The organism is Salmonella sp. SAL4457, from assembly GCF_046548235.1.
Classification (GTDB): Bacteria; Pseudomonadota; Gammaproteobacteria; order Enterobacterales; family Enterobacteriaceae; genus Salmonella; species Salmonella enterica.
Genome location: NZ_JBGDZO010000003.1, coordinates 115,343 through 172,480, shown reverse-complemented (window position 1 = coordinate 172,480; position 57,138 = coordinate 115,343). Strand labels below are relative to the sequence as shown.

The following is a 57,138-nucleotide window of genomic DNA, read 5'->3' as shown; positions in this document are numbered from 1 at the left end:
TACGCGACCAGCCCGATCCGCATCACGCGGCGCTGGCGTTAATGCAGGCGGATTTACGGCAAAACCTGCGCGCAGATAGCGGTAAGCCGCTGGCGTTTCACCAGTTAATCTGCATTGATGATACCCGCTGGTATTGGTATCAGCGCTATCACCATTTGCTGGTGGATGGCTTTAGCTTCCCGGCGATAACCCGCCAGATTGCGGCGATTTATCGCGCCTGGCAGAGCGACGCCCCTACGCCGGAGTCGCCTTTTACCCCCTTTGCGGATGTGGTCGAGGAATATCAGCGCTATCGCCAGAGCGAGGCCTGGCAGCGTGACGGCGCCTTCTGGGCGCAGCAGCGCCGCGAGCTGCCGCCGCCGGCGTCAATGTCTGCCGCGCCGCTGCCGGGGCGGTCGGCGAGCGCGGATATTCTGCGTATGAAATTGAGCGCGCCGGCGGGGGCGTTTCGCCAACTGGCGGCGCACATGCCTGAGATACCGCGAGCGGATCTTGCCCTGGCGCTGGTGACGTTGTGGCTGGGACGATTATGCGGGCGAATGGATTATGCCGCTGGATTTATCTTTATGCGGCGGATGGGATCGGCGGCGTTAACGGCGACCGGGCCTGTCCTTAACGTGTTGCCGCTGGCGATTAACCTTCATGCGACGGAAGATCTGCCAACACTGGCGAAGCGTCTTGCGGCGCAGTTAAAGAAGATGCGCCGCCACCAGCGTTACGACGCCGAACAGATTGTACGCGATAGCGGGCGAGCCGCAGGGGAGACGCCGCTATTTGGCCCGGTGCTCAATATAAAAGTATTTGATTATCATCTGGATCTTCCTGGCATACAGGCGCAAACCCATACCCTGGCGACGGGGCCGGTTAACGATCTTGAACTGGCGCTTTTTCCGGATGAAAACGGCGGTCTGGATATTGAATTGCTGGCGAATGCACAGCGTTACGATGATGCCACGCTCTCCCGCCATGCCTTACGGTTGATGGCGCTTATCACACAGTTCGCGGATAACCCGGCGCTGCGCTGCGGCGATGCGCAAATGCTGCTGGCGGAAGAACAAACGCAATTAGCACACCTTAATAATACGGCGGTAACGATTCCCGCCGCCACGCTTAGCGATTTGGTGGCGCAGCAGGCGCAAAAAACGCCAGAGGCTTCCGCGTTGGCAGATGCGCATTATCACTTTACCTACCGTGAAATGCGCGAACAGGTTGTGGCGCTGGCGTACGCGCTGCGGGAACGCGGCGTTCAGCCTGGTGATAGCGTGGCGGTGGCGTTGCCACGGTCGGTTTTTCTGACCTTAGCGCTGCATGGCATTGTCGAGGCGGGCGCCGCCTGGCTGCCGCTGGATACCGGTTATCCTGACGATCGGCTGCGAATGATGTTGGAAGATGCGCAGCCGAAACTGTTAATTACGACTCAGGCGCAGCTGGCGCGCTTTCACGATATTCCGGGGATGGAATATTTGTGTTATAGCCAACCGCTACCGGTCAGTGACGCCACTCCGCTGGGGCTGTCGTTACCGCATCATACCGCTTACATCATTTTCACCTCTGGCTCGACGGGCAGGCCGAAAGGGGTGATGGTGGGACAAACGGCGATAGTCAACCGGCTGCTGTGGATGCAGGCTCACTATCCGTTGACGGCGGATGATGTAGTAGCGCAAAAAACGCCGTGCAGTTTTGACGTCTCAGTATGGGAGTTTTTCTGGCCGTTTATCGCCGGGGCGAAACTGGTGATGGCTGAACCGGAAGCGCACCGCGACCCGCTCGCGATGCAACGGTTCTTTGCGCAATACGGCGTCACGACCACTCATTTTGTGCCGTCGATGCTGGCGGCCTTTATTGCCTCGCTCACGCCAGCGTCGGCTGGGAAAAGCTGCGCTTCCTTAAAGCGCGTTTTCTGTAGCGGCGAGGCCCTGCCGACGGCGCTGTGCCGCGAATGGGAGACGTTAACCAACGCGCCGCTACACAATCTGTACGGGCCAACGGAGGCCGCGGTGGATGTGAGCTGGTATCCGGCCTGTGGCGATGAGCTGGCGGCTGTTGACGGCAACAGTATCCCGATTGGTTATCCCGTCTGGAATACCGGTTTACGTATTCTCGATGCGCATATGCAGCCGGTGCCGCCGGGCGTGGCTGGCGATCTCTATCTTACCGGTATCCAACTGGCGCAGGGCTATCTGGGGCGTCCGGATCTTACCGCCAGCCGTTTTATCGCCGATCCTTTTGCGCCAGGCGAACGGATGTACCGTACCGGAGATGTGGCGCGCTGGCTGGATTCCGGCGCGGTAGAATACCTGGGGCGCAGCGACGATCAGCTCAAAATTCGGGGTCAACGTATTGAACTGGGCGAGATTGACCGCGTCATGCAAACGCTGCCGGATGTTGAACAGGCGGTAGCACATGCCTGCGTCTTTAATCAGGCGGCGGCGACGGGCGGGGATGCCCGGCAACTGGTCGGCTATCTGGTGTCGCACTCCGGTTTGCCGCTGGATTTACCGGCGCTGCAGGAAAAATTACGCCAAAAACTTCCCGCGCATATGGTGCCGGTTGTGCTGTTGCAACTTGCCGGTTTGCCGCTTAGCGCTAATGGCAAGCTGGATCGCAAAGCCCTGCCGCTGCCGGACCTGACGCCGCGCGTGAAAGGGCGTGCGCCGCAGTCCGCCACGGAGATTGCTGTCGCCGCGGCGTTTTCCCGCCTGCTGGGCTGTGAGATTAACGACGTTGAAAGTGATTTCTTTGCGCTGGGCGGACACTCGCTGCTGGCGATGAAACTGGCCGCGCAGCTAAGTCAGACGTTTAACCGCCAGGTGACGCCGGGGCAGGTGATGGTGGCGTCTGACGTGGCGCAGTTAAGTAAGCTGCTCGATACTGACGATGACGAACGCTCGCGCAATCTGGGGTTCGGGCCGCTGTTGCCGCTGCGTGAAAGCGATGGTCCAACGTTATTTTGTTTCCATCCGGCGTCGGGGTTCGCCTGGCAATTTAGCGTATTATCACGCTATCTCAGCCCGTCGTGGTCGATTATGGGGATTCAGTCGCCGCGCCCCGCTGGCCCTATGCAAACCGCAACCACTCTTGATGAGGTATGTGAACATCATCTGGCGACATTGCTCGCCCGGCAGCCGCATGGCCCTTATTATTTATTAGGCTATTCGCTGGGCGGGACGCTGGCGCAAGGGATCGCCGCCCGGTTGCGCGCACGCGGCGAAACGGTGGCGTTTTTGGGGTTACTGGACACCTGGCCGCCGGAAACACAAAACTGGCGGGAAAAAGAGGCGAATGGCCTCAATCCGGACGTATTGGCGGAAATTGAACGTGAACGCGCTGCGTTTGTCGCCGCGCAGCAGGGAAATGCCTCCGAAGCCTTATTTACCGCCATTGAAGGCAATTATGCGGATGCCGTCCGTTTGCTGACGACGGCGCATAGCGTACCGTTTGATGGACATGCTACGCTCTTTGTGGCGGATAAAACGGTGCCGGAAGGCGTATCGCCTGAACAGAGCTGGTCGCCGTGGATAGCGTCTTTGGCTATTTATCGCCAGCCGTGCGCGCATGTAGATATTATTTCTCCCTCCGCTTTTGAAACTATCGGGCCCATCATCAGCGAACTTATTAATAAATAACGGGCGTTGTTTCTGCCTTTAACAAATTAAATCCTGAAACCCATAATAATTACTAATTATTATGGGTTTTTTATTGCAACTATTAATTCTTTTAACATAAGTGATACATGCTACAGGCAAGTTTAATTCCGAATATTTAGCTTTTCGGGCACTGGCGCGTAAAGATTGTTTCGGATAATTCTGACTTGCTGTTAGAATCTCTGACAGGAATGTGTTCTTTCATTGGATAAAGTTTTCAGGTCATACGGCATGCCATCTCTTAATGTAAAACAAGAAAAAAATCAGTCATTTGCAGGTTGTTCACTGCCGCCCGCCAACAGTCATGAAATCGATTTGTTTAGCCTTATAGAGGTGTTATGGCAGGCGAAACGTCGTATTCTTGCTACCGTTTTCGCCTTTGCGTGCGTGGGGTTGCTTCTGTCCTTTCTGCTGCCGCAAAAATGGACCAGCCAGGCGATTGTCACACCGGCGGAGTCGGTACAGTGGCAGGGGCTGGAGAGAACGTTGACCGCGCTGCGCGTGTTGGATATGGAGGTAAGCGTTGATCGGGGCAGCGTATTTAATCTGTTTATTAAAAAGTTTAGCTCGCCCTCGCTGCTGGAAGAATATCTTCGTTCTTCTCCGTATGTCATGGATCAATTAAAAGGCGCGCAAATAGACGAGCAGGATCTTCACCGGGCGATTGTCCTGCTGAGCGAAAAAATGAAAGCGGTGGACAGTAATGTCGGCAAGAAAAATGAAACGTCGTTATTCACGTCGTGGACGCTGAGTTTTACCGCGCCGACGCGGGAAGAAGCGCAAAAAGTGCTGGCTGGCTATATTCAGTACATCTCCGATATCGTCGTGAAAGAGACGCTGGAAAATATTCGTAACCAGCTGGAAATCAAAACCCGCTATGAGCAGGAAAAGCTGGCGATGGATCGGGTGCGTCTCAAAAATCAGCTTGATGCCAATATTCAACGTCTTCATTATTCGCTGGAAATCGCCAACGCCGCCGGTATTAAGAGACCGGTTTACAGCAATGGTCAGGCGGTAAAAGATGATCCGGATTTTTCTATTTCTCTCGGCGCGGATGGTATTTCCCGCAAACTGGAAATTGAAAAAGGGGTAACGGACGTGGCCGAGATCGACGGTGATTTGCGTAACCGTCAATACCATGTTGAACAACTGGCGGCAATGAATGTGAGTGACGTGAAGTTTACCCCGTTTAAATATCAACTGTCGCCGTCTCTGCCAGTGAAAAAAGATGGCCCGGGTAAAGCGGTCATTATTATCCTGGCGGCGTTGATTGGCGGTATGATGGCCTGCGGCGGCGTATTACTGCGTCACGCGATGGTCTCGCGTAAAATGGAAAACGCGCTGGCGATAGATGAGCGGTTAGTCTGATTTACCCAAAAGCCGGATAGCGATATCCGGCTTTGTCATCTGTGTGGGCGACTATCGCCGCCCCAGCGGTACCACCAGCGGCGTCCCGGCAACCGGATCGTCGATAATCATACAGCGCAGTCCATAGATTTTTTCGATAAGCTCAGCGGTAACAATCTCTTTCGGCGCGCCCTGTGCGACAATATTACCTTCGCGTAATGCAATCAAATGCGTGGCGTATCGGCAGGCCTGATTCAGGTCATGCAGGACGGCGGCGAGCGTATAGCCTTTTTCGCGGTTGAGATCGCTTAACAACTCCAGCAAATCAATTTGATGGCTAATATCCAGCCACGTTGTCGGCTCATCCAGCAGCATGATGGACGTTTCCTGCGCCAGCACCATGGCTATCCACGCCCGCTGACGTTGGCCGCCGGACAGAGTGTCTACACTTTGCGCCGCCAGTGAGGTGATACCTGTTGCACGCATGGCACTGGCGACGGCATCGGCATCTTCCTTACGCCAGCGGGTAAATAACGGTTGATGCGGATACCGCCCTCTGGCGACCAGCTCTTGTACGGTGATATCGCCCGGCGTAGTGGCGTTTTGCGCCAGCAATCCGATGCGCCGCGCCACCTCTTTACTGGCGTAACGCTGTATTTGTTCGCCATCCAGCCAGACATGGCCGTCAACAGGCGTCATCAGACGGCTTAGCGTGCGTAGCAACGTTGACTTGCCACAGCCGTTAGGGCCGATGATGGCGGTAAAATGGCCGTCCGGAATCGAAACATTAAGGTTTTTTGCGACGGTATAGCTGCCATAACCCAGCGTTAACTGGTCGCCGCGCAAACGGGCTACGGATTCGGTCATTTTTTGCGGGACTCCTGAATTAACAAGACGATAAGGTAAATACCGCCGAGGCTGACGGTGACCACGCCCACTGGAAGCTGATAAGGCATAAACAGTTGCTGCGCGCACGCATCGGCGGCCAGTAGTAATAATGCGCCGCACAGCGCCGACTGGGTTAATCCCCAGCGCGCTGTGCCGCTAAGACGACGGGCGATGTGCGGCGCGACAAGGGCAATAAACGAGATGGGGCCAGCCAGTGCCGTTGCAGCAGCGGTGAGCGACACCGCCACCAGCATCAGCATCAGGCGTGACCGCTCCACGCTAACACCCAGCGCGCAGGCGCTGTCATCGCCCATCTCCAGCAGCCGCATACGACGCACCAGTAGCGCGGCGCCTGTCAGCATCACCATAATCAGCGGCGCCGAAGGCCAGGTTTTTGCCCATGTCAGACCGTTGAGCGACCCGGCGTTCCATAAGCCGGCGGTGAGCGCCGTTTCCAGCGACGCCTGCAACAGAAGCCAGGTATTAAAGGCGACTAACATCGCGCGGATGCCGATACCGATGATAATCAGCCGGAAAGTTTCAATCCCGTTACGCCAGGCGAGCAGCCAGACAATCAATGACGTGACGATACCGCCCGCCATTGCCGCCAGCGCGATCGCGGTAAGATGCTGGCCAAACAGAACCATTGCGACCAGTACGCCGCTCCAGGCGCCAGTATTAAAGCCCATCACATCAGGGCTGCCTAGCGGGTTACGCATCAACGACTGAAAAATCGCGCCACTGACGCCAAGCGCAGCGCCAATCAGCAGCGCCATTAATACGCGCGGTAGTCGCCATTCGGTTACGACAAGGGTGATGTTACGCGGCGCGTCGCCCAGCAGCGCGGCAATAATCTGCCCGGTCTCAAGAGGCACGGCGCCGCTTTGCAGGCTACATAAGCCAATGGCGAAGCAGCCAGCCGCCAGAAGCAGGCAACTTACGATAAGCCGACGAGAAAGAAACATCACAGGCCGCCTCCGTTCGATTTACGGCGTACCAGAAAGATAAGTACCGGCGCGCCGATAAACGCACTGACGACCGATACCCGGAGTTCGCCCGGCACCAACAGACGACCAATAATATCGGCAAAAAGCAGCAGAGCAGGGGTGGCCAGTAGCGTCACTGGCAGCGACCAGCGGTGGTCTGCGCCCACCAGCCAACGCGCCATATGCGGCATCATCAGACCAATAAAGGCGATAGGGCCGACCAGCGCCGTTGCGCTGCCGCACAAGACGGTAATCGCCAGTAAACCGATAAGTTGGGTGCGCGCCACTTTACTCCCCAGCGCCGTCGCGGTATCGCTGCCGAGGCTCAGGCTGTTCAGCGCTCGGCTCAGAAATAGCGCCACGATCCCAGCGATAACCACGGGCGCGAGCGCGACTTTCAACGTTTGCAGGCTACGAATGTCCAGCGATCCCGCCTGCCAGAAGCGAAGCTGGTCATAGACCTCTGGATTTAACAGCGCGATGCCGCTGGTCAGTCCTTCCAGTACCGCGCCAAGCGCCACGCCCGCCAGTGTCAGGCGGACCGGGCTTAACTGGCCGCCGCCCTGACTACCGGTGAAGGCGACAATCAGCGATGCGATAAGCGCGCCGCTAAATGCCATGAAAAGCTGCTCCAGCGGCGTGGAGAAACCAAACAGCGCCGCGCCCAGTACAATGGCGAAGCTGGCGCCGTTGTTAACGCCCAGAATCCCCGGGTCGGCGAGCGGGTTACGAGTGAGTGTTTGCATGAGCGCCCCGGCGAGACCCAACGCGCCGCCTGCCAGTAATCCGGCCAGCGTACGCGGCAAACGCGCATCCAGGACGATGGTGCAATCGGCGCTTTGGCACACGCCGGTGAACGCCTCCAGCACGACGGCGGCGGGCAGCGGTTTCGCGCCAATGACCAGGCTTAAAACCGCGGCGAGACTCAGTAATAACAACAATCCGGGCACGGCAAACGCGCGCGTCACGGAAAACGAGCATGACATAGTAATATCCCTGATAATGATAGTAATTATCGTTATCTATCTTATTTGGTTATGTTAGCATGTGCAGCCATTGAATGGATATTTAAAAAAACTCGCATTAAGGCGTTGTAATGAATCGACAATCCTGGCTGCTCAATCTCAGCCTGTTGAAGACGCACCCTGCATTTCGCGCAGTATTTCTGGCCCGTTTTATCTCTATTGTCTCGCTGGGGCTGCTTGGCGTGGCGGTTCCGGTACAGATCCAAATGATGACGCACTCCACCTGGCAGGTAGGGCTGTCGGTAACGTTAACCGGCGGCGCCATGTTTATTGGCTTAATGGTGGGTGGCGTACTGGCCGATCGCTACGAACGCAAAAAGGTGATTCTGCTGGCGCGCGGTACTTGCGGTATTGGCTTTATTGGCCTGTGCGTGAACTCGCTGCTGCCGGAACCATCATTGCTGGCGATATATCTCCTTGGCCTGTGGGACGGCTTTTTCGCGTCTCTGGGCGTGACCGCGTTACTGGCGGCGACGCCAGCGCTGGTCGGAAGAGAAAATCTGATGCAGGCCGGCGCGATTACCATGCTGACGGTACGTCTGGGATCGGTTATTTCCCCGATGTTGGGGGGCATATTGCTTGCCAGCGGCGGCGTAGCCTGGAACTATGGGCTGGCGGCCGCCGGGACGTTTATTACGCTATTGCCGCTACTGACGCTGCCGCGACTGCCTGTCCCTCCGCAGCCGCGGGAAAATCCATTTATCGCGTTACTGGCGGCATTTCGTTTTTTGCTCGCCAGTCCGCTTATCGGCGGTATTGCGCTGCTTGGCGGTCTGGTGACGATGGCAAGCGCGGTACGCGTCCTCTATCCGGCGCTGGCGATGAGCTGGCAGATGTCGGCGGCGCAAATCGGTTTGCTGTATGCGGCAATTCCGCTGGGGGCGGCCATTGGCGCGCTGACCAGCGGACAACTGGCGCATAGCGTTCGTCCGGGGCTCATTATGCTGGTTTCGACAGTCGGTTCTTTTCTGGCGGTGGGGCTGTTCGCCATCATGCCGGTCTGGATCGCAGGTGTTATCTGTCTGGCGCTATTTGGCTGGCTTAGCGCCATCAGTTCGTTATTACAATACACTCTGCTGCAAACCCAGACGCCGGAAAATATGCTGGGGCGAATGAACGGCCTGTGGACCGCGCAAAACGTCACGGGAGACGCTATCGGCGCGGCGCTGTTAGGCGGTCTTGGCGCAATGATGACGCCGGTCGCTTCCGCGAGCGTGAGTGGATTCGGGCTGGTGATTATCGGTTTGTTGCTGCTGTTAGTGCTGGGCGAGCTACGCCGTTTTCGCCAGACGCCGCCGGTTAGCGATGCTGGCTGATGAAGGGGCGTTTATCCGACTGACCAAATCGGTCTGGTCAGTCGGATAAGACTCCGATAAGGCTAAAACAGGGCGGCAAGCCGGTTAAGCAACAATGTTGCGCTGTAATAATCCAGACGGAACGTCTCCGTACCCAGGGCATAGACGCGCTTATTTTGCACCGCTGGCAGGTGCGCCAGCAGCGGATTGGCGTAAAGGGCCGCGACATCTTTGTTGTCGCCGGCAAACAGGAAAAGAGATTCGCCGTTTAACCCGGCGGCCAGATTTTCACCGCCAAGCTGAATGATATCGTGGCGCTTACCCTGGCTTTTGCTGGTTTGCAGCCCTCGGGGCAATGTCGCCAGCGTAAAGCCTAACTGCGTCAATAGCTTGCCTTGTGCTGATTCTGGCGTCCACAGATTGGCGCTATGCGCGGCAGGGGTATACACCAGCGCGCTAACCGGCTGCGGCGGCAGGGCGATTCGCTGTTTAACCGTCGTCAGTTGCGCCTCAAATTCCGCTATTCGCGCGGCGGCCTGTTTCTCCTGACCGGTGATCTCGCCAAGCTGCGTGAGCAAACTCTGCCAGCTTTTATCGTCATAATTGATGACGAGCGTCGGCGCGATAGCGGAGAGCTGATCGTAAAGCGCCAGCGCGGAGTCGCCGCCGGTGGCGCTAATCAAAATGAGATCCGGCATTTGCGCGGCGACCGTTTCGGCATTCGGTTCGCCGATGTACAGCCGGGCGACATGGCGAGCCTTTGCTACGTCGCTCCACTGGCGCATAAACCCTTGATCGTCGGCAAAGCGGTTATTCGGCGTAGTGGCTCCGCTGGCGACGACGGGCGCATCAATCGCCAGCAGCGAGCCTGTCAACGTCACGCTGGTAGAGACGATACGCGCGGGTTTGTGGTCCAGAGTATGAACGCCGCGGCTGTCCTGAATTTGCCGGGGCCAACCGGCGTCCTGGGCTAAGGATATTCCTGAAATTGATAAACCAACCACTAAAAGCAGCCAACGATAAAAGGCGGGGAGTCTCACAATAGCGTCCTGTTATTAATAAAGTTAATGCTTCTCATTTTCATGTCAGCGGCAGCGAGATGCAAGCCTTAGTGCCATTTAACTCATGACCAGAGTTGACAGAGCGACGTTTTACTCTTAGGTTAGCGCACTAAAAATAGAAATAATAATCATTATTATACACAAAATCATTCAAGAAGCATCGCAACGGCAAGGGAAGAAATCCCCGCGAGCATAGATAACTGTGTGACCGGGGTTTCTGATCGCAGCCAACAAAGAGGCAGCTTGAAAGATGAAGTGTATATAAGCCTTTATCATTGGAGGATGATATGGATATGTCACTGGCCGAGGACGCTCAGGAGACAATGGCAACGCTTGCTCCCGATCGCTTTTTCTTCATGTCGCCGTATCGCAGTTTTACCACTTCCGGGTGCTTCGCCCGTTATACCGAGCCTGCGGTTGCCGGCGATTCGCCGGATAGCCCTTTCCAGCAGAAATTGCGCCAGCAGTTTGCCGAGGCCAAATCGCAGGGCATCGCCAACCCTATCCTGGTGGGGGCGATCCCCTTTGATACTCGTCAGCCGTCGTCGCTATTTATCCCGATGGCGTGGCAGTCCTTTTCCCGCCAGCAAAAGCAGCGCACGGCGCGTTATTTTACTGACCATCAGCCGCTGACGGTGACGGCGCGAAAGGCGATTCCGGAGCAGGATGCTTTTGAAGCGATGGTCGCACGCGCGGCTATGCTGACCGCCACGCCAGACGTCGATAAAGTGGTGCTTTCCCGGCTAATAGATATCACCACTGATGTGGCGGTGGATAGCGGAGCATTGCTGGAGCGGCTGGTTGCGCAGAATCCAGTTAGTTACAACTTCCATGTGCCACTGGCGGATGGCGGCGTTCTGCTGGGCGCCAGCCCCGAATTGCTGCTACGCAAAGAGGGCGAGCGGTTTAGTTCGCTGCCGTTAGCAGGCTCGGCACGTCGACAGCCGGATGACGTTCTGGATCGCGAAGCGGGAAACCGACTGCTGGCTTCACAAAAAGATCGCCATGAACATGAGCTGGTGACGCAGGCGATGAAGCAGATCCTGCGCGATCGCAGCACGGAACTGCAATTACCTTCCTCTCCGCAGTTGATCACCACGCCGACGCTATGGCATCTCGGTACGCCGTTTGAGGGCAAGGCCAACGCCGGAGAAAACGCGCTGACGCTGGCCTGTCTGCTGCATCCAACGCCTGCGTTAAGCGGTTTCCCTCATCAGGTCGCGAAAAAGCTGATTGCTGAACTGGAACCGTTCGATCGTGAACTGTTTGGCGGCATTGTCGGCTGGTGCGATGCCGAAGGAAACGGCGAGTGGGTAGTGACGATTCGTTGTGCGAAATTGCACGGTAATCAGGTGCGCCTGTTCGCTGGCGCCGGGATTGTCCCTGCCTCTTCGCCAGTCGGCGAGTGGCGGGAAACCGGCGTCAAGCTCTCTACGATGTTGAACGTTTTTGGACTGCATTAAGGAACGATGATGCGTATACCTTTCACCCGTTGGCCGGATGAATTTGCCCGCCGTTATCGTGAAAAAGGCTACTGGCAAGACGTGCCGTTGACCGATATTCTGACCCGCCACGCTGACAGCGACAAGACGGCGGTCATTGAAGGCGAGCGCGCATTCAGCTATCGCCAGCTCAACCAGGCCGCAGATAATCTGGCCTGCAGTTTACGCCGTCAGGGCATCAAACCTGGCGAAACCGCTCTGGTACAACTGGGGAATGTACCGGAACTGTATATCACCTTTTTCGCCCTGTTGAAGCTTGGCGTAGCGCCCGTTCTGGCGCTGTTTAGCCATCAACGTACCGAACTTAACGCCTATGCGATGCAGATCGCGCCGACGCTGGTGATTGCCGATCGCCAACATACGCTGTTCGCCGGGGAGGACTTTCTCAACACGTTTGTGGCTGAACACCGCTCTGTGCGGGTGGTGTTATTGCGCAACGACGACGGCGATCACAGCCTGGACGCGGCGATGCGGCAGGCGGCGGAAGATTTCACTGCCACGCCATCACCTGCTGACGAAGTGGCCTACTTTCAGCTTTCCGGCGGTACTACCGGCACGCCAAAGCTTATTCCCCGTACCCATAACGACTATTACTACAGCGTGCGCCGCAGCAATGAGATTTGCGGTTTCAACGAGGAGACGCGTTTTCTGTGCGCGATTCCCGCCGCGCATAACTATGCCATGAGTTCGCCGGGCGCGCTGGGCGTCTTTCTTGCCAAAGGAACGGTAGTGCTGGCGACCGATCCCAGCGCCACGCTCTGTTTCCAGCTGATCGAAAAACACCAGATTAATGCCACGGCGCTGGTGCCTCCCGCGGTCAGTCTATGGCTACAGGCTATCCAGGAGTGGGGCGGTAATGCGCCGCTGGCGTCATTAAGGTTATTGCAGGTTGGCGGCGCGCGGCTTTCTGCGACGCTGGCCGCCCGTATTCCGGCTGAAATTGGCTGTCAGTTGCAGCAGGTCTTCGGCATGGCGGAAGGGTTAGTGAACTATACCCGGCTGGACGATAGTCCGGAACGGATTATCAATACCCAGGGAAGACCCATGTGTCCGGACGACGAAGTGTGGGTGGCGGATGCTGACGGGAATCCACTGCCGCCGGGCGAGATTGGTCGTCTGATGACGCGCGGCCCCTATACTTTTCGCGGCTATTTCAACAGTTCGCAACACAATGCCAGCGCCTTTGACGCCAACGGTTTTTACTGTTCCGGCGATCTGATCTCCATTGATCAAGACGGTTACATCACCGTTCACGGGCGTGAAAAAGATCAGATCAATCGGGGCGGCGAGAAGATAGCCGCCGAAGAGATAGAAAACCTGTTACTGCGCCACCCAGCGGTGATCCATGTGGCGCTGGTCAGCATGGAAGATGAACTGCTGGGAGAAAAAAGTTGCGCATATCTGGTGGTAAAAGAGCCGCTGCGAGCGGTACAGGTACGCCGTTTCCTGCGAGAGCAGGGCGTGGCGGAATTTAAATTACCGGATCGCGTAGAGTGCGTTGCGTCACTGCCGCTGACGCCGGTTGGTAAAGTCGATAAAAAACAATTACGCCAGCGGTTGGCGTCACGTTCACCGCTCTGAAGGAGAAAGAGAGATGGCAATCCCGAAACTACAGTCTTACGCGCTGCCCACCGCACTGGATATCCCGACCAACAAAGTGAACTGGGCATTTGAGCCGGAGCGCGCTGCGCTGCTCATCCACGATATGCAGGATTACTTTGTCAGCTTTTGGGGCCGCAACTGCCCAATGATGGACCAGGTGATTGCTAATATCGCCGCCCTGCGCCAGTACTGTAAGGAACATCATATCCCGGTCTATTACACCGCTCAGCCGAAAGAGCAAAGCGATGAAGATCGCGCGTTACTCAATGATATGTGGGGGCCGGGACTGACGCGCTCTCCGGAACAGCAGAAGGTGGTAGAAGCCTTAACGCCGGATGAGGCGGATACGGTGCTGGTGAAGTGGCGCTATAGCGCGTTTCACCGCTCGCCGCTGGAACAGATGTTAAAAGATACCGGACGCAATCAGCTCATCATTACCGGCGTGTATGCGCATATTGGCTGTATGACCACCGCTACCGATGCGTTTATGCGCGACATTAAGCCGTTTATGGTGGCGGATGCGCTGGCGGATTTCAGCCGGGAAGAGCATCTGATGGCGCTGAACTATGTGGCGGGGCGTTCCGGTCGCGTCGTCATGACCGAGTCGCTGCTGCCGACGCCGGTTCCTGCCAGTAAAGCGGCGCTGCGGGCGTTGATTCTGCCGTTGCTGGATGAGACCGACGAGCCGCTGGACGATGAAAACCTGATTGATTATGGCCTGGATTCAGTACGCATGATGGGGCTGGCAGCGCGCTGGCGTAAAGTACACGGCGATATCGACTTCGTGATGCTGGCGAAAAACCCGACCATTGACGCCTGGTGGGCGCTGCTTTCTCGCGGGGTAGAGTAATGACCGGCTTTGATTTTTCAGACAAAACGGTATGGGTGACCGGGGCGGGGAAAGGGATCGGTTACGCGACGGCGCTGGCGTTTGTCGACGCCGGGGCGCGGGTGATCGGCTTCGATCGCGAATTTACGCAAGAGAATTATCCCTTTGCTACCGAAGTCATGGATGTGGCGGATGCCGCACAGGTTGCGCAGGTGTGCCAGCGTGTGTTGCAAAAAACGACGCGGCTGGATGTGCTGGTCAACGCCGCCGGTATTTTGCGTATAGGAGTGACCGACGCGCTTAGCGTCGACGACTGGCAGCAGACGTTTGCGGTCAATGTGGGCGGGGCATTTAACCTGTTTTCGCAGACGATGGCGCAGTTTCGCCGTCAGCAGGGAGGGGCGATTGTCACCGTAGCCTCAGATGCGGCGCATACGCCGCGCATCGGTATGAGCGCCTACGGCGCCTCTAAAGCGGCGCTGAAAAGCCTGGCGCTAACCGTAGGGCTGGAGCTGGCGGGCTGCGGGGTGCGCTGTAATGTGGTGTCGCCTGGTTCGACTGACACCGATATGCAGCGCACGTTATGGGTGAGTGAAGATGCCGAACAGCAGCGTATTCGCGGTTTCGGCGAACAGTTTAAGCTCGGCATACCGCTCGGTAAAATCGCCCGTCCGCAGGAGATAGCCAATACCATTTTGTTTCTTGCCTCCGATCTGGCCAGCCACATTACCTTGCAGGATATCGTGGTGGACGGCGGTTCAACATTGGGAGCCTGACGATGATCTGGAAACGGCATTTAACGCTGGATGAATTGAACGCTACCAGTCAGAACACTCTGGTGGCGCATCTGGGCATTGTTTACACCCGTCTGGGCGATGACGTGCTGGAGGCGGAAATGCCCGTCGATGCCCGCACTCATCAACCGTTTGGTCTGCTACACGGCGGCGCATCGGCAGCGCTGGCGGAGACGTTAGGATCAATGGCGGGTTATCTGATGACCCGCGACGGGCAGTGCGTGGTCGGGACCGAGTTAAACGCCACCCACCACCGCGCCGTCTCGCAGGGGAAAGTACGCGGCGTTTGCCTGCCGCTGCATCTGGGGCGGCAGAATCAAAGCTGGGAAATTACGCTCTTTGACGAGCAGGGGAGGCGCTGCTGCACCTGTCGCCTGGGAACGGCGGTAATGGGATAGTTCTGGCAAAGTAAAATGCAATTGCAGCATTAACGAAGAAAGGAAGTGATCTGGTTAACACTGTAATGTAAAAAATGGGTAACAATCCGGTTTTATCATGTTGTTGTGTTGTTAATTACGGTAAAGGTGTTATAGAAACAAAATGTAACATCTCTCTGGAACACCCAAACGGACAACAACTATGAATAAATCAGGGAAATACCTCGTCTGGACAGCGCTCTCAGTATTGGGTGCGTTTGCCCTGGGCTATATTGCGTTAAATCGTGGGGAACAGATCAACGCGCTATGGATCGTGGTGGCGTCGGTCTGTGTCTATCTTATTGCGTATCGTTTTTATGGGCTCTATATCGCCAAAAAAGTGCTGGCGGTTGACCCAACGCGTATGACGCCCGCGGTACGTCATAATGATGGTCTGGATTATGTCCCGACCGATAAGAAAGTGCTTTTTGGTCACCATTTTGCGGCCATTGCTGGCGCAGGTCCGCTGGTCGGGCCGGTACTGGCGGCGCAGATGGGCTATCTGCCGGGGATGATCTGGCTGCTGGCGGGCGTCGTGCTGGCGGGAGCGGTGCAGGACTTTATGGTGCTGTTCGTCTCGACCCGGCGCGATGGGCGTTCGCTTGGCGAGTTGGTTAAAGAGGAGATGGGCGCGACGGCAGGGGTGATCGCGCTGGTAGCCTGCTTTATGATCATGGTGATCATTCTGGCCGTCCTGGCGATGATCGTGGTGAAAGCGCTGACCCATAGCCCGTGGGGAACGTACACTGTCGCGTTCACTATTCCACTGGCGATTTTTATGGGCATCTACCTGCGTTATCTGCGTCCGGGGCGCATCGGCGAGGTGTCGGTCATTGGGCTGGTATTTCTTATTTTCGCTATTATTTCCGGCGGATGGGTGGCGGCAAGCCCAACCTGGGCGCCGTACTTTGATTTTACTGGCGTGCAGCTTACCTGGATGCTGGTGGGGTATGGTTTTGTCGCGGCGGTACTGCCGGTCTGGCTGCTGCTCGCGCCGCGTGATTACCTATCTACCTTCCTGAAAATTGGTACGATTGTCGGTCTGGCGGTCGGGATTCTGATCATGCGTCCGACGCTGACTATGCCGGCGCTGACCAAATTTGTTGATGGTACCGGACCGGTCTGGACGGGCGACCTGTTCCCGTTCCTGTTTATTACCATTGCCTGCGGCGCGGTCTCCGGTTTCCATGCGCTCATTTCCTCCGGCACGACGCCGAAGATGTTGGCCAACGAAGGCCAGGCCTGCTTTATCGGCTACGGCGGGATGTTAATGGAATCTTTCGTCGCCATTATGGCGCTGGTCTCCGCCTGTATTATCGATCCGGGCGTTTACTTTGCGATGAATAGCCCGATGGCGGTACTGGCGCCAGCGGGGACAGCGGATGTCGTGGCTTCTGCCGCGCAGGTGGTCAGTAGTTGGGGTTTCGCTATCACGCCGGATACGTTACACCAGATTGCCAATGAAGTCGGCGAACAATCCATTATCTCCCGCGCAGGCGGTGCGCCAACGCTGGCGGTAGGGATGGCCTACATTTTACATGGCGCGTTGGGCGGCATGATGGATGTGGCGTTCTGGTATCACTTCGCCATTCTGTTTGAAGCGCTGTTTATTCTGACGGCGGTGGATGCGGGTACCCGTGCGGCGCGCTTTATGTTGCAGGATTTGTTGGGCGTAGTGTCGCCAGGGCTGAAACGTACCGATTCGTTGCCAGCGAACCTGCTTGCTACGGCATTGTGCGTGCTGGCGTGGGGGTATTTCCTCCATCAGGGCGTGGTCGATCCGTTGGGCGGTATTAACACCTTGTGGCCGCTGTTTGGCATCGCTAACCAGATGCTGGCGGGCATGGCGCTGATGCTTTGCGCCGTGGTACTGTTCAAAATGAAGCGTCAGCGTTATGCGTGGGTCGCGCTGGTGCCAACGGCCTGGCTGCTGATTTGTACGCTGACGGCGGGCTGGCAGAAAGCGTTTAGTCCGGATGCGAAAATCGGCTTCCTGGCCATTGCCAATAAGTTCCAGGCGATGATCGACAGCGGCAATATTCCGCCGCAATACACCGAATCGCAACTCGCGCAGTTGGTATTCAATAACCGTCTGGATGCCGGGCTAACCATCTTCTTTATGGTGGTGGTCGTGGTGCTGGCGGTCTTCTCTATTAAGACGGCGCTGGCCGCTCTGAAGATTGATAAACCGACGGCGAATGAAACGCCGTATGAGCCGATGCCGGAAAATGTGGATGAGATCGTGACGCAGGCGAAAGGCGCGCACTAATCTTTTTACATCAATAGCCCTCTCCAGAATAAGGAGAGGGCATTTGAATGACAGGTGACAACGATGTTCGATACGCTTTCGAAAGCCGGAAAATATCTGGGACAGGCCGCAAAAATGATGATTGGCGTGCCAGACTACGACAACTATGTTGAGCATATGCGCATAACGCATCCGGATCAGACGCCGATGACCTATGAAGAATTTTTCCGCGAGCGGCAGGATGCGCGCTATGGTGGAAAAGGCGGCGCGCGTTGCTGCTGAGTGTTGCCAGGCCTGATAAACGCAACGTCACCAGGCTATATTCTGAAAAATTCAACTTTTTCAAACGCCGCACGCAGGGTGTCTGGCGTTAACGTCACCGGTAAATAGTGGATGGATTCGACCGGGCGCAGGGTATGCGCGATTACCCTATCGATCTCGGCGGTGTTATGAATATCCACGTCCAGTTCGCTAAGCCGGGTCGGCAGATGAAATCGCCGGTACGCTGTAATCAATTGCGCCAGCACGTCATCTTGTCCCAGTAGCGCGCTTTGCACCAGAATGCCATAAGCCACTTTCGTTCCGTGCAGGAATTTTTCCGTTTGCGGCAGAACGGTCAGACCGTTGTGTACCGCATGGGCGGCGGCGACACGGGTATAGCGTTCCCCGAGGCCGCCGACCATACCGCCGCCAGCGATAATCGCATCCACCACGTCGCAAAATGCCTGGGTCAGCCGACGCTGCTGTTTATCCGCTAATGCTTGTTCGCTGCTGGTCAGCAGGAGATCGCGAATAGCGCACGCGCTGTTAATGCCCAGTCTTACGGTCAATGGCAACGTTTCAGGCTGCGGCGCAAGCACAACGGCTTCATACCATTTCGCCAGCGTATCGCCAATGCCAGCTAACAGATAGTCATCGGGCGCCTGCAGAATAATGCGCGGTTCGACCAGCACCAGAAAATTGGCATCATCAAAAATTTCGAACTGTAACGCCTGTCCCGCGTCGTTATACCAGACGGAAAGCGGTGTCCAGGCGGCGCAGGTTGCCGCGATTGTCGGGATAGCGACAAACGGCAGCGCCAGACGGCGGGCGAGCGCTTTGGCGGTATCGAGCAGCGCGCCGCCGCCGACGCCTATCACCACCTGACGATCGTCGTTGCAGGCGTGCGCCAGTTGGGCAACATGGCGTTCGCTACAATGGCCGGTAAACGGCAGATGCTTTGCGCCAGCACGTTCAAACGCTTCCGGCAGGTAAGGCCGGGCGGCGGCAATCGCGCGTTCGCCGTACACCCAAACGGCGTGGGAAAGCTGTTCCGGCGTGAAAAAGTCGGTCAGTCTTTCGAGGCTTCCTGCATGGGAAAAATAATTCGCCGGGCCGGTAACGACGCGGATCTCAGTGTGGTTCATGTTGTGTTGTCCTTAGGGTCTTCTCACCGTTGTTATTATATTTAGACATCTAAACGTCTTGATTGCCAAATACTAACACCCTGTGATAGTGTGTCAACAACCACATCACTGGCGGGTATGAAGATAATGAGAAATAACCCACTGATTCCAAAAAGCAAATTGCCAAATCTTGGTACCACGATTTTTACGCAAATGAGCGCGCTGGCGCAGAAACATCAGGCAATAAATTTATCGCAAGGCTTCCCTGATTTTGATGGTCCTCGTTATTTGCACGAGCGGTTGGCTTATCATGTCGCGCAGGGCGCGAATCAATATGCGCCGATGACGGGGGCGCAGGCGCTGCGGGAGGCCATTGCCGATAAAACGGCGGAAATATATGGTTATCGACCCGATGACGTCAGTGATATCACCGTCACAGCGGGCGCGACAGAAGCGCTGTATGCGGCGATTACCGCGCTGGTGCGGGCAGGGGATGAGGTTATCTGTTTCGATCCCAGTTACGACAGCTATGCCCCAGCCGTGGCGCTCTCCGGCGGCGTGTTAAAACGCATAGCGCTTACGCCGCCGCATTTTCGCGTCGACTGGCAGGCGTTTTCGGCGTTGCTTAGCGAGCGCACGCGACTGGTGATCCTCAATACGCCGCATAATCCCACCGCTACCGTCTGGCGTCAGGCGGATATCGAGGCGCTGTGGCAGGCTATCGGCGAGCGGGAAATTTATGTGTTAAGCGATGAAGTGTACGAACATATTTGTTTTGCCGCCGAAGGTCATGCCAGCGTATTGGCGCACCCTCAGTTACGAGAGCGGGCGGTTGCCGTTTCATCGTTTGGTAAAACCTTTCATATGACAGGATGGAAGATTGGTTACTGCGTTGCGCCTGCGGCCATTAGCGCCGAAATACGCAAAGTTCATCAGTACCTGACGTTTTGCGTCAATACGCCGGCGCAACTGGCGCTGGCGGATATGCTGCGCGCCGCGCCGGAACACTATCGCGCGTTACCCGATTTTTACCGGAAAAAACGCGATGTGCTGGTTAACGCGCTGGCGCAAAGCCGATTAAAAGTGCTGCCCTGTGAAGGTACCTATTTTCTGTTAATCGATTACAGCGCAGTGTCGACGCTAAATGACGTTGAGTTTTGTCAGTGGCTAACCGAAGAAGTCGGTGTCGCCGCTATTCCGCTCTCTGTCTTTTGCGCCGCCCCTTTCCCGCATCAGCTTATACGTTTATGTTTCGCTAAACAGGAATCAACGCTGCTGGCCGCCGCAGAGCGCCTGTGTAAACTGTAGTTATTTAACCGTCCACGCTCTGGAGAATCGACGGTCTGCAAAAAGCTCCTGCAGGCCGTTGATCTGTTTCAGGCGCAGGACTTCATCGGCGTCCATACCTAACTCCTGGCCGATTTTGCTCTCGTCCCAGCCTAGCAGAGAAAGTTCGCGCACGATTTCTGACATGGCGTGGATCTGGTGGCGCCCGCGCGCGCGGTTATGCCGAATGGTTGCCGCCATGCGTTCGTGACGTTCTCTGTCCAGACACGTTATCGGCAGGTAGCCTTTCAGACGCCTTTTCAGGGCCGCTTTTCCTTTGCCCAGCTCATGACGGTGAAAACCGTCCACAATCTCGTACTCCTCCGTATTGGCCTTTACCACCACGATCGGCTGAGTAAACCCATCTTGTTCAATCGATTTAAGCAGCAGTTTTTTCTCCGGCGGCGCAACGTTATTCGGGTTGTAGTCATTAGGTGAAATATGATCGTTTTTCACCCACAGGACACAATCGACAGGCTCATCGCGAAAAGGACTAACGCTATGTATCGCCATTCTAAATTCATTAATGGCGGCGATCCTCTCCTCTTCAGGCAGTTCAGAGAGAAAGTGAGTTATTTCGGTTGTGAGTCGGTGTTGCATAAGATCCCCCATTCCTGGCGTTTAGCTTTCATACGTTCGTTATAACGCTGGTAATTCTTAGGTTTTGTCGGACTGAATGACAGCGCCCGGCACCAGTAATCATTGTTCAGTAATACTTTGCAGATCCGTCGCCACGACGGAATATCGCGCGATCCGATATCGCCATGCTGCGTTTGTGGAATGGTGTGCATGCCTTTTTTCTTATACCACTGCAAATAAACGGCGATTTTATTACGGTAATGTTCGGCAGTGACTTCAGGCATACTGTGTAGCAGGAGCAGCGCGTACTCTTCCCAGTTAAGGTGATCGGGTTTTAAAATTTTCCGGTGGCCGTAAAAATGGCTGTCTTGTCCGGCGTATATTCCTCCGCTGAGTGCGCCGCTGACTCTGGCGCACATGGCCGCCCAGCGCTCAGGTTCGATAACATGATACAGCCATAACCCCTGTCGTTGTTCCGGGCCGAACGGTTCGCAAATACGCATGTAACGGGGCGGTACTCCAGCCTGATACATCAAATTATACAAAGGGTTACATGGTTTACCTGTTTTGGCGAACCAGGTCCAGATATCTGCGGTTTTCCAGTCATAGATGGGATAGATATACCAGGTGTGCCCCTTAGGGGCTAACGTGGTCCAGGGCTTATCGTCGGCAAAGCGCAGCTTATGCGAGTTAGCGATAGCGGCAAATCGGTTATAGGATTCGTCGGAACGAATACCGACCAGCATAGCGGCAGGACGTTTTTCTGAAAACCAGTCGGCAAAATCGCGAACGAACTGTTCAAAGGTCATGCCGTGTTGATAAAAGGAAAAAAAGGCCGGATCGGTAATCGCATCTTCTGGCGGTTGTCGTACCCAGTCGGTACCCGGCTGCCAACACTGCCACTCCGGCTGGTATTGTGAAAGGGAATTTTGTGTGGTTAAGGGTAATGCGACCCAATAAAAACGCTCAATAACGTCCGCGTAGTATTCACGTAACGATTCAATATAGGTGATGGTACAGGAGAATTGCGCTTCCCAGTCAATGAAGAGAACATGGATCTTTTTATTCATTTTGCGCGCCAACGTTGCCGTCAGGTGCAACATAAGTCCTGAATCTTTACCACCAGAAAATGAGACGCAGACCCGGGGTAAGGTTTCCAGGGTCCACATTATACGCTCTTGAGCCGCTTCCAGAACATTTTGCTCGAGCGGAACTTTATAAACCGACATCTCTGGATAGTCTCCGATGTGTTAACTACAGTATATTCGAAATAATTAACATAAAGGATAAGCAGATTAGATGAACTTGCAATGCTTTATTATATTTGTAAAATAAATATATTCCATAAACATATACATTAAATTTATATTAATATCCGTTATCTGACCTTCTTATTAATGTTTTTTTGTGATGTGCTCAATGAGCTCAGCAAATCCGCTATTATTCAGCGAAGCCCTATTATACATAAGATAGAATTGTATGGGAGCAATGGTAAAAGGTATGGTGACTTTTTTAAGTTTGATAGAGGAAGAGTAATAGTCAAAAAATGTTTGTGGTAAAAAACCAATAAGCTCCGTGGAGCTGATAGAGTTGGCGATGGTCATCAGCGATTTGCTTCTGAAACCAATTATTCTTTCCCCCAGCACATCATCCATAAGTGAATGATATTCTTTCATACCGGTTGCCCGGGAGACGAGTTGCGTAAATGACTCTTGTAGAATTTCGTCGATAGTGGCGGTGTCGCCTAGTCGGGGATGGTTTTCACTGCAAACCAGGATGCATTCTAGCCTATTAAAGTGAGTACAAACAATAGAACGATTATTCAGTGGGGCCATTGAAACCACAATATCTGCTTTGCGGTAGGCAAGCAGATCTTCAGGCAGTTCGTCAGTGGTCAAAATGTCGTGATGTTCAATTTCAACCTGTGGATCTTTGCGGATATATTTAACTAATTTCATCACATATTGGGTGATCAACAGCTGTGGGCTGTAGATAATAAATTTTTTCTTCAGGCTGGACTGATTCATTATATTAATAGTTTGTTCCAGGCTGTTAAGATTATTTTCTAAATGATAATGTAAATTAATGCCTGTTACGGTAGGCGTAATTCCTTTGCCTGAACGAATAAATAGAGGGTCGTTGAATTGCGTGCGCAGGCGTTGCAATGACTGGCTTACGGCAGAAGGTGTAATATAGAGTGTTTCTGCTGCTTTGCTAATGCTTAAATGTTGATAGATACATTCAAATATAACCAACAGGTTAAGATCAAATTTTTTAAGGTCGTAAAGGTTAGCCATAGTATCTTCCCGGCATTATCATGGTATCTTTCATGATTATGACTTAATCTCAATAATTTACCAGAGTTATGTTTATTAAACTTAATGTAGAGTTTATTTAAACTAAAATACCACAGTTATGAATATTTTAGCGAGTAAATAATTACAGTAAAGGCGGACATAACGTACACTTTTATAACCACGCCGTTAGTCTAAAAAGGCTGTGTCGGATGACATGCTGGTCTGGCGTTGCGTTAATGCCAGTCAGAGGTTGGCCCGACAAACGTAGCGCTATCGGGCGTGGTACGGTTAAGCTCCAGCTTTGCTAATTTCTGCGTTAAGGCTGCCCCATCATGGCGTCCAGTTGCGCTTTTTCCGGTAAACCCACAACCTGTTGCAAAATCTTATCTTTATTCATGTAATAAATTGCTGGCGTCGCGTTAGCGCCAAGATCGTCCATTAGCTGCTGATTCTGATTAATGACTTTCATCTGCGCCGGGGGGATGGACGCCGGAACCTCCAGCTTCATCTTTCCTGCGGAGGCTTCATAGTCATGCCAGGTTTTCGCCGGGTCTTTCGCGGCTAAAATCGCTGCGGCTGTGGCCGGGCTTTCCGGTTTAATCACGCCGACCAGTAATGTGCGTAATTGTACCTTGCCGGATTCGACCCACGGACGAGCTTGTTGCCAAAACTGCTTACAATATGGGCAGAAAGGGTCGGCGAAGACATACAGCACCACCGGCGCGTCTTTTTTACCGTCGAGTATCCATGACGCTTTTTCCATTTTCTGCCACATTTCACGTCCGGCCGGTGCATAGATCTCTTTTTCTATCAGGGCGTTGCTAAGATTTTCGCCTTTTTCATTATACATATAGCCGGAAATCGCGTGTTTACCGTCCGGCGTCAGGTAAATCGTGACGCCCATATCCTGATACTTTCCGAGATAGCCCTTCATGCCCCCCGGCGCCTCGAAGGATTTCAGGATAGTTATACCCTGTTTTTCAATGGCTTTAACCGGCGCAGGCAGTTCTTCCGCGTGGGCGAGAATGGGCAGCATAGCAAGCAGCAATGTACGTTTAATCATATTTTTCCTTTTAATATCAAAGCGAAAAGAGTATTAATGATGATGCCTATCACAGACATAGGTAAGAGCTGGCGTGCCAGGATTGCCCTTTCTGTGCTGGGGTGATGTAATCCTTTTCGCTGTTACAGCCTTTGTTAAGGTAATGTAGAGCGCAACACTTAGCCAGCATATACGCTATGGATTTCGAGTTGCAGACAATACGTCTGTAATTTGCAAGACGAGTCGTACTGGCTCTGAAGTTACCTACGGGTAGTTCAGGTAATGGGGCCGCCTGTCAGGCGGCCTTTTTACTTTAGATGGCTGACAGGGCGCAGTGTTCACAATGTCGCCCGAATCGGGTTGTTAGTTAACGCTTATTGATTTGATAATGGAAACGCATTAGCCGAATCAGCAAAATTTCGTTAACTTACTCCTCAACGAAAACACGGAGGAAGTATAGATGTCCTTAATTAACACCAAAATCAAACCTTTCAAAAACCAGGCGTTCAAAAACGGTGAATTCATTGAAGTCACCGAGAAAGATACCGAAGGCCGCTGGAGCGTCTTCTTCTTCTACCCGGCCGATTTTACCTTTGTTTGCCCGACTGAACTGGGTGACGTTGCCGACCATTACGAAGAACTGCAGAAGCTGGGCGTAGACGTTTATTCCGTCTCAACCGATACTCACTTCACGCACAAAGCATGGCACAGCAGCTCTGAAACTATCGCAAAAATCAAATATGCGATGATCGGCGACCCGACTGGCGCCCTGACCCGTAACTTCGACAACATGCGTGAAGATGAAGGTCTGGCAGACCGTGCGACCTTTGTTGTTGACCCGCAGGGTATCATCCAGGCGATCGAAGTTACCGCTGAAGGTATCGGCCGTGACGCGTCTGACCTGCTGCGTAAAATTAAAGCAGCACAGTACGTTGCCGCTCACCCAGGCGAAGTATGCCCGGCGAAATGGAAAGAAGGTGAAGCGACTCTGGCTCCATCCTTAGACCTGGTCGGTAAAATTTAAATTTCCGTCGTCTTTCACGCCATAGCTGCGTTGGCGTCGCCTGCTCACCCCGGTCACTTACTTCAGTAAGCTCCCGGGGATTCTCAGGCTAGCCGCCTTACTCTGACGTGAAATACTTTGGAAATTGTTTCAGTCATGGGCGCACCCGCGCCCATTTCATTTCAGCACCATGACGCAAGTTGCATTAATGCAGTCCCGCGAAGTCGGCTTGCATGATGATGTTTTCAGAGAGGGAAGAAGAATGCTCGACACAAATATGAAAACCCAGCTCAGGGCTTACCTTGAGAAACTGACCAAACCTGTTGAGCTGATTGCCACGCTGGATGACAGCGCTAAATCGGCGGAAATCAAGGAACTGCTGGCTGAAATCGCTGAGCTGTCCGACAAAGTCACGTTTAAAGAAGACAATACTCTGCCGGTGCGCAAGCCGTCTTTCCTGATTACGAATCCAGGTTCTCAGCAAGGGCCGCGCTTTGCCGGTTCTCCGCTGGGCCACGAATTTACCTCGCTGGTTTTGGCGCTGCTGTGGACCGGCGGTCATCCGTCAAAAGAAGCGCAGTCGCTGCTGGAGCAGATTCGCGATATTGACGGCGATTTTGAATTCGAAACTTATTATTCACTCTCCTGCCATAACTGCCCGGACGTAGTGCAGGCGCTGAACCTGATGGCGGTGCTGAACCCGCGTATTAAACATACGGCAATTGATGGCGGCACCTTCCAGAACGAAATCACCGAACGTAACGTGATGGGCGTTCCGGCGGTGTTTGTCAACGGTAAAGAGTTCGGCCAGGGACGTATGACTCTGACCGAGATTGTCGCTAAAGTGGATACTGGCGCAGAAAAACGTGCGGCGGAAGCGCTGAACAAACGCGATGCGTATGACGTGCTGATTGTCGGCTCCGGCCCGGCGGGCGCGGCGGCGGCGGTCTACTCGGCGCGCAAAGGCATCCGTACCGGTCTGATGGGCGAGCGCTTCGGCGGTCAGGTGCTGGATACCGTGGATATCGAAAACTATATCTCGGTGCCGAAAACCGAAGGCCAAAAACTGGCGGGCGCGCTGAAAGCGCATGTCAGCGATTACGACGTTGACGTTATCGACAGCCAGAGCGCAAGTAAACTGGTTCCGGCCGCGACAGAAGGCGGCCTGCATCAGATTGAAACGGCGTCCGGCGCAGTATTGAAAGCGCGCAGTATCATCATCGCCACCGGCGCGAAATGGCGCAATATGAATGTGCCGGGCGAGGATCAGTATCGCACCAAAGGCGTCACCTATTGTCCGCACTGCGACGGTCCGTTATTTAAAGGGAAGCGTGTGGCGGTCATCGGCGGCGGCAACTCTGGCGTTGAAGCGGCTATCGATCTGGCAGGTATTGTAGAACACGTTACGTTGCTGGAGTTCGCGCCGGAGATGAAGGCGGATCAGGTGCTACAGGACAAAGTGCGTAGCCTGAAAAATGTCGATATCATTTTGAATGCGCAAACGACAGAAGTGAAGGGCGACGGTTCGAAAGTGGTGGGGCTGGAGTATCGTGACCGTGTCAGCGGCGATATTCATAGCGTCGCGCTGGCAGGGATTTTTGTGCAGATTGGTCTGTTGCCGAATACCCACTGGCTGGAAGGCGCGCTTGAGCGTAACCGCATGGGCGAGATCATTATTGACGCCAAATGTGAAACCAGCGTTAAGGGCGTCTTCGCTGCAGGCGATTGCACCACCGTTCCTTACAAACAGATTATCATCGCCACAGGCGAAGGGGCGAAAGCCTCGTTGAGCGCCTTTGATTATCTGATTCGTACCAAAATCGCATAAAAAGAAGTAAGCACACCTGCAAGGTCAGTTAACTGGCCATCGTAAACGGCCCGATAGTGTAAGCTATTCGGGCCTGCGGTGTTTATGCCCGGGGAACGCCGCCGGGTAAAACACGTTCTTCATTATCAATACTCTGAAACCGTCTGTTAATAACAGACGGTTTTTTATTTCAACGGTCTTCTGTTTTTAAACTTTGAAACAATAAAAAAGCCTTCTACGGATTTAACTGGAATTTTTCTGTTTTTTTATCAAAGAAAGATTAAGCGCTTCCGTTAACATGCCCATTCTTTTTTCTTGATTTATATTGCATTTGTATGTGAGGTTATTTATTCATGGATTCAATCTATGAATCACTGACGGAATTAGAAAAAACAGGGCTTACATTGCGTGATTTTTTTAATTCTCATGATAGTCGTTCACTGAAATCTGCCTACGTGAGATTAAATCCCACTGCTGCGGTAAACCTTACCGATCGGGCGTGGCTGGAGGCGGAGTATGACTTTAATGCGCTATTCGTCGGTCCTGGCAAGCTGCTGGCTGCGCCTTTCGCTTCAGTGTATCTGGAAGAGGATGCGCTGGTGATGGGAAAGGCGACGCTGGAGATACGGGAGTTTATGGCAGCGTTGGGATTATCGGTTAATCAGGAGAGCAATATTCCTGACGATCATATTTCCTGCGTGCTGGAATTGACCACACTATTACTGGCTAATACTCGGCAAACGTCACAATACCGATCTACTCTCACTCAATATATCAATAATTATTTAACAAAGTGGGTGCCATTATATATCGAAAAAATAAAAACTCATGCACAAACGACCACGTTATATACGGTGGCGGACATCTTATTTTATTGGCTTGATGAATTAAAACGAGAGTATCAATATGAGTAATGAGACAGGACATCTGAACAGACGTTCTTTTTTAAAGGGGATAGTGGCACTGGGCGCCGTTGCGGCTTTACCCGGAGGATTACTAACCTCCCGATGCGCGCTTGCGCAGCCGCCTGTTCCCTTTAACCCTAAAACGTACAAAATTTATCGTAACGCGTGTCCGCGTAACTGCTATGACACCTGTAGCCTCAAGACGTGGGTAAAGGACGGGGTCATTACTTTCGTGGAAGGCGCGCCGGAATCAACATTTACTCACGGTACCCCTTGCGTCAAAGGGTTAAGCTATCCGCGCCGGGTTTATAGCCCCGATCGTATTAAATATCCCATGGCGCAGGACGTTCGCGGTAGCGGCAACTGGCGTCGCATCTCATGGGAAGAGGCGATGCAGCGCATTGCCGCCAAAATGCTGGAGATTAAGAAAAAAGACGGTTCTATGCTCGGTCTGGCGCTGACCAAATATTCCGGTAAGTTTGGCGTGCTGAACTATGCCGTTGAAGGGATGATGTCCTCGCTTGGCTATACCACCCGTTTTGCCGGTACGCCGTGCTGGCCTGCCGGTATCGACGCGCAAAACTACGACATGGGCGACATGTGGTGTAACGACCCGGAAGATATGGTGAAAGCAAAATACATCATTATCTGGGGCGCGAACCCAGCCTGGTGCTCAATGCACTCCATGAAATATATCTATCAGGCGCGTGAACAAGGGGCGAAGGTCGTGGTTATCGACCCGCTGCTGTCGCAGACTGCCGCCAAAGCCGATCTCTACCTGCGCGTACGGCCAGGCTCAGACGGCGCGCTGGCGCTGGGGATGGCGCGTCATCTGGTGGATAAAGGCCTGGTGGATCAGGATTTTGTCAACAACGATGCTCACGGCTATCCGGAATTTGAAGCCTATCTGCGCAATAACGTCACCGTGGAATGGGCGGCAGAAATCTGCGGCCTGTCTGCGGATGTCATTCGCCAGCTGGCGGAAGAGTTTACGGCGGTTAAGCCGGCCACGGTCTGGATTGGTTACGGGATGCAGCGTCATGTCAACGGCGGCGCCAACGTTCGCGCTATCGATGCCTTTGTCGCTATGTCCGGCAACATCGGTGTCGAAGGCGGCGGCGCGCGTTATGGCCATCTGCATACCTGGGGCTTTAACTATAACGCCATGCTGCAGAAGCCGCCGGTGGGCGCTATTGGCATTCCGGGAGCGGCGGGCACCACCAGTGAGTTCGGGGCTGCCGCTGGCAGCGACGCCGTGCAGTACTCCGATCGCTCTCTGAATATCAACCAGACGGCGCAGGGGATTCTGGAGGCCAACGATCCGCCGGTTCGTATGCTGTGGGTCGCCTGTAAAAACCCGTTTGCCCAGGATTTCGATCGCAGCAAGATGAAAAAAGCGTTTGAAAAACTGGAAATGGTGGTCTGCGCCGATCAGTTCTTCAACGAAACGGTGCAACACGCTGATATCGTGCTGCCCGTTACCACCGCGTTTGAAGAGTGGAACGTGGATGCTTCTTACTGGCACTACTGGCTTTCCATTAATCAGCCGGCGATTAAGCCGATGTATGAAGCAAAATGCGACCTTGAAATCGCTACCATGCTGTCGCGCACCATTAATAAGATGGCGCCGGGTTCCTGTACCTTCCCGCAAGAGTTCGATCACAAGCGCTGGCTGGATCAGGAGTTCAACGACGGTATGGCGAAAATGTTTGGCATCTCTTCCTGGGACGATCTGCTGGACGGGCCGAAAAAAGCGATCCTGCCAAGTTCTGCCGCCTGGTACGATCGCAAGTTCAAAACGCCGTCAGGCAAGTATGAATTTAAATCTGAACTGGCGGAGAAAAACGGCCACACCGCGCTGCCGGAATACAAACCGGAAGCCGAGAGCAAACTGCCGTTCCATCTGTTTACGCCGCACGTGCAGTTTGGCCTGCACTCGCAGTTTATCAACCTGGACTGGATGCAGGTGTTCTACCCGGAACCGTTCGTTTATATCCATCCTTCTTCCGCGAAGAAAAAGGGCATCAGCGAGAACGATCTGGTCAAAGTTTTCAATGGCACCGGTGAAGTTGAGCTGCGGGCAAAAGTCACCACCAACGTGCCGGAAGATTTTCTGGTGATGTATGAAGCGTGGTTCCCGAAACGGCAGTACAACGTGCAAAACGTCGTGGCCGATACGCCTGCTGATATGGGGCTGATGAAAACTGGCGCGCCGGGCGCCGCTATCCACAGTCAGTTTGCTGACGTTGTATTGATCGGTAAAGGGGAATCCGTAGCATGAGACGTGCGTTTTTAGTGAATAGCGATAAGTGCATCGGCTGCCGCGGCTGTGCTATGGCGTGTAAAAGCTTTAACCAACTGGAGCCGGATCGCTTCTGGCGCTACGTTTATCCGTTGGATAAAGACATCTATCCACATGAAGAGCGGGCGTTTTACTCGCTGGCCTGTAACCACTGCGAACATCCGGCCTGCGTCGCCGCCTGTCCGGTCGAAGCCTATACCAAACGTGAAGATGGCGTGGTGGTGCATAACCCTGAGCGCTGCATCGGCTGTAAAAACTGTATTCGTAACTGTCCTTATGGCGCGCCGCGTTTTAATGAAGAGACGCGTAAAGCGGAAAAATGCAGTATGTGCTACGAGCGTCTTGATATCGGTATGAATCCGGCGTGCGTAAACGCCTGTCCGGTGGGCGCCTTGTCGATTATCGATTTGGATGCCGATCCTGTGCCCGATAATGCGGTGCAGTATCCGCCAGGGTTCCCGCATATGCCACAGCTTAATCCAGGAACGCGCTTTATTCTGGCGCGCCAGCCTAAGCAGCCGGAGGACAAGTAATGGAAAAATATGAACTGCCGCTGGTGTTTTTTACGGTATTAAGCCAGATGTCTGTCGGGATGGCTTTGGTACTGACATGGCGTACGCTGCGTGGTGAAGTGGAAGGCCAGCGTTTCTGTTGGTTGGCCACCGGGCTGGTGCTGGCACTGGCGTCTATTGCCGCGATTCTGCATCTGGCGCATCCCGATCGCGCTTATGATGCGCTGATTAACCTGCGACATGCCTGGTTAAGTCGGGAAATCCTGGGCGCCACGTTGTTTGGCGCAGCGGTCGGCGTAACGTTCCTGGCAAAGGGACATAAAGCGATGGCTCTTATCGCCTCCGTGTTCGGCGTGTTACTGGTGGCGGTGCAGGGGATGACCTACGCCGCGCCAGCGATGGTGGCTATCGCTAATGGGTTTACCATGCTGTTATTTTTTATTACGGTATGGGTCATGGGTTGCGCGGCGATTCCGCTGTTAAAACTCAGGCCTGCCGTTCCTGCGTTACGCCAGGGGATTGTGGTGTGTATCGCGGTACTTATCGCGGCGCCGCTGGTGTGGTTAAGCGGGGGAACGGTCATGCAGATGACGGCGCGTTTATGGCTGGCTTCACCGTTTTATCTGGCAAGCCTGGTCTGCCTTGCGCTCGCTTTTGTCGCCAGCCGTCACGGTGATTCGCGCCCGAAACTCCTGTTCGTCTTGTTATTCGTCGGCGTATTTCTGAGTCGGCTGGTCTTTTTTGGCGACACGGTGAGTACTATTGTGAATATCGGGCATTTGTACTAACGATGATGCAGTAAAAAGCCCTGCCAGGCGTGACCTGGCAGGGCGTGTCAGTTTTTAGCCGCCAGAGTTAACGCACAACCAATACCGGCAGCGTCGCATGACGCACCACGCTTGAGGCGTTAGACCCCAACAGGTGTGTCGTGATAGACGGATTACGCGAACCGATTACCACGACATCCGCATCCAGTTCTTCGCCCATCTCATTGACGACATCGCGCACGCTACCAAAGCGAACATGCGTTTTAATTCGTGAAGGATCGATACTGAAGTGTCCCACCATCGTTTGCAGACGCGTTTCCGCCTCATGCTGTAAATGTTCTTCAAAGCGACGCACGTCGGCGGCAAAGCGGTGCAGACTCATGCTCGCGGACCCAGGCAGTACATGCAACAGATGAATGACGCCATCCTGTTGCGCCAGAAACTCAGCGTGGCGAATGGCTTTATCGCTAAGTTCCATTTCAAAAACATCAACCGGCATAATGATTGTCTTATACATACCCGTTACTCCCTGTTAATCAATACTGAATTTATTCAAGCATATAATAATGTTTCTTTCTGCTATTTGTCTGGCAATTTTAAATATTGCGACAACCTGACGTTAAAAAAGTCGTGTATTTTCCAGGAAAAATCCTAAAGCCGCCTGTTTTTCCGGCAGTCTCTCCGGGATAGCTACCCTTTTATAGTCGAACGCAACATTCACCGTTACCCCGGAGGCTGCATGAAAGCATTGACGTATCACGGTCCACATCACGTAAAGGTTGAAAACGTACCCGATCCCGGCATTGAGCAGCCTGACGATATCATTTTGCGTGTTACCGCCACCGCGATTTGCGGATCTGATTTGCATCTCTATCGCGGCAAGATCCCACAGGTAAAACATGGTGATATTTTCGGCCATGAATTTATGGGCGAGGTGGTGGAAACCGGACATGATGTGAAGAATATTCGGAAAGGGGAGCGGGTCGTTATCCCGTTTGTCATTGCCTGTGGTGACTGTTTTTTCTGTCGGCTACAGCAATATTCAGCGTGTGAAAACACTAACGACGGACACGGCGCGGCGATGAATAAAAAACAGATCCCGCCACCGGCGGCGCTGTTTGGGTATAGCCATCTGTATGGCGGCGTTCCCGGCGGACAGGCCGAATATGTTCGCGTGCCAAAAGGTAATGTTGGTCCATTTAAGGTGCCGCCGCTGTTATCTGACGATAAGGCGCTGTTTCTTTCTGATATTTTGCCTACCGCCTGGCAGGCGGCAAAAAATGCCCAGATTCAGCAAGGTTCCAGCGTGGCGGTTTTTGGCGCAGGGCCGGTAGGATTACTGACTATCGCCTGTGCGCGACTGCTGGGCGCGGAGCAGATCTTCGTCGTTGATCACCACGCCTGGCGCCTGCGTTTCGCCGAAGAACGTTACGGCGCGATACCGATCAACTTCGATGATGAGAACGATCCGGCGGAAAAAATCATCGAGCAGACGGCAGGACACCGCGGCGTGGACGCGGTAATTGATGCCGTAGGCTTTGAAGCGAAAGGCAGCATGACGGAGACGGTGCTGACGAACCTTAAACTGGAAGGCAGCAGCGGCAAAGCGCTGCGACAATGTATCGCGGCGGTCAGACGTGGCGGCGTGGTCAGCGTGCCCGGCGTGTATGCCGGTTTTATTCACGGCTTTTTATTCGGCGACGCCTTTGATAAGGGGCTAACTTTTAAAATGGGTCAAACCCATGTTCACGCGTGGCTGGGGGAATTATTACCGCTTATTGAAAAAGGGTTGCTGAAGCCGGAGGAGATTGTCACGCATTATATGCCGTTTGAAGAGGCGGCGCGCGGCTACGAAATTTTCGAAAAACGCGAAGAAGAGTGCCGGAAGGTTATCCTGGTGCCGGGAGCGACGTCGGCACAAGCGGCGCAGAAACAGGCGACGGGAGTAATCAACCCGATGCCAGGCGGCGTTGTCTGAAACAGGCAGAAATGAAAGGGCTAACGGAAAGAGGATGCGCAGGCATCCTCTGTGTAAACGCATTAACGCTTATGCAGATGGTTTAACGCAGGAAGTCGCCCGCGGCTTCAGGCTGATATTCGAGTTCCAGCACTTCGAGATGGGTGGAGGCGCCGCCCGGCAGTTCCCAGTGAATGGTGTCGCCGACGCGCAGTCCCAGCAACGCCGCGCCGACGGGCGCCATTACCGAAAGCTGGGTACTGCTGTCCGTCATATTGGCGGGATACACCAGCGTCCGCACGCGTGTTTCACCATCGCTCAAATTGCGGAATTTAACACGGCTGTTCATGGTGACGACATCGTTCGGCATCTCTTGTGGCGAACACATTTGCGCGCGATCCAGTTCGGCGTTGAGCGCGTCGGCAATCGGCAGATCCGCATACGCAGGCTGTTCCAGAAGACGATCAATACGTTCGGCGTCAAGATCGTTAATGATAATAGTGGGTCTGGACATTTCTTACTCCATGTCATCGATACTGCGAGTAGTGCAGGTAAATGGTCCCAAAAGAAAACCCTCACCGTCTGGCGGCGAGGGTTTAACTCTCATGATGATACTGAGACTTACCCCGTCTTTGAAGTGATTTAGTTCACATTCGGGTAAATCCTCAAACGTCATAGCCCTGAGTGAATTTTAGTCTACATTTGGGCGTGTTCTCAAATGTGGCTACGGTTTTAAACCTCTGCTTCGTCAATAACCGGCTTTATCGATAATAAACTGTTTCCCGCAGTTGCCGGGATGCGGCTGCGGCAGGAATGAGGCAGAGGAGAGCGGGGCGTTAATCATCGACGCCTTTAATGAAAACTGAATCTCTGTTAAATAGGCGGGATTGCCATGGCAGTTTACTTTAACGGCTTTGACATTATCCTGGCCCCACATTTGTGCGACGACGCTATCAAACTCAGCGCGGCTAACGGTCTTGCCGTAATTATCCGCCAGAAACTGCCCCAGCGCGCTGTCTTTTATCGCCTTATCCAGCCGTATCATGGTGCCGAAATAGGCATTGGGATCAAACCCGAAACAGGCGCCATGTTTGGCATATTCGTAGCGCTCCAGACAGGAATTCCCCCCCGCGCCGGGCATCACTTCCTTAAGCGCTGCCGCGATGTCAGGCGAAAGTCCGGAGGCGGAGGCTGAGCATTTCCGGCTGGCCTTGACTTCAGGCAGATTCGGGATTGGCCGCGTCGCACAACCAAAGCGCTGCCAGCGTCTCTGGTCAACACCGCGTGCGGCGATAGATTTGGGTAATCCTGGCCACAGGCCGTGGACGGTCAGAAAGTCTGCTTTGTTGGCTGGCTCTTTTTGCAGACGGCACTCATCGGGCTCCCGATGGCGGCGTTCATGCTGGCTTTGACAAAAACCGGTTTGCCAGGAAAGCGCCAGCACATAGTCAGTGAAATCACCGTACTGTTGCGCCTGAAGTTCGTCGGCGTTGGCGGCAAAAATCGGGGTTAAGAGGGCAGCCAGCAGCGGACTGTAATGCCATATTGTGTTCATGATGAATTCGATAATTTATAGACATTATGAATGTTACTCATTTAATCATAAAAAATGCCGCTCAGGTGAACCTGAACGGCATCATTTTTAACCTACGTTGGCGTAATGTTTAATTCCACATTGCCAGAATTGGCCAGCCCACCAGCAACAGCATCGCGATATAGATAACGCCAAAGATTGCGCCAAGCCGCCAGTAGTCTCTGGATTTCACGTAACCGCAGCCGTAGATAATCACACCAGGGCCGGTGGCATACGGCGTCAGACAGCCCATGATACCGATAGACAGCACCAGCAGAATACACAGTTGTTCCATCGGAACGCCCGGAATGCCTTTACCCACCGCCAGAATGACCGGCAGCATGGTCGCGGTGTGAGCGGAAAGACTGGCGAACAGATAGTGCGCGAAATAGAACACCAGTACCAGTACAATCACGGTTGCATCCGGCGAGAAACCTTCCAGATGCGTACTCATGGTATTGGCGAACCAGTCAATAAAGCCGGAGCGGGTTAAGCCATTGGCCATGACCACCAGCGTAGCGAGGTTCACCAGGGTGTTCCAGGCGCTGTTGTAGCGCGTAATGTCTTTCCACGGCACAACATGCAGCGCCAGCATCAGCGAGACGGCCAGCAGACCCACGGCAGTGGCGTTGATGATTTTTCCACCAAAAACCCACAATCCTAAGCTAAGCAGCACCAGGCCAATCAGCGTCCACTCTTTGCGGGACAGACGCCCCATGTTTTTTAACTCGCCGCCAGCCCAGGCCGCGACTTCCGCACTGTGGGTCACTTCAGGTTTATAAAGTACATAGGAGAGCCACGGCGCAACGATCAGTAAAATAATCCCTACCGGCAGAAAGCTGAGAAACCACTGCAGCCAGCTAATCTGGACGCCAGCGATCTTGCTGACGAACTCCAGACCTAATACGTTCGGCGCCGCGCCAGTGACAAACATCGAAGAGCTCAGGCTGGTACTGATCACCATCATCCACATCAAATAACCGCCGATGCGGCGTGCGGAAGGATCGTTTGGAAACGATTTAAACAGCGGCGGCAGGTTCTTGATGACCGGGAAGACAGTCCCGCCGGTACGAGCCGTATTGGAGGGAGTAAACGGCGCCAGCAAAATATCGATAATGACAATCGCATAGCCGAGCGTCAGCGTGCGTTTACCCATGAATTTTACCAGAAACAGCGCAATGCGGCGCCCCAGCCCGGTCACTTCGTAGCCCAGCGCGAAAATAAACGCGCCGAAAACCAGCCAGACCGTGGTGCTGGAGAAACCGGCAAGCCCCCATTTCAGCGCCTGTTTACTGGCTTTAAACGCCGGATCGGCCAGTTCTGAAGCGTCAAATAGCAGGTAATTGCTGCCGATAACGCAAATGGTTACGGCGATAAAACTGATCGCTGTCGCCGGGATCGGCTCCAGGATCATACCGACAATCATCGCGACGAAAACCGCAAAATAGTGCCAGGCCTGCGGCGGCATACCATCTGGAACAGGAATTAGCAACATGACGCCCATCACTACTAATGGGGCCAACAACTTCCATATATTATCTTTGGATAAAGACATAAATGACTCTCCGGAAAGGATATTTTCTATAATTGTGTTAATGATTAACTTGCGAAATTTGCGCTAAAAACCAGGTCACGATCAGCAGATCGGCGCTACCGCCTGGGCTGAGATTGCGTTCAATGCATTGCTGATCGAACCGGTGGAGATAAACGAGATCGTCAGGCGTCCGTATGCCGCCCTGATGTAATAAGACCGCCGCCTGCTGCTGTAACCAGCGCAGACCGTCCGCCCCGCCGCGCGACGCGACGTTGGTATCGCCGTTAAGCGACATCAGCAGCAGTAAGGTATCAAGCAGCGCCAGTTCCGGATCGCGCCCCTGCGCCAGCAATGCGCGGTAGTGCGGTAACGCGTGGCGGATGACCAGCGGATAGCCCGCTTCCGCTTCGCCGCGCGCGCCGGTTAATCCCAGTTGCTGATACAGCCGCTGACCTGCGGTGAGCTGTAGGTTGTTCTGGCGCAGTTCGCGCGTGGTCAGGCCGTGGCAAAAATCGGCGGCGGTAGCGCAGAGTGTTTCTGCAGCGATCGGCTGGCGTAGCTGATACAGGCGGCCAATGGCGGCGCACAGTAACCCCAGCGAGAAAATGCTGCCTTTATGGGTATTGACGCCCGCCGTTGCGCGAAACATCGCTGCTTCACAGGCCATCCCCAATGGACGCAGGCCCGCCAGAACTGACTCTGGCGGCAGGCGCGTGCAGCTGGCGCCATATTCCATAAAGCGCGGCAGCCAGTGTCGAATCGCCTCCGCGCTGCGGTGAAAATCCGCCAGCGCCATATCTTTGTGCGCGCCGCAGTTTAGTCGGTCTACCAGACCGGGTTTTGGCGATAAATTTACCTCGGTCAGCATGGCGCGCCAGGCCAAATCGGCCCAGGCGTCATACAGCGACTGAGGCTGAATGGAGGCGTTAGTCGGGTTGGCGGGAATCGGCATCATGCAGCAGCGCCTCCATATGAATCAGTAAATCAGTCAGCGCGTGGGTTTTACCCCGCGCGCATTCAGCCGCGCTTTGCCCGCACAGCAGACAGCGGCGAGCGGGAAGCGCGAAATGGCGGCGGGAGAGTATTTCGCCTTCCGCCGTCAGGACATCGATATCCCACAGGCGCCCCAGTGGATAACGCTGTTCAAGTGCGATGGTCGCCTGTTTGAGCGCCTGAGCGGGCGCGTCAATCGCCAGCAGTCCTTCCGGCCCGCTGGCGGAAGCCAGTGCAGCCTGCTCCCGGATGGTCCAGCCATACTCTTCTGCCAGCGTGTGCAGGGCAGTCACGCCGTGATTAAAGATCCGGCGGGTTAACGCGCTGTCTTTCATCGGGCCTGGCGCCACCACGGTAAAGGAGACCAGCGGAGTGGCGTGACGCGTTAGCCAGGCGCGCTGTCTTGCTTGTCTCTCATCCCGGCTGGCGAGCAGCTCAGGAATAGAAACATCGTGACAGGTGGCGAGTTCAGGAAACAGGCGCATGGCTTATTCCTTCACCTGATGCACCACATCGATCACTGAACCGTCGCGATAACGCACGACAGCAATCACGCGGTCGGTGAATTCGATAGGGCGGGGCTGACCGGTAAGCAGTTGCGCGCGTTCGCGCAGCCACTCAATCGATACCACTTTCATTCCCGCTGCTTTCAGGCGTTCAGCCAGCTCCGGACGCGCCGGGTTGACGGCGATACCGTGATCGGTGACCAGAATGTCGACGCTGGAGCCTGGTGTGACGCAGGTGGTGACGTTATCAACCAGCGTTGGGATGCGACCACGCACCAGCGGCGCGACGATGATGGACAGCGCCGCCGCGACGGCGGTATCGCAGTGACCGCCGGACGCGCCGCGTAGAACACCGTCGGAGCCGGTCAGCACGTTAACATTGAAGTGGGTGTCTACTTCCAGCGCGCTCAGTACCACCACGTCCAGACGGTCGACGGAAGCGCCTTTAGAGCCCCAGTTGGCGTACTGGTTAGCGCTGATTTCGATATGGTTCGGGTTGCGGGCCAAAGATTGCGCAGCGTTACGATCGAAGCTCTGCACGTCAAGCAGTTTGCGGATTAAGCCCTTTTCATGCAGGTCGACCATGGTGGCGGTGATACCGCCCAGCGCGAAATTAGCCACAATGTTGCGGCTACGCATTTTGTCTTCCAGGAAACGGGTGACCGCCAGCGATGCTCCGCCGGTGCCGGTTTGCAGGGAGAAACCTTCGTTGAAGTAGCCGGAGTGAGCAATGACTTCCGCCGCGCTGCGGGCGATCAGCAGTTCACGCGGATTAGTGGTCATGCGGGTCGCGCCAGCGCCGATTTTGTTTGCATCACCGACTTCTTCGATTTGCACGATCAGATCAACCTGATCCTGAGGGATGCTTGCCGGGTTATGCGGATACGGCAGCAGTTGCTCCGTCAGCATCACGACCTGCTTCGCGCTGTCGGCATCCACCATCGCGTAGCCCAGTGAACCGCAACAGGCCTTGCCGGTATAACCATTAGCATTACCGAATTCATCGCAGGAGGGCACGCCAAGAAACGCAACATCAATGTTGAGTTCGCCGCTTTGTACCAGATGTACACGACCGCCGTGGGAGTGAATCTGAACCGGCTCAGCCAGCAGGCCGCGAGAAATTTCTTCCGCCAGCGGGCCGCGCAGGCCTGACGTGTAGATGCGGCTGACCACCCCGTTACGAATGTGTTCAACCAGCGGCGCGTGGCAGTCGCTCAGCGAGCTGGAGGCCAGGGTCAGATTTTTGAAGCCCATCTTCGCGATGGTTTCCATCACCAGGTTAATCGTCAGATCGCCGCCGCGAAACGCGTGGTGAAAGGAAAGCGTCATGCCGTCGCGTAAACCGGAACGGCGGATGGCCTCTTCCAGGCTGGCGCACAGTTTGTGGTCGCGCGGTTTTTGCGCTTGTAGATCCAATTTTGCCGCACTTTGGTAAGCGCTCAGTTCGCTTTCAGCGTGACGGCTCCAGGCGGCTACGCGATCCTGGCGTTGAGATTCATTTTTCTGCGTCATTTTTTTGCCTTATTCTTCGCGAATACCGGAAAGTTCTGCACGGGAGAGCACCAGACGGGCGCGTTCAATCACCGGGCTGTCGACCATCTTGCCGTTAAGGGAAACGACGCCGAGACCTTCGCGGGCGGCGGCTTCTGCGGCCTCAACGACCAGACGCGCATGGGCGACCTCTTTACGCGTCGGCGCATAAAGGTTGTGCAGCAGTTCTATCTGGCGGGGGTTGATCAGTGACTTACCGTCAAAGCCCAACTGTTTAATGTGGGCGGCTTCTTGCAGGAAACCGGCTTCGTTGTTGGCGTCGGAATAGACGGTATCGAAGGCCTGAATGCCGGCGGAACGCGCGGCCTGCAAAATGGCGCAGCGGGCGAACAGCAGTTCGGTGCCTTCCGGAGAGCGTTCGGTGCGCAGGTTGCGAACATAGTCTTCCGCGCCCAGCGCAATCCCGATCAACCGTTCAGAGGCGTGGGCGATTTCTACCGCGCGGGTAATACCCAGCGGCGATTCCACGGCAGCTAACAGGCCGGTACTGCCCGGTTCGCGACCGCAGGCGTTTTCAATGCGCAGAATTTCGTTTTCGATATCAATGACGTCCTGCGCGGTGTCGGTTTTCGGTAAACGCACCACGTCCGCGCCGCCGCGCACGACCGCTTCCAGATCGTTGACGCCCCATTCGGAATCCAGCGCATTCACGCGGACAATGGTTTCGACGTCACGGTAAAGCGGGTGTTGCAGCGCGTGATATACCAGACGGCGCGCCGCGTCTTTTTCGCGTAATGCAACGGAGTCTTCCAAGTCGAACATCAGCGCGTCGGCCGGGTAGATAAACGAATTGCTCACCATCGCCGCGTTGGCGCCCGGTACGAATAACATACTGCGGCGGGTGCGGGTTTTACGTTGTTGCAGAGAGGCGGAAATCATTGGCGATCCTCCCAGGGCAGAGCGGCAATACCGCTGGCGCGCGCCAGTAGCGTTTCCAGTCGGGCGCGCAAAATGCAGTCCAGAGCGCCTTTATCATCGACGTTCAGTTGTACGCCGCGCACGTCGTAGCGAGAAAGCACCTCCAGGATGGTGGCGCGAATGGCCTCGCCAAACTGTTTTTCAACGCTACTGTTGATTTGCAGGTCAATATCCTGCGTATCGAGCGGCGCAATGCGTATCATCACATCGCCGGACTCAAGCGTGCCTGCGACGGCTAGCTGGTTTATTTTCATTTTTCACCTGTTGCTAATACGGGGGACTTTTGACGGGCTGCCGCGCTGCCCGGATGGCGTTCGACCATGCCCTGCAAATAGCGCAGGGTGGCGTCGGGAACCAGCGGCGCGATAGCCGTGAGATCGTGTTTAACCAGCAGCTTGCGTACCCAGGAGGCGGATATCGGCGTCTCCTGGAAGCAAAGCCGCTCTATTTCCACCAGCGTAATGGGTGGGGCGGGAAGCGTTGGCGTCTCCAGCCAGAAACGCATATCAAGGTTGTACTGGGCGGTAACGGTGCAAAACGGCTCCGTACCGACAAAGCGGTGTGTGATGCCAAGCGCGGGCGCCAGATACTGGCGGAAAATCTTCAGGTCGATTTCGGTATAACAGTGATTAATAACGCTCTGCTCTTTAATGAAATAGCAGGGGAACGTCGCACGAGAAATAATGTATTCGGAGCCGCGGTGAACGGTTAAGAGCGGGATATCGGTGGTCCCTTTAAGGACCAGATCGAGTCGGTCTTCATAGGGAAAGCGTGATGTATCTTCTTTGACCAGGAACAGATGCAGCCAGTCGCACTGTGCCGCCGCCTGTTGGATCAGATAGCGATGGCCGTTCGTGAAAGGATTGGCGTTCATTACAATACAGCCAATTTTCTTTCCCTCATGACGCAATGTCGCCAGCGATTCCGCATACCGTTTCAACCGGGTCGCGCTATTTTCCATTAAGACCATTACGCCAGGGACGCTGGCTATCGTCGAAAAGCTGCACTGTTTAAACAGCGCTTCGTATTCCGTTTTGGTATAAATAAAAAGATGGGTGCAGTGCCGCTCCCAGGCGAGATTAATCAATTCCGTCGCCAGCGTTAACGCTAAGCCTTCGCCGCGTACTGATTCGCTAATGGCCACGCATTTAATGATATTTCCGGCAATACCGCCGCAGGCAATAAGACGGTCATCACGGCTGACGGTAATAAACACTTCTACAGTGGTATCGACGCTTAAATCATTCTCTTTGAGAAAGTGAGCGATCTCCGCCATTTTTTTATTTTCAGAGCGTTTTACCCGAGTGAATACATTATTGCCAAACATAGTAAGAAATATCCTGGTGATATGCTTGTTGCCACTTTTCTGTATATGTTGCGCTGTGTTGCAACTTGATAACTTTTTCTTTTCAGTCAGAGTGGGAGTTTTTTTATGACGAGTTATTTATTTTTCTCTCTGACGTATACATCGTAAGGAGTATTTTGGTGGTAAATTTTGATTTATTTCACAAAGCGTTAGATGGTTTTTAAGTGTTTTATGGTTTTAAGTTTTTTAATTAATTTAATCGCCATTCCGGCGGTGGGTTTTAGTTGTTTAATTGATTTAATGTGGGGAATCTGTAACGATTGGTTTTTATATGCTTCAAGATACTCAAAACATTTTTATTACATTTGCGATAAATCTGAAGAGAAATGCCCATAAGGAACCTTAATGTCCTGTCAGAAAAATAAAAAGCTGTTTCCTTTTTTTCGGCAACTCGCGTTTCCGTTACGTATTTTTCTGCTCATTCTGGTGGTTTCTGTTTTCATCGTGGCAGCGTTAGCACAATATTTGTCTGCCAGTTTCGAAGATTATCTGGCGTCCCATGTTCGTGATATGGCGATGAATCAGGCAAAAATTATTGCTTCTAACGACAGCATTATCGCTGCCGTAAAAAACCGGGACTATAAACGCCTGGCGATAATTGCGAATAAACTGCAGCGCGGGACGGATTTTGACTATGTGGTGATAGGCGATCGCCACTCGATCCGGCTTTACCATCCGAATCCGGAAAAAATCGGCTATCCCATGCAGTTTACGAAACCCGGCGCGCTGGAAAGAGGAGAAAGTTATTTCATTACCGGTAAGGGCTCAATAGGGATGGCGATGCGCGCCAAAACGCCTATCTTTGACAACAAAGGCAACGTGATCGGCGTTGTTTCAATTGGCTATCTGGTCAGTAAAATCGACTCCTGGCGGCTGGACTTCTTATTACCGATGGCGGGGGTTTTTGTCCTGTTGCTGGTGGTATTAATGCTGCTTTCCTGGTTTTTCGCCGCGCATATCCGCCGACAAATGCTGGGCATGGAGCCGAAACAGATTGCGCGCGTGGTACGCCAGCAGGAGGCGTTGTTTAGCTCGGTTTATGAAGGACTGATCGCCGTTGATCCGGAGGGGCATATCACCGCGATTAACCGCAATGCGAGAAAAATGTTGGGGCTGCCGTCGCCGGGGCGTCAGTGGCTGGGCAAGCTGATAGCGGAAGTCGTCAATCCGGCAGACTTTTTTACCTGCCAGATCGCAGAAAGACGCCAGGACGTGATGGCCAACTTCAATGGCCTGAGCGTCATCGCCAATCGTGAGGCTATCCGTTCCGGCGAGGAGCTGCTGGGCGCTATTATTAGTTTTCGCAGCAAAGATGAAATCGCGACGTTGAACGCGCAGCTAACCCAGATTAAACAGTATGTTGAGAGCCTGCGCACGCTACGCCATGAGCACCTGAACTGGATGTCGACTCTGAACGGCCTGCTGCAAATGAAAGAGTATGATCGGGTCAGAGAGATGGTGCAGGGTGAGTCGCAGGCGCAGCAGCAACTTATTGATAGTTTACGCGGCGCCTTCGCCGATCGTCAGGTGGCCGGTTTGCTGTTTGGCAAAGTTCAGCGCGCGCGTGAACTGGGGCTCAAGATGGTGATTGTTCCCGGCAGCCAGCTACATCAACTGCCGGAGGGGCTGGATAGCACGGAGTTCGCCGCCATCGTCGGGAATCTGCTGGATAACGCGTTTGAGGCGAGTTTACGTACACAGGAAGGCGACAATACCATCGAACTTTTCCTGAGCGACGAGGGCGACGAGGTGGTAATAGAGGTCGCCGACCAGGGCTGCGGCGTTCCTGAAGCGCTGCGGGAAAAGATTTTTGAACAGGGCGTAAGTACCCGCACCGACGAACCCGGTGAGCATGGTATCGGGTTATATCTGATTGCAAGTTATGTGGGGCGCTGTGGCGGGGTCATTACGCTGGAAGACAATGATCCTTGTGGCACCTTATTTTCTTTATTCCTTCCGAAAGTGAAAAAAAACGATGACAGAACCATTAACCCTATTGATCGTTGAGGATGAAACGCTGCTGGCGGAGATGCACGCAGAATATATCCGCCATATTCCTGGCTTTAAGCAGATATGGCTGGCGGGCAATCTGGCGCAGGCGAGAATGATGATTGACCGGTTCAAACCTGGATTAATTCTGTTGGATAATTATCTGCCGGATGGGAAGGGGATTACGCTGCTGCATGAATTAATGCAGTCGCGCTATCCCGGCGGCGTCGTGTTTACGACCGCCGCCAGTGACATGGAGACGGTAGCGGAAGCGGTACGCAGCGGCGCGTTTGATTATCTGGTCAAACCTATTGCTTATGAGCGTTTGGGGCAGACGCTGACCCGCTATCAACAGCGCAGACGTATGCTGGCGAGCGCGGATAGCGCAAGCCAGAAGCAGATAGATGAAATGTTCAACGCCTATGCGCGCGGCGAACCGAAAGGGGATTTGCCGACCGGTATTGATGCCTTAACCCTTAATGCGGTGATGAAGCTGTTTGCCGATCCAACCGTACGCCATACGGCTGAAACGGTCGCGCAGGCCTTAACGATAAGCCGCACCACATCCCGACGCTACCTGGAATATTGCGCGAGTCGGCACCTGATTGTCGCAGAGATTATTCATGGCAAAGTGGGCAGGCCGCAGCGTATTTATCACGGCGGCTAAGCCCGGGTTAAGATGCCGGGGCGAGCCCCGGCTTACCGGCTATCAGCCGCCAGTAACGGCGGAAGAGGCGCCTGGCACCATAATTTCCGTGGCGATAATGACGATCAACAGACCGACGATGACCGGAACGGACGTGCGCTTCACCACTTCAAACGGTGATATTTTAGCCATTCCGGCGACAGCGACCACGACGCCGGAGACCGGCGAAATCGTGCGCCCCAGGTTTGAGGCTTGCAGCATTGGGATGGATAAATAGGCTGGGTTGATACCGGAGGAGTGCGCCAGTTTAGGGATCATCTCAACAAAGGCGTAAAAAGGCGCATTGCCTGAACCGGTGGTCATCGCGGCCAGCATGGTTAAAATCACTAAGACCAGCATCAGAATAATGCTGGCGGAGCCAAAAGAAGTGGCAATCGAGATCAGACTTTGGATAAAGCCAATGGTGCTCAGCCCTTGGGCGAAAACGCCCGCCGCGACCAACAGCATCACAACGCCGGCAAACGCATCCGCCATGCCGCGATAAGCCACTTCCAGGCCGGAAAACACATTTTGCGTGTTGAAACCGCGCACGAATTCCAGCACGGCGGCCAGCAGCATACAGATCACCAGAATGGTAATAATGTGCAACTGCGGCCCCCATTTACCGTCAAAAATCAGTACGCCGATAATGGGCGTGAACGGCAAAAGGGCATAAAACGCCGGGGCCGTGGTGGTAATCTCCGCCACGTCCAGCATCTCATGTGAAATGTTCTCTTTTTTATCCAGATAGCGTTGCCAGAAAAAGTGCGCAATCGCCATACCGATAATGGCGGCGATGGAAATTGGCAGCGTGGTTTTGAACGCGAAATCGATTAACGGCATCTCCGCCGCTTTTGCGGCTAAAACCACATCGCCAGACGTCGGCGAGAGGATGATGGCGGCCGGAGAGGCGCAAATAGCCGCCGCCGCGCCGCGGCTAATGCCGACGTTGACCATCACCGGGAAGAGAGTAGCCATGAGCAGTACGCCAAGCCCCGTCGCGGAAGAGACGGCCAGCGACATCAGGCAGGCGACAAAATAGGCGGCAATCATCAACAGGTAGGGCGAGTTTATATACTGTAAAGGTTTCGACGCCAGCTTCACAACCATATCATTTGCGCCGATATGCGTCATATAGGCGGCAAAGCCGCACAGCATCATGATCATCATGCCAAGATCGCCGCCGCGACTCATAAGCAAAATTTTGATGTATTCAACAATATCTGTTGCGGTATAGCCGGTACTGGTTTCGCTGGTAGGTAATACCTTATGCCCCATCAGCGCGCTGATAATAAGCAGAACCAGACCGCCGACAAATAAAACGCCAGTGGCGGAATATCCCTTAATGATGTAGCGTGCTACACCCACAATAACGACGACTCCGATAAGGAGTTCTATAACTGTTAGCATTGTTTCCCCTGTCTTATCGACACCCAGAGTAAAAATAAGAACCACAAAAGTGGTATAAAAATGTACCGAATAAAGGATGGCGCCTTACTGATTAAAATCACGGCGCGGTTATTTTTTCATGTCATCGCTAAAGATGAAATATGTTTATACGAATTTTCTGTAGTGCTATAAGTATTAATTTATTGTTATTTTATTGTTTTATTTGTTGTGCTTTGTTTTGTGTTTTTTGTGAAAGCTTATTAAGGAGCGCGTGACGGTTCTGAGTGCTAAATCAAACGCCGTTAACCCGATACTCTCTCAGATTATTCTCTGTTTATAGTTTGTTAAGATTTTATTCAGGTTAATGTTGTTATTATCACAGTCGAATTTTTGAACGGTATGTATGTTGCGATGATCATCAGAAAGTATTTTCTTATTATTGCTCTCCTTTTGATGCCATGGCTGGCTATTCCTTCAGTCTCTGCGGCGGATAAAGGGTGGTTTAACACGTTTACCGATAACGTCACAGAAACGTGGCGACAGCCTGAGCATTATGATTTGTATGTCCCCGCCATTACCTGGCATGCGCGCTTTGCCTACGATAAAGAGAAAACGGATCGCTATAACGAGCGGCCGTGGGGCGTTGGTTTTGGTCAGTCGCGTTGGGACGACAAAGGCAACTGGCATGGCCTCTATATGATGGCCTTTAAAGATTCATTTAACAAATGGGAACCCATAGGCGGTTATGGCTGGGAAAAAACCTGGCGACCGCTGGAAGACGATAATTTTCGTCTGGGACTGGGCTTTACCGCAGGCGTTACCGCGCGCGACAACTGGAATTATATTCCCATCCCTGTGCTGTTGCCTTTAGCGTCGATAGGCTATGGTCCCGCTACCTTTCAGATGACCTACATTCCGGGTTCGTATAACAACGGAAACGTCTATTTCGCCTGGATGCGTTTCCAGTTTTGACGGGGAAGGGTATTCTTCAGTTGTGAATTAAAAAGCCTTAAAAAACAATAAGTAGACAGGGTTAGCTAAAAATTAACGCGATATTTATCACTTTTTCGCAAAGTTCGACTGGACAAAATGCATCACAATTGTTGTACTGGTATCCGACACAGCATTTGTGTCTATTTTTCATGTAAAGGTAATTTTGATGTCTAAGATTAAAGGTAACGTTAAGTGGTTTAATGAATCCAAAGGATTCGGTTTCATTACTCCGGAAGATGGCAGCAAAGACGTGTTCGTACACTTCTCTGCAATCCAGACCAATGGTTTTAAAACTCTGGCTGAAGGTCAGCGCGTAGAGTTCGAAATCACTAACGGTGCCAAAGGCCCTTCCGCTGCAAACGTAACTGCTCTGTAAGCATACGTCCGACAGCAAGATTTCAAAACCCGCCCTTTCGGCGGGTTTTTTTGCGCTTAACGCGCCGCTGCGGCGGAAAATAGCCAGAATGCCAGCGCCGTCATGGCAAACGAACCCAACAGGTTAATCAGCACATTCAGCAGCGCCCAGCCAAAGCGCCCCTCTTGCAGCAAGAATACCACTTCGGCAGAAAAAGTAGAAAAGGTCGTCAGGCCGCCGCAAAAGCCGGTTGTGATGAGCACTTTCCACATCGGATCGATATGTGTCATGCGGTTAAACCAGGCGAACCCCATGCCGATAATAAACGCGCCAAGCAAATTTGCTGTTAGCGTACCGATGGGAATCGCCTGATGAAGCGGATTAAAACGCATACTGAGCATCCACCGGGCTACGCTCCCCGTTCCACCGCCAATAAAAACTGCTAAAAGAAGCTGTAACACTGCCGAATCCTTTATTTAATTGCTATACAAGAGGAGTGTAACGCCGAACACGCATAATTGGCGAGTCCTGACAGAGGTGTGGGAGGGGATATGTTCGTTGCAGCCGGGCAGTTTGTGGTGAGTTCTGTATGGGAAGAGAATGCGCAAGTTTGCGTTTCGTTAATGGCTCAGGCGGCGGGCCGCGGCGTATCGCTTCTGGTGTTGCCTGAGGGGATATTAGCGCGAGATGACATCGACCTTGACCTGCCGATTCGCGCCGCGCAGCCGCTGGATGGCGCGTTTATGACGCGGCTTCTGGAAGAAAGCGCTCATAATAATATGACGACGATATTCACTATCCTTGTCCCGTCAACGCCTGGACGGGCGGTTAATATGCTGGTGGCGCTACGGGCGGGTCACATTGTCGCGCGTTACGCGAAGCTGCATCTCTATGATGCGTTTTCGATGCAAGAATCCCAAAGTATTGATGCCGGAACCGTTATCGCGCCTGTGCTGGACGTGGAGGGGGTTAAGGTGGGGCTTATGACCTGTTATGACCTGCGCTTTCCGGATATGGCGTTAGCGCTGGCTTTACAGGGGGCTGACGTATTGGCGCTGCCGACGGGCTGGGTTCGCGGCCCGTTGAAAGAGCAGCAGTGGTCGACGCTGCTGGCGGCGAGAGCGCTGGATTCCACCTGCTATATGATTGCGGCCGGGGAGTGTGGTAATCGTAATATTGGTCAAAGTCGTATTATCGATCCGTTGGGGGTAACGATAGCCGCGGCAGCCGATCGTCCGGCGCTGATCGTCGCGGAAATATTCAGAGAACGAATAGACCAGGTGCGGGAGCAACTTCCTCTTTTGCAGCAACGACGATTTGCGCCACCGCAATTATTATGATGTTTTTTTACGCAAAGCTTGATTCACCTTGTTACAGATTGCTATTGTGTGCGCGCGTCGAAAGACCGTTAATATTCTCAGGTTAATCCGGCGCGTTACGCAGCCTGTTTTTAGTGAAGAAGGTATCTATGGGTGAGATTAGTATTACCAAACTGCTGGTGGTTGCCGCACTGGTTGTTCTGCTGTTTGGTACCAAGAAGTTACGTACGCTGGGCGGAGACCTGGGCACGGCGATTAAAGGATTCAAGAAAGCAATGAACGATGAAGACGCGGGCGTTAAGAAAGACGTCGACGGTAGCGTTCAGGCTGAAAAACTCTCGCACAAAGAGTAATAGCGCGATGCGCTTGCTCCGCAGAGTAAAAAAACCGGCGAGTTGCCGGTTTTTTTTGCCTGAAATGTAAGCGTCTATTACACGATCATTTCACTTCCATGCCTTTGGCCTGGAGATCAGCATGGTACGAAGAACGCACAAAGGGGCCACAGGCGGCATGGGTAAAGCCCATCGCCAGGGCTTCCGCTTTCATCTCGTCAAACTCTTCCGGGCTGACATAACGCTGTACCGGCAGGTGATGGCGGCTTGGCTGTAGATACTGACCAAGCGTCAGCATGGTAACGCCGTGACGGCGTAAGTCGCGCATAACCTCAATGATTTCCGCATTGGTTTCGCCTAAGCCCACCATCAGACCCGATTTTGTCGGAATTTCCGGGTGCGCTTCTTTGAAGCGTTCCAGTAATTTCAGCGACCAGTTGTAATCGGCGCCCGGACGAACCTGGCGGTAAATACGCGGCACGTTTTCCAGGTTGTGGTTAAACACATCCGGCGGCGTCGCGTTAAGGATATCCAGCGCGCGATCCATACGTCCACGGAAGTCTGGCACCAGGGTCTCTATTTTTATCTCCGGGCTTTTGGCACGGATGGCAGTGATGCAGTCAGCAAAATGCTGGGCACCGCCGTCACGCAGATCGTCACGGTCGACAGAGGTGATGACCACATAGCGTAGCGCCATGTCGGCGATCGTTTGCGCCAGTTTCTGCGGCTCTTCCGCATCCGGCGCAACGGGGCGGCCATGGGCGACATCACAGAACGGACAGCGGCGAGTGCAAATGGCGCCAAGGATCATAAACGTAGCGGTACCGTGGTTGAAACATTCAGCCAGGTTTGGGCAAGACGCTTCCTCGCAGACAGAATGCAGGCCATTTTTGCGCATTGCGGCTTTGATGCCCTGGATACGGGTAGAATCCGCCGGAAGTTTTATTTTCATCCATTCCGGTTTACGTAGTAGAGCGTCGCGCTCTGTGACCACATTTTTAACCGGGATAAGAGCCATCTTATCGGCATCGCGGTATTTTACACCGCGTTCCATCACAATGGGTTTACTCATAGCGTGCGTGTTCCAGTTGCGAATAACGAAGGAAAGCGTTTCAATTCAAGGGAAAGTTGTATTTATCAACTATTTTTGAATTTGTGACACGCAGTATATCATTGATAAGGGCCATAAAGCAGCCTGACAGCCCGGCAAAATGTAAAATAGTTGTTGTTTTGTGCTGTTTGCCCATATCTTCCGTGACCTGAATGCAACATTTTTGTCAGAACGCCTCACGGATGATATCAATGACGTTCTCCAGCACCGGATCGCGCAGACTCAGTTTATTGTAATGCAGCGAGAACTCGACCTGTTCACTATTCACCGGCGCGTAGGGAAGGCGTTCAAGCGGCCAGCAACGGCTAAATAAGTCGTAGAAGCGGGTGGGCATCAGTCCCAGCAGATCGCTGCTGGCGATCAGCGAGGCAATGGTAAAAATATTGTAGCTGCTAAAACTGATTTGCTGATCGGGAAATGTCTCCTGCAGTCGCTGGCGCAGCAGGGAAAGATGTTGTCCCTCCAGCATCAGAAAGGTGTGATCCGCGCTGTTCAGTCTCTCTTCAGTAATGGCGTTCGCCAGACACGGGTGATGCTGGCGGCAGACAATCTCAAGCGTATCGCTAAACAGGACGTGATGCTGAATGCTCCGGTTGTTATAGCTATGGGTATTGATAATGAGATCGGTCTGAAACTGACTAAGCTGGCTTTCGGCATCGTCTACCGGAATGTTGCGCAGCAAAAGCTGAGGATAACGCGGCCTGATGGCCTGGTAAATAATCGGCATCACTAGCGCGCCGACCGAAGGCGTCGTGCCAATTGTAATGGTGCGTTGCTTATCATAGCTGCCCGTAAGATCCAGGGCGCCAAGAATAGATTCCAGCCCCTGGCTGATGTATTCGTGCAGATGCGTAGCATACGTCGTGGGCGTTACGCCCTGGCCTTTGCGAATAAACAGCGGATCGGGAAATATAGTCCGTAATTTTTGAATGGACTGGCTAATGGCTGACGGCGTCAGGTTAAGAATTTTCGCTGCATTGACGATCCCTTTATGGACATATACGGCCTCGAAAATCGTCAACAGATTGAGGTCAATATTTCTCAGTGTTCTGAAAATTTGCGGTTTGTCCTGTAGGTGTTGATCGGCCGGTTGTCTTTCTGCCTGATTATTATCACTCACGCTCTGGCTCCGAATTCATTCGTATTATGAATAATAGATGAAATAGTATATTTTGCATTTATGGGTTGGTTTTAAAATTACTCTTATGAATGTATTTTTAGTCATTTCAATAAGATAAGTAACAGCAAGGCCGGGATTTTGTTCACGGAAAATTCCTCATCATGAGGACTGAAGAGGCCATGCCGCCTGGCGGCTACAGCAGGGATATAACGAAAATATAGAAAGCGGGGGGAGAAGTAAAGCATTCAAATCATATATGATTAATGACCCATAAATTTCTTGGGCCATTATATTTTACGCATTAAGCAGCAATATATTCATACGGTGGATTATTTAGCAGAGCTAAAATATTCGCCAGCAAGCGGGGCGCAATATTATCCGTGGTAGCATCTTCCTTCCACTGCGTTATTTTGGCCATTTCCATGCCGGCATAACCACACGGGTTGATACGCAGGAAAGGAGAAAGATCCATGTTAACGTTTAGCGCTAAACCGTGGAATGAGCAGCCGCGACGGATACGTAAACCCAGCGAGCAGATTTTCTTTTCACCCACGTAGACGCCCGGCGCATCGGCGCGCGGATGCGCCTCAATACCAATTTCAGCCAGCGTATTCACCACGGTCTGTTCAAGTAGGGTGACTAAATCACGCACGCCCAGTTTACGTCGTTTCAGGTTAAGTAAAACGTACATTACCTGTTGGCCCGGACCATGATAGGTCACCTGTCCTCCACGATCGCTCTGCACAACGGGAATATCGCCAGGCATCAATATATGTTCCGCTTTACCGGCCTGGCCCTGGGTAAACACCGGGTAATGCTCAACCAACCAGATTTCATCATGGCTGTTTTCATCGCGCATATCGGTAAAGTTATGCATGGCCTGAGAGATAGCTTCATAGGGCTGAAGGCCGAGCTGGCGGACAAGGATTTTATCCTGATACAAAACGGCATCTCCGTAGAGAATGAAAAAAGAGAGGAAAGTATATCACAGCGGGGGAGGCGGGGAGTTACCCGGATAAGACCGGGTAACCGTCTGGATGTATTACAATACCATTCGCACGATATCAATATTGCCCAGTTCTTCGTACAACGTTTCAACCTGTTCAATATGGGTGGCATTAATGGTGATAGAGACCGAGTGGTAGTTGCCTTTGCTGCTCGGTTTTACCGTCGGAGAGTAATCACCAGGCGCATGGCGCTGTACCACTTCAACCACCTGATCAACCAGCTCAGGTAACGCCTGCCCCATTACTTTGTAAGTAAATGGCGTAGGGAATTCAAGCAGTTCGTTAAGTTTGGTTTTCATGTCAGCTCCGGCATTACGTAAAAAAATAACAACTCCCGCCACTGGGCGGGAGTTTTACTGATGCATAGTATATGGGGACGAAAATCACACTTTCAAGCGTTCAATTTTTATCCAAACCAGTGATGGAACATTAATTTAATGTAATCAATGATTTTACCGAAGAAGTTCCCTTCCGGGATCTCTTGCAGTACGACCAGCGGACGCTGCTCGATGGTTTTACCGTCCAGCTGGAAGTTGATAGTGCCAACCACCTGGTTTTTCTGCAGCGGCGCGTGCAGTTCTGCGGTATTCAGTACATAGCTCGCTTTCAAATCTTTCATGCGACCGCGAGGGATCGTCAGGTAAACGTCTTTATCAACGCCCAGCGAGGCGCGATCGGTATTACCAAACCAGGCGGGTTCAGAGGCGAACTCTTTACCAGCCTTCAGCGGATTAACGGTTTCAAAGAAACGGAAGCCCCACGTCAGCAGTTTTTTGCTTTCTGTTTCACGGCCTTTATAGGTCCGTCCGCCCATCACGGCGGAAATCAATCGCATCTGACCTTCGGTTGCGGAAGCGACCAGATTATAGCCCGCTTTGCTGGTATGGCCGGTTTTGATGCCGTCCACATTCAGGCTGTTATCCCACAGCAGACCGTTACGGTTTAACTGGCGAATGCCGTTAAAGGTGAACTCTTTTTCTTTATAAACGGCATATTCGTTAGGCACATCGCGAATTAACGCCTGACCAATCAGCGCCATATCGCGAGCTGAACTGTATTGTCCGTCGGCGTCCAGGCCGTGTACGGTCTGGAAGTGGGTATTTTTCAGCCCCAACGCGTTCACATAGCTGTTCATCAGCCCGACGAAAGCATCCTGGCTACCGGCGGCGAAATCAGCCATCGCCACACAGGCGTCATTGCCGGATTGCAGATTGATGCCGCGTATCAACTGAGAGACCGGTACCTGCATTCCCGGCTTGAGGAACATCAGCGAGGAGCCTTTAAATACCGGATTGCCGGTGGCCCAGGCGTCATTACCGACGGTAACCAGGTCGGTTTCTTTAAATTTACCCGCTTTCATTGCCTGTCCGATGACGTAACTGGTCATCATCTTCGTCAGACTAGCCGGGTCGCGACGTTCGTCGGCGTTTTGTTCCGCCAGAACTTTGCCGGAGTTGTAGTCGATCAGGATGTAGGATTCCGCATCGATCTGCGGAACACCCGGGATCATAGTTTTGATATTCAGGTCATCGGCATGTGCGGTTGAGATAAAAGCGGCACAAAGCGCCGTGGTGAGCGCCATGCGCTGCATAAAACGAGCGGAAAAAGTGGTCTTCATGGTCTGAACTACGACGTCCGTGATGAAATTAAAAAAAGAGCCCTACTATAGCAAAAGCATAACTGGCAGGCATCTGACTTTCCGCGTGACTTTGTTAATGTCATTTACAGAAATTGACAGTACAGATACCTGCGATCGGTTATTGCGCGCTGGCGATAAAGGACTGTAATTGTGCTTCTGTTTGCAAACGTTGCTGTAACGCGCTGGCTTCGGCTTTACTGGCAAAAGGCCCCAGTTGAATACGCCAGACCGCGCCGTTTTGTATTACGCGTCCTGGTACGCTGAACTGCTGGCTTAAACGCTGTTGGTATTGCTGCGCACGCGTTTGATCGCTGACGGCGCCGACCTGGACGACGAAACGACCGCTCGCCGCGGCGGCTGGCGCACTCACCGGGGCAGATACCGGGGCCGCGGCAGCAGGCGCGCTTACCGGCGTCGCAGTCGCTGGAGCCGTCACCGGCGCGGAAACCGGCGCTGTCTGTGGTGCCGGCGTCGGTTCATTACTCTCCAGCACGCCAGGCGCCAGCGTAGTCGGCGCGCCGAGGAAGCCGCTGCTGCTCACCGGCGCGCCGGTGGTATCGTCACTTTTCAACGTGGAATTACTGACCGGAAGAACGTCGCCTTGCGGTTGCGCAGGCGCTGAAGAGGCGCTTCCCATTCCGCCGCTTAAATCAGGGCGCGGGGGCAGAGCGTAGGTCTGTTTCGCCACCGTCGTACAGGCCATCCCCGGGCCGGAGAGCGAACCATCCGGCGCTACGATAATAGGGTCAATCCGTACTTTAGTATTATTCGAGGTATTCAGACGATCCGCCGCCGCGCGGGACAGGGAGATGACCCGATCGGTGCCATAGGGGCCGCGATCGTTAATACGCACGACGATCATGCGACCGTTGGCCAGGTTGGTGATTCGCGCATAGCTGGGGATAGGCAGTGTCGGATGGGCGGCGGTAAGCTGCATCGGATCGAACATCTCCCCGGAGGCGGTTAAATTACTGCCGGGTTCCGCATCATAAATAGCGGCCAGGCCAGCCTGGCTAAAGCGGGACGGGTCCTGAACGATTTTATAACTTTTACCGTCACGCTGATAATCCTGGTTTGCGGTCGGATTCAGAGGTTCATAACGCGGTTCCGCTCCGCTGATTTCCACAGTCGGACCATTACATACCGCAGGTTGCGGCGCGACGGTGGTTTGCTGCTGACCGCCGTCATTAGTACATGCCGCGAGTAGTACTATCCCTGCCGCGACGCAGATTACAGGCAACTGCTTACGCATTGCGCACCCCTTATACGCTTTTCGACAACATTTTTCTGTGGGTGTGGATCGACATCACAATCCCGAACCCGGCCATCAGCACAATCAGTGCGGAGCCCCCGTAGCTGACCAGGGGTAAAGGTACTCCAACCACAGGCAGAATACCGCTCACCATACCAATATTTACGAAGACATAAACGAATAATATTAACATTAATCCGCCAGCCATCACGCGACCAAATGTAGTTTGCGCTCTGGCGGCAATCCACAGACCGCGCATTATTAGCAAAATATAAAGCGCGAGCAGAATCAGGATGCCCACCAGACCGAGCTCTTCCGCCAGTACCGCGAAAATAAAGTCGGTATGGCGTTCGGGTAAAAACTCCAGCTGCGACTGGGTGCCGTGGAGCCAGCCTTTACCGCGCAGGCCGCCTGAGCCAATGGCGATTTTAGACTGAATAATATGATAGCCCGCGCCCAGCGGATCGGTCTCCGGATCAAGGAGCATCATGACGCGCTGGCGTTGGTAATCGTGCATCAGGAAAAACCACAAAATAGGAATAAACGCAGCGATCAATACAATGGCGACCCCAATTAAGCGCCAGCTCAGGCCAGACAAAAATAGGACAAAGAGACCGGAAAGGGCGACCAGAATAGACGTCCCCAGGTCCGGCTGGGCGGCGACCAGCAGGGTAGGCATAAAGATTAATACCAGGGCGATGGCGGTATTTTTCAGCGAGGGCGGGCAGACGTCACGGTTAATAAAGCGGGCGACCATCAGCGGCACGGCGATTTTGGCTATTTCCGAAGGCTGAAAGCGAACGATTCCCAGATCGAGCCAGCGCTGCGCGCCTTTGGATATTGCGCCGAAGGCATCAACGGCGACCAGCAGAATGATACAAATGATATAGAGATAGGGCGCCCAGCCTTCATACACGCGCGGCGGGATCTGCGCCATCACCACCATAACCACCAGCCCCATCGCAATCTGACCGATTTTACGCTCCATCATGCCGATGTCCTGGCCGCTGGCGCTCCAGATGACCAACGCGCTGTAAACCAGTAACGCCAGCAGAATAAGTAGCATCGTGGGATCGATATGAATTTTATCCCAGAAGGTTTTTTTGTTCGGATTATCCGTCATGATTATTGGTCCTCCGCCGCTGCAACCACCGGGTTTTCCGCAGGCAAATGGGTGTTGTTGTCGCCCAGCATGATGTGATCAAGGATTTGGCGCATGATCGTGCCTACTGCCGGGCCTGCGCCGCCGTTTTCAAGGATGATCGCGACGGCGACCTGGGGATTGTTATACGGCGCAAAGGCGGTCATTAATTTATGGTCGCGCAGGCGCTCGGCGATTTTATGCGCATTGTACGTTTCGTTGGCCTTCAGGCCAAAGACCTGCGCGGTGCCCGACTTCGCCGCGATTTTATAGGGCGCGCTGGCAAAATATTTATGCGCCGTGCCGTTAGGGCGGTTGGCGACGCCATACATGCCATCTTTCGCAATTTCCCAGTAGCCGGAGTGAATATCGCCCACCGGCGGCTCATGCGGCTGTACCCACGGCACCTGTTTACCGTTTTCCGCGGTGCTCATTAACAGGTGCGGGACTTTAACTACACCGTCGTTAATAAGGATCATCAGCGCCTTACTCATCTGAATCGGCGTTGCCGTCCAGTAACCCTGGCCGATGCCTACTGGAATCGTATCGCCCTGATACCACGGTTTTTTAAAGCGTTTCTGTTTCCACTCGCGGGTCGGCATATTACCAGAGCGCTCTTCTGCGAGATCAATTCCGGTATAGTGACCATAGCCGAACTTACCCATCCATTCTGACAGGCGATCGATCCCCATGTCATAGGCCACCTGATAGAAGAAGGTATCCGCCGACTCTTCAAGGGATTTGGTGATATTCAGATGCCCGTGGCCCCATTTTTTCCAGTCGCGATAACGTTTCTCAGACCCCGGCAACTGCCACCAGCCAGGGTCGAAAAGACTGGTGTTACGG

The 57,138-nt window shown here is 53.5% G+C and carries 53 protein-coding genes (2 of these 53 only partly in view); 24 read left to right on the top strand and 29 right to left on the bottom strand.

Features of this window, described 5'->3' with window-relative positions; translation table 11 throughout:
- Nucleotides 1-3,626: the 3' portion of an enterobactin non-ribosomal peptide synthetase EntF gene (gene entF / locus ACLJNW_RS11945; RefSeq protein WP_023204213.1), read on the top strand. Its footprint begins 259 nt before the window's first position; the window shows 3,626 of its 3,885 coding nt (coding positions 260-3,885); its start codon lies off the left edge, out of view; the stop codon is at nt 3,624-3,626.
- Nucleotides 3,627-3,875: 249 nt separating this feature from the next.
- Nucleotides 3,876-5,012: an LPS O-antigen length regulator Wzz(fepE) gene (gene wzz(fepE), locus ACLJNW_RS11940; RefSeq protein WP_001139572.1), complete on the top strand. Its 1,137-nt coding sequence runs from the start codon at nt 3,876-3,878 to the stop codon at nt 5,010-5,012.
- A 51-nt stretch (nt 5,013-5,063) separates the two neighbouring features.
- On the opposite strand, the gene fepC is transcribed toward wzz(fepE), so the two are convergent.
- From fepC to fepD, 3 genes are read right to left on the bottom strand one after another with little or no spacing between them, the layout of a single operon-like run.
- Entirely contained in the window at nt 5,064-5,858 is a 795-nt protein-coding gene (fepC, locus tag ACLJNW_RS11935; protein WP_000140620.1) for an iron-enterobactin ABC transporter ATP-binding protein, read from the bottom strand.
- Complete coding sequence (gene fepG, locus ACLJNW_RS11930) at nt 5,855-6,844, bottom strand: iron-enterobactin ABC transporter permease (RefSeq protein WP_072209496.1); 990 nt, start codon at nt 6,842-6,844, stop codon at nt 5,855-5,857. The genes fepC and fepG overlap by 4 nt, the downstream gene beginning before the upstream one ends.
- Nucleotides 6,844-7,851 carry a Fe(3+)-siderophore ABC transporter permease gene (fepD, locus tag ACLJNW_RS11925; RefSeq protein ID WP_001277879.1) on the bottom strand — a complete coding sequence of 336 codons (1,008 nt, stop codon included), beginning with the start codon at nt 7,849-7,851 and terminating at the stop codon, nt 6,844-6,846. The genes fepG and fepD overlap by 1 nt, the downstream gene beginning before the upstream one ends.
- Nucleotides 7,852-7,961: 110 nt before the next feature.
- On the opposite strand from fepD, the gene entS reads away from it, so the two are divergent.
- Nucleotides 7,962-9,206 (top strand): enterobactin transporter EntS, encoded by a 1,245-nt coding sequence (gene entS / locus ACLJNW_RS11920; protein WP_001081670.1) that lies wholly within the window; start codon nt 7,962-7,964, stop codon nt 9,204-9,206.
- A 62-nt stretch (nt 9,207-9,268) separates the two neighbouring features.
- Here the strand turns inward: entS and fepB are convergent, their stop codons facing one another.
- Nucleotides 9,269-10,225, bottom strand: a complete 957-nt coding sequence (gene fepB, locus ACLJNW_RS11915) for a Fe2+-enterobactin ABC transporter substrate-binding protein (RefSeq protein ID WP_001238992.1) — start codon at nt 10,223-10,225, stop codon at nt 9,269-9,271.
- Nucleotides 10,226-10,533: 308 nt separating this feature from the next.
- On the opposite strand from fepB, the gene entC reads away from it, so the two are divergent.
- The 7 genes from entC to ACLJNW_RS11880 all read left to right on the top strand — a co-directional run bounded on the left by entC (nt 10,534) and on the right by ACLJNW_RS11880 (nt 17,919).
- The gene (gene entC, locus ACLJNW_RS11910; RefSeq protein WP_000367596.1) at nt 10,534-11,709 is read left to right on the top strand and encodes an isochorismate synthase EntC; all 1,176 of its coding nucleotides are present in this window, start codon (nt 10,534-10,536) and stop codon (nt 11,707-11,709) included.
- A gap of 9 nt (nt 11,710-11,718) precedes the next feature.
- Nucleotides 11,719-13,329, top strand: coding sequence for a (2,3-dihydroxybenzoyl)adenylate synthase EntE (gene entE / locus ACLJNW_RS11905; protein ID WP_024154509.1), 1,611 nt, complete (start codon nt 11,719-11,721; stop codon nt 13,327-13,329).
- 13 nt (nt 13,330-13,342) lie between these two features.
- The gene (locus tag ACLJNW_RS11900) at nt 13,343-14,200 is read left to right on the top strand and encodes an isochorismatase (RefSeq protein WP_001007166.1); all 858 of its coding nucleotides are present in this window, start codon (nt 13,343-13,345) and stop codon (nt 14,198-14,200) included.
- On the top strand, nt 14,200-14,955 hold the full coding sequence (entA, locus tag ACLJNW_RS11895) for a 2,3-dihydro-2,3-dihydroxybenzoate dehydrogenase EntA (protein ID WP_023204482.1): 756 nt from the start codon (nt 14,200-14,202) through the stop codon (nt 14,953-14,955). Before ACLJNW_RS11900 ends, entA begins: the two co-directional genes overlap by 1 nt.
- A 2-nt stretch (nt 14,956-14,957) precedes the next feature.
- Nucleotides 14,958-15,371 carry a proofreading thioesterase EntH gene (gene entH, locus ACLJNW_RS11890; RefSeq protein ID WP_000637966.1) on the top strand — a complete coding sequence of 138 codons (414 nt, stop codon included), beginning with the start codon at nt 14,958-14,960 and terminating at the stop codon, nt 15,369-15,371.
- 181 nt (nt 15,372-15,552) lie between these two features.
- On the top strand, nt 15,553-17,658 hold the full coding sequence (gene cstA / locus ACLJNW_RS11885) for a pyruvate/proton symporter CstA (protein WP_001043108.1): 2,106 nt from the start codon (nt 15,553-15,555) through the stop codon (nt 17,656-17,658).
- 63 nt (nt 17,659-17,721) lie between these two features.
- Complete coding sequence (locus ACLJNW_RS11880; protein ID WP_000460619.1) at nt 17,722-17,919, top strand: YbdD/YjiX family protein; 198 nt, start codon at nt 17,722-17,724, stop codon at nt 17,917-17,919.
- Between the two features lie 35 nt (nt 17,920-17,954).
- On the opposite strand, the gene ACLJNW_RS11875 is transcribed toward ACLJNW_RS11880, so the two are convergent.
- Nucleotides 17,955-19,043: an oxidoreductase gene (locus ACLJNW_RS11875; protein ID WP_001016850.1), complete on the bottom strand. Its 1,089-nt coding sequence runs from the start codon at nt 19,041-19,043 to the stop codon at nt 17,955-17,957.
- A gap of 126 nt (nt 19,044-19,169) precedes the next feature.
- On the opposite strand from ACLJNW_RS11875, the gene ACLJNW_RS11870 reads away from it, so the two are divergent.
- A complete protein-coding gene (locus ACLJNW_RS11870) occupies nt 19,170-20,330 on the top strand; it encodes a pyridoxal phosphate-dependent aminotransferase (protein WP_001245592.1) in 1,161 nt (386 codons plus the stop codon).
- Here ACLJNW_RS11870 and ACLJNW_RS11865 read toward each other — a convergent pair whose 3' ends face one another.
- From ACLJNW_RS11865 to dsbG, 4 genes are all read right to left on the bottom strand, one after another.
- Nucleotides 20,331-20,948 carry an IbrB-like domain-containing protein gene (locus ACLJNW_RS11865; protein ID WP_001164756.1) on the bottom strand — a complete coding sequence of 206 codons (618 nt, stop codon included), beginning with the start codon at nt 20,946-20,948 and terminating at the stop codon, nt 20,331-20,333. It abuts the gene before it with no gap.
- Nucleotides 20,921-22,156 carry a phosphoadenosine phosphosulfate reductase gene (locus tag ACLJNW_RS11860; protein ID WP_000118144.1) on the bottom strand — a complete coding sequence of 412 codons (1,236 nt, stop codon included), beginning with the start codon at nt 22,154-22,156 and terminating at the stop codon, nt 20,921-20,923. Before ACLJNW_RS11860 ends, ACLJNW_RS11865 begins: the two co-directional genes overlap by 28 nt.
- A gap of 165 nt (nt 22,157-22,321) precedes the next feature.
- The gene (gene citR, locus ACLJNW_RS11855; protein ID WP_000002497.1) at nt 22,322-23,224 is read right to left on the bottom strand and encodes a DNA-binding transcriptional repressor CitR; all 903 of its coding nucleotides are present in this window, start codon (nt 23,222-23,224) and stop codon (nt 22,322-22,324) included.
- 316 nt (nt 23,225-23,540) lie between these two features.
- Nucleotides 23,541-24,287, bottom strand: coding sequence for a thiol:disulfide interchange protein DsbG (gene dsbG, locus ACLJNW_RS11850; RefSeq protein ID WP_000597122.1), 747 nt, complete (start codon nt 24,285-24,287; stop codon nt 23,541-23,543).
- 439 nt (nt 24,288-24,726) lie between these two features.
- On the opposite strand from dsbG, the gene ahpC reads away from it, so the two are divergent.
- The 6 genes from ahpC to ACLJNW_RS11820 all read left to right on the top strand — a co-directional run bounded on the left by ahpC (nt 24,727) and on the right by ACLJNW_RS11820 (nt 31,583).
- Complete coding sequence (gene ahpC, locus ACLJNW_RS11845) at nt 24,727-25,290, top strand: alkyl hydroperoxide reductase subunit C (protein WP_000052802.1); 564 nt, start codon at nt 24,727-24,729, stop codon at nt 25,288-25,290.
- Nucleotides 25,291-25,531: 241 nt separating this feature from the next.
- Nucleotides 25,532-27,097: an alkyl hydroperoxide reductase subunit F gene (gene ahpF / locus ACLJNW_RS11840; RefSeq protein WP_000887644.1), complete on the top strand. Its 1,566-nt coding sequence runs from the start codon at nt 25,532-25,534 to the stop codon at nt 27,095-27,097.
- 332 nt (nt 27,098-27,429) lie between these two features.
- On the top strand, nt 27,430-27,990 hold the full coding sequence (locus tag ACLJNW_RS11835; protein WP_000377444.1) for a molecular chaperone: 561 nt from the start codon (nt 27,430-27,432) through the stop codon (nt 27,988-27,990).
- The gene (locus ACLJNW_RS11830; RefSeq protein ID WP_023204479.1) at nt 27,983-30,262 is read left to right on the top strand and encodes a molybdopterin-dependent oxidoreductase; all 2,280 of its coding nucleotides are present in this window, start codon (nt 27,983-27,985) and stop codon (nt 30,260-30,262) included. The genes ACLJNW_RS11835 and ACLJNW_RS11830 overlap by 8 nt, the downstream gene beginning before the upstream one ends.
- Nucleotides 30,259-30,816 carry a 4Fe-4S dicluster domain-containing protein gene (locus ACLJNW_RS11825; RefSeq protein WP_001250381.1) on the top strand — a complete coding sequence of 186 codons (558 nt, stop codon included), beginning with the start codon at nt 30,259-30,261 and terminating at the stop codon, nt 30,814-30,816. Before ACLJNW_RS11830 ends, ACLJNW_RS11825 begins: the two co-directional genes overlap by 4 nt.
- Nucleotides 30,816-31,583: a dimethyl sulfoxide reductase anchor subunit family protein gene (locus tag ACLJNW_RS11820; protein ID WP_024154508.1), complete on the top strand. Its 768-nt coding sequence runs from the start codon at nt 30,816-30,818 to the stop codon at nt 31,581-31,583. The genes ACLJNW_RS11825 and ACLJNW_RS11820 overlap by 1 nt, the downstream gene beginning before the upstream one ends.
- A 67-nt stretch (nt 31,584-31,650) precedes the next feature.
- On the opposite strand, the gene uspG is transcribed toward ACLJNW_RS11820, so the two are convergent.
- Nucleotides 31,651-32,079, bottom strand: a complete 429-nt coding sequence (uspG, locus tag ACLJNW_RS11815) for a universal stress protein UspG (RefSeq protein WP_000278499.1) — start codon at nt 32,077-32,079, stop codon at nt 31,651-31,653.
- A 222-nt stretch (nt 32,080-32,301) separates the two neighbouring features.
- Between uspG and ACLJNW_RS11810 the strand changes: the two genes are divergently transcribed.
- Nucleotides 32,302-33,540 (top strand): zinc-dependent alcohol dehydrogenase, encoded by a 1,239-nt coding sequence (locus ACLJNW_RS11810; protein WP_023204478.1) that lies wholly within the window; start codon nt 32,302-32,304, stop codon nt 33,538-33,540.
- An 82-nt stretch (nt 33,541-33,622) separates the two neighbouring features.
- Here ACLJNW_RS11810 and rnk read toward each other — a convergent pair whose 3' ends face one another.
- The 9 genes from rnk to citC form a co-directional block, all read right to left on the bottom strand.
- A complete protein-coding gene (gene rnk / locus ACLJNW_RS11805) occupies nt 33,623-34,033 on the bottom strand; it encodes a nucleoside diphosphate kinase regulator (protein ID WP_000089748.1) in 411 nt (136 codons plus the stop codon).
- 234 nt (nt 34,034-34,267) lie between these two features.
- Nucleotides 34,268-35,074, bottom strand: a complete 807-nt coding sequence (gene rna / locus ACLJNW_RS11800) for a ribonuclease I (RefSeq protein ID WP_024154507.1) — start codon at nt 35,072-35,074, stop codon at nt 34,268-34,270.
- Nucleotides 35,075-35,183: 109 nt separating this feature from the next.
- The gene (gene citT, locus ACLJNW_RS11795; RefSeq protein ID WP_000059029.1) at nt 35,184-36,647 is read right to left on the bottom strand and encodes a citrate/succinate antiporter CitT; all 1,464 of its coding nucleotides are present in this window, start codon (nt 36,645-36,647) and stop codon (nt 35,184-35,186) included.
- 37 nt (nt 36,648-36,684) lie between these two features.
- Entirely contained in the window at nt 36,685-37,581 is an 897-nt protein-coding gene (gene citG / locus ACLJNW_RS11790; protein ID WP_038803899.1) for a triphosphoribosyl-dephospho-CoA synthase CitG, read from the bottom strand.
- Nucleotides 37,553-38,104, bottom strand: a complete 552-nt coding sequence (citX, locus tag ACLJNW_RS11785; RefSeq protein WP_001236072.1) for a citrate lyase holo-[acyl-carrier protein] synthase — start codon at nt 38,102-38,104, stop codon at nt 37,553-37,555. Before citX ends, citG begins: the two co-directional genes overlap by 29 nt.
- Nucleotides 38,105-38,107: 3 nt before the next feature.
- Complete coding sequence (gene citF / locus ACLJNW_RS11780; RefSeq protein ID WP_023204474.1) at nt 38,108-39,637, bottom strand: citrate lyase subunit alpha; 1,530 nt, start codon at nt 39,635-39,637, stop codon at nt 38,108-38,110.
- 9 nt (nt 39,638-39,646) lie between these two features.
- Complete coding sequence (gene citE / locus ACLJNW_RS11775; protein WP_000622342.1) at nt 39,647-40,555, bottom strand: citrate (pro-3S)-lyase subunit beta; 909 nt, start codon at nt 40,553-40,555, stop codon at nt 39,647-39,649.
- On the bottom strand, nt 40,552-40,848 hold the full coding sequence (gene citD, locus ACLJNW_RS11770) for a citrate lyase acyl carrier protein (RefSeq protein ID WP_000700679.1): 297 nt from the start codon (nt 40,846-40,848) through the stop codon (nt 40,552-40,554). The genes citE and citD overlap by 4 nt, the downstream gene beginning before the upstream one ends.
- Nucleotides 40,845-41,921: a [citrate (pro-3S)-lyase] ligase gene (gene citC, locus ACLJNW_RS11765; protein ID WP_024154505.1), complete on the bottom strand. Its 1,077-nt coding sequence runs from the start codon at nt 41,919-41,921 to the stop codon at nt 40,845-40,847. The genes citD and citC overlap by 4 nt, the downstream gene beginning before the upstream one ends.
- A gap of 384 nt (nt 41,922-42,305) precedes the next feature.
- Here citC and dpiB point away from each other — a divergent pair, with 384 nt between their 5' ends.
- Together dpiB and dpiA are read left to right on the top strand one after the other, a co-directional pair.
- Nucleotides 42,306-43,967 (top strand): sensor histidine kinase DpiB, encoded by a 1,662-nt coding sequence (gene dpiB / locus ACLJNW_RS11760; protein ID WP_001277838.1) that lies wholly within the window; start codon nt 42,306-42,308, stop codon nt 43,965-43,967.
- Nucleotides 43,936-44,616 carry a two-component response regulator DpiA gene (gene dpiA / locus ACLJNW_RS11755; protein ID WP_000138779.1) on the top strand — a complete coding sequence of 227 codons (681 nt, stop codon included), beginning with the start codon at nt 43,936-43,938 and terminating at the stop codon, nt 44,614-44,616. Before dpiB ends, dpiA begins: the two co-directional genes overlap by 32 nt.
- Before the next feature lie 42 nt (nt 44,617-44,658).
- Here dpiA and dcuC read toward each other — a convergent pair whose 3' ends face one another.
- Nucleotides 44,659-46,044 carry an anaerobic C4-dicarboxylate transporter DcuC gene (gene dcuC / locus ACLJNW_RS11750; RefSeq protein ID WP_024154504.1) on the bottom strand — a complete coding sequence of 462 codons (1,386 nt, stop codon included), beginning with the start codon at nt 46,042-46,044 and terminating at the stop codon, nt 44,659-44,661.
- Between the two features lie 378 nt (nt 46,045-46,422).
- Here dcuC and pagP point away from each other — a divergent pair, with 378 nt between their 5' ends.
- Both pagP and cspE read left to right on the top strand, forming a co-directional pair.
- On the top strand, nt 46,423-46,995 hold the full coding sequence (pagP, locus tag ACLJNW_RS11745) for a lipid IV(A) palmitoyltransferase PagP (protein WP_072209497.1): 573 nt from the start codon (nt 46,423-46,425) through the stop codon (nt 46,993-46,995).
- A gap of 187 nt (nt 46,996-47,182) precedes the next feature.
- The gene (gene cspE / locus ACLJNW_RS11740) at nt 47,183-47,392 is read left to right on the top strand and encodes a transcription antiterminator/RNA stability regulator CspE (RefSeq protein ID WP_000034826.1); all 210 of its coding nucleotides are present in this window, start codon (nt 47,183-47,185) and stop codon (nt 47,390-47,392) included.
- Nucleotides 47,393-47,448: 56 nt separating this feature from the next.
- Here cspE and crcB read toward each other — a convergent pair whose 3' ends face one another.
- On the bottom strand, nt 47,449-47,832 hold the full coding sequence (gene crcB, locus ACLJNW_RS11735) for a fluoride efflux transporter CrcB (protein WP_000939753.1): 384 nt from the start codon (nt 47,830-47,832) through the stop codon (nt 47,449-47,451).
- A 90-nt stretch (nt 47,833-47,922) separates the two neighbouring features.
- Here crcB and ACLJNW_RS11730 point away from each other — a divergent pair, with 90 nt between their 5' ends.
- Both ACLJNW_RS11730 and tatE read left to right on the top strand, forming a co-directional pair.
- The gene (locus ACLJNW_RS11730; RefSeq protein ID WP_001523350.1) at nt 47,923-48,711 is read left to right on the top strand and encodes a deaminated glutathione amidase; all 789 of its coding nucleotides are present in this window, start codon (nt 47,923-47,925) and stop codon (nt 48,709-48,711) included.
- A 128-nt stretch (nt 48,712-48,839) separates the two neighbouring features.
- Nucleotides 48,840-49,043 (top strand): twin-arginine translocase subunit TatE, encoded by a 204-nt coding sequence (gene tatE, locus ACLJNW_RS11725; RefSeq protein WP_000503938.1) that lies wholly within the window; start codon nt 48,840-48,842, stop codon nt 49,041-49,043.
- A gap of 85 nt (nt 49,044-49,128) precedes the next feature.
- Here the strand turns inward: tatE and lipA are convergent, their stop codons facing one another.
- The 8 genes from lipA to mrdA all read right to left on the bottom strand — a co-directional run.
- The gene (gene lipA / locus ACLJNW_RS11720) at nt 49,129-50,094 is read right to left on the bottom strand and encodes a lipoyl synthase (protein WP_000042640.1); all 966 of its coding nucleotides are present in this window, start codon (nt 50,092-50,094) and stop codon (nt 49,129-49,131) included.
- A 205-nt stretch (nt 50,095-50,299) separates the two neighbouring features.
- Nucleotides 50,300-51,253 (bottom strand): YbeF family transcriptional regulator, encoded by a 954-nt coding sequence (locus tag ACLJNW_RS11715; protein ID WP_001282817.1) that lies wholly within the window; start codon nt 51,251-51,253, stop codon nt 50,300-50,302.
- 301 nt (nt 51,254-51,554) lie between these two features.
- The gene (gene lipB / locus ACLJNW_RS11710; RefSeq protein ID WP_000284009.1) at nt 51,555-52,196 is read right to left on the bottom strand and encodes a lipoyl(octanoyl) transferase LipB; all 642 of its coding nucleotides are present in this window, start codon (nt 52,194-52,196) and stop codon (nt 51,555-51,557) included.
- 99 nt (nt 52,197-52,295) lie between these two features.
- Entirely contained in the window at nt 52,296-52,559 is a 264-nt protein-coding gene (ybeD, locus tag ACLJNW_RS11705) for a DUF493 family protein YbeD (protein WP_000850547.1), read from the bottom strand.
- 107 nt (nt 52,560-52,666) lie between these two features.
- Nucleotides 52,667-53,878, bottom strand: a complete 1,212-nt coding sequence (gene dacA / locus ACLJNW_RS11700; protein ID WP_000858711.1) for a D-alanyl-D-alanine carboxypeptidase DacA — start codon at nt 53,876-53,878, stop codon at nt 52,667-52,669.
- 139 nt (nt 53,879-54,017) lie between these two features.
- Nucleotides 54,018-55,151, bottom strand: a complete 1,134-nt coding sequence (gene rlpA / locus ACLJNW_RS11695) for an endolytic peptidoglycan transglycosylase RlpA (RefSeq protein ID WP_001231303.1) — start codon at nt 55,149-55,151, stop codon at nt 54,018-54,020.
- A gap of 10 nt (nt 55,152-55,161) precedes the next feature.
- Nucleotides 55,162-56,274, bottom strand: a complete 1,113-nt coding sequence (gene mrdB / locus ACLJNW_RS11690) for a peptidoglycan glycosyltransferase MrdB (protein WP_000131713.1) — start codon at nt 56,272-56,274, stop codon at nt 55,162-55,164.
- A gap of 2 nt (nt 56,275-56,276) precedes the next feature.
- Nucleotides 56,277-57,138, bottom strand: the final stretch of a protein-coding gene (gene mrdA, locus ACLJNW_RS11685) for a peptidoglycan DD-transpeptidase MrdA (protein ID WP_000828700.1). The gene runs 1,040 nt beyond the window's last position; 862 of the gene's 1,902 nt are visible here — the last part of the coding sequence; its start codon lies off the right edge, out of view; its stop codon occupies nt 56,277-56,279.

What these genes read in the sequence shown, in the direction of transcription:
- fepC (WP_000140620.1), bottom strand. Translation starts at nt 5,858, where the DNA reads ATGACCGAATCCGTAGCCCGTTTGCGCGGCGACCAGTTAACGCTGGGT.
- fepG (WP_072209496.1), bottom strand. Translation starts at nt 6,844, where the DNA reads ATGTTTCTTTCTCGTCGGCTTATCGTAAGTTGCCTGCTTCTGGCGGCT.
- fepD (WP_001277879.1), bottom strand. Translation starts at nt 7,851, where the DNA reads ATGTCATGCTCGTTTTCCGTGACGCGCGCGTTTGCCGTGCCCGGATTG.
- entS (WP_001081670.1), top strand. Translation starts at nt 7,962, where the DNA reads ATGAATCGACAATCCTGGCTGCTCAATCTCAGCCTGTTGAAGACGCAC.
- entC (WP_000367596.1), top strand. Translation starts at nt 10,534, where the DNA reads ATGGATATGTCACTGGCCGAGGACGCTCAGGAGACAATGGCAACGCTT.
- entE (WP_024154509.1), top strand. Translation starts at nt 11,719, where the DNA reads ATGCGTATACCTTTCACCCGTTGGCCGGATGAATTTGCCCGCCGTTAT.
- ACLJNW_RS11900 (WP_001007166.1), top strand. Translation starts at nt 13,343, where the DNA reads ATGGCAATCCCGAAACTACAGTCTTACGCGCTGCCCACCGCACTGGAT.
- entA (WP_023204482.1), top strand. Translation starts at nt 14,200, where the DNA reads ATGACCGGCTTTGATTTTTCAGACAAAACGGTATGGGTGACCGGGGCG.
- entH (WP_000637966.1), top strand. Translation starts at nt 14,958, where the DNA reads ATGATCTGGAAACGGCATTTAACGCTGGATGAATTGAACGCTACCAGT.
- cstA (WP_001043108.1), top strand. Translation starts at nt 15,553, where the DNA reads ATGAATAAATCAGGGAAATACCTCGTCTGGACAGCGCTCTCAGTATTG.
- ACLJNW_RS11880 (WP_000460619.1), top strand. Translation starts at nt 17,722, where the DNA reads ATGTTCGATACGCTTTCGAAAGCCGGAAAATATCTGGGACAGGCCGCA.
- ACLJNW_RS11875 (WP_001016850.1), bottom strand. Translation starts at nt 19,043, where the DNA reads ATGAACCACACTGAGATCCGCGTCGTTACCGGCCCGGCGAATTATTTT.
- ACLJNW_RS11870 (WP_001245592.1), top strand. Translation starts at nt 19,170, where the DNA reads ATGAGAAATAACCCACTGATTCCAAAAAGCAAATTGCCAAATCTTGGT.
- ACLJNW_RS11865 (WP_001164756.1), bottom strand. Translation starts at nt 20,948, where the DNA reads ATGCAACACCGACTCACAACCGAAATAACTCACTTTCTCTCTGAACTG.
- ACLJNW_RS11860 (WP_000118144.1), bottom strand. Translation starts at nt 22,156, where the DNA reads ATGTCGGTTTATAAAGTTCCGCTCGAGCAAAATGTTCTGGAAGCGGCT.
- citR (WP_000002497.1), bottom strand. Translation starts at nt 23,224, where the DNA reads ATGGCTAACCTTTACGACCTTAAAAAATTTGATCTTAACCTGTTGGTT.
- dsbG (WP_000597122.1), bottom strand. Translation starts at nt 24,287, where the DNA reads ATGATTAAACGTACATTGCTGCTTGCTATGCTGCCCATTCTCGCCCAC.
- ahpC (WP_000052802.1), top strand. Translation starts at nt 24,727, where the DNA reads ATGTCCTTAATTAACACCAAAATCAAACCTTTCAAAAACCAGGCGTTC.
- ahpF (WP_000887644.1), top strand. Translation starts at nt 25,532, where the DNA reads ATGCTCGACACAAATATGAAAACCCAGCTCAGGGCTTACCTTGAGAAA.
- ACLJNW_RS11835 (WP_000377444.1), top strand. Translation starts at nt 27,430, where the DNA reads ATGGATTCAATCTATGAATCACTGACGGAATTAGAAAAAACAGGGCTT.
- ACLJNW_RS11830 (WP_023204479.1), top strand. Translation starts at nt 27,983, where the DNA reads ATGAGTAATGAGACAGGACATCTGAACAGACGTTCTTTTTTAAAGGGG.
- ACLJNW_RS11825 (WP_001250381.1), top strand. Translation starts at nt 30,259, where the DNA reads ATGAGACGTGCGTTTTTAGTGAATAGCGATAAGTGCATCGGCTGCCGC.
- ACLJNW_RS11820 (WP_024154508.1), top strand. Translation starts at nt 30,816, where the DNA reads ATGGAAAAATATGAACTGCCGCTGGTGTTTTTTACGGTATTAAGCCAG.
- uspG (WP_000278499.1), bottom strand. Translation starts at nt 32,079, where the DNA reads ATGTATAAGACAATCATTATGCCGGTTGATGTTTTTGAAATGGAACTT.
- ACLJNW_RS11810 (WP_023204478.1), top strand. Translation starts at nt 32,302, where the DNA reads ATGAAAGCATTGACGTATCACGGTCCACATCACGTAAAGGTTGAAAAC.
- rnk (WP_000089748.1), bottom strand. Translation starts at nt 34,033, where the DNA reads ATGTCCAGACCCACTATTATCATTAACGATCTTGACGCCGAACGTATT.
- rna (WP_024154507.1), bottom strand. Translation starts at nt 35,074, where the DNA reads ATGAACACAATATGGCATTACAGTCCGCTGCTGGCTGCCCTCTTAACC.
- citT (WP_000059029.1), bottom strand. Translation starts at nt 36,647, where the DNA reads ATGTCTTTATCCAAAGATAATATATGGAAGTTGTTGGCCCCATTAGTA.
- citG (WP_038803899.1), bottom strand. Translation starts at nt 37,581, where the DNA reads ATGATGCCGATTCCCGCCAACCCGACTAACGCCTCCATTCAGCCTCAG.
- citX (WP_001236072.1), bottom strand. Translation starts at nt 38,104, where the DNA reads ATGCGCCTGTTTCCTGAACTCGCCACCTGTCACGATGTTTCTATTCCT.
- citF (WP_023204474.1), bottom strand. Translation starts at nt 39,637, where the DNA reads ATGACGCAGAAAAATGAATCTCAACGCCAGGATCGCGTAGCCGCCTGG.
- citE (WP_000622342.1), bottom strand. Translation starts at nt 40,555, where the DNA reads ATGATTTCCGCCTCTCTGCAACAACGTAAAACCCGCACCCGCCGCAGT.
- citD (WP_000700679.1), bottom strand. Translation starts at nt 40,848, where the DNA reads ATGAAAATAAACCAGCTAGCCGTCGCAGGCACGCTTGAGTCCGGCGAT.
- citC (WP_024154505.1), bottom strand. Translation starts at nt 41,921, where the DNA reads ATGTTTGGCAATAATGTATTCACTCGGGTAAAACGCTCTGAAAATAAA.
- dpiB (WP_001277838.1), top strand. Translation starts at nt 42,306, where the DNA reads ATGTCCTGTCAGAAAAATAAAAAGCTGTTTCCTTTTTTTCGGCAACTC.
- dpiA (WP_000138779.1), top strand. Translation starts at nt 43,936, where the DNA reads ATGACAGAACCATTAACCCTATTGATCGTTGAGGATGAAACGCTGCTG.
- dcuC (WP_024154504.1), bottom strand. Translation starts at nt 46,044, where the DNA reads ATGCTAACAGTTATAGAACTCCTTATCGGAGTCGTCGTTATTGTGGGT.
- pagP (WP_072209497.1), top strand. Translation starts at nt 46,423, where the DNA reads ATGTATGTTGCGATGATCATCAGAAAGTATTTTCTTATTATTGCTCTC.
- cspE (WP_000034826.1), top strand. Translation starts at nt 47,183, where the DNA reads ATGTCTAAGATTAAAGGTAACGTTAAGTGGTTTAATGAATCCAAAGGA.
- ACLJNW_RS11730 (WP_001523350.1), top strand. Translation starts at nt 47,923, where the DNA reads ATGTTCGTTGCAGCCGGGCAGTTTGTGGTGAGTTCTGTATGGGAAGAG.
- tatE (WP_000503938.1), top strand. Translation starts at nt 48,840, where the DNA reads ATGGGTGAGATTAGTATTACCAAACTGCTGGTGGTTGCCGCACTGGTT.
- lipA (WP_000042640.1), bottom strand. Translation starts at nt 50,094, where the DNA reads ATGAGTAAACCCATTGTGATGGAACGCGGTGTAAAATACCGCGATGCC.
- ybeD (WP_000850547.1), bottom strand. Translation starts at nt 52,559, where the DNA reads ATGAAAACCAAACTTAACGAACTGCTTGAATTCCCTACGCCATTTACT.
- dacA (WP_000858711.1), bottom strand. Translation starts at nt 53,878, where the DNA reads ATGAAGACCACTTTTTCCGCTCGTTTTATGCAGCGCATGGCGCTCACC.
- rlpA (WP_001231303.1), bottom strand. Translation starts at nt 55,151, where the DNA reads ATGCGTAAGCAGTTGCCTGTAATCTGCGTCGCGGCAGGGATAGTACTA.
- mrdB (WP_000131713.1), bottom strand. Translation starts at nt 56,274, where the DNA reads ATGACGGATAATCCGAACAAAAAAACCTTCTGGGATAAAATTCATATC.